The sequence below is a fragment of the Zooshikella harenae genome, from assembly GCF_018837975.1.
Taxonomy (GTDB): domain Bacteria; phylum Pseudomonadota; class Gammaproteobacteria; order Pseudomonadales; family Zooshikellaceae; genus Zooshikella; species Zooshikella harenae.
Window position 1 is genome coordinate 1 of the sequence record NZ_JAGSOY010000043.1, and the last position, 41942, is coordinate 41942.

The following is a 41942-nucleotide window of genomic DNA, read 5'->3' on the forward strand; positions in this document are numbered from 1 at the left end:
AAAAATTACTTGAGCACATATACTCAAGTAAGGATAAAACACTTACTCCTCAAGCAATTATCCAGCATACTAATGAAATAAACTTAGACAGTTTAGTTGAACCGTTAGAAAATAAAGCCCAGGAACTTACTCTTTCTGTTCGCGTCTATGACCACAGGCATTTAGGTGCTTATTCATCAGAAGCAAAGAAAATTATTCGCATAAATAAGGATGTTGAGAAACCTGCTTTTATACTTACTAATCCCGTACAAGGTACGCAATTATATGCAGGTGATAAAGTTGTTTTTAAATGGTTAGCAAAAGATAACAGTGCTCTGGACTATGTTAGGGTAGTTGCGAATGATAAAACATTACTTGATAAAAAATACACAGAGAAAGTCCGTAAGGATCAGGGCTCATTTGTTGTTACTATTCCCAAGGCATTGAGTAATACTGGTACACCTTCTAGTGAACTTGTGCTTACTTTAACGGCATCTGATGAGTTTAATGAGAATTCAATTGAATCAAACTGGCATTATCCTATTAGCCAAGATCAGAAACCTAACATTAGTATTCGTACTCCAGCACACGGCTCTCGCTTAGTTGAAGGTGAGTCTTTCCAGCTATCTGCACTCGTAAATGATGATCGTTCATTGAAACAAGTTTATTTCTTTGTTGCTGAGTATGAAGGTAGTCAGAAAAAACGGGAAGTGGTGAGACTGAATATTCCCCAGAATGAGCTTAACAATGCAGCAGATAATGGCCACTATTTAGTAAGGATGCTGAGTGTTCCACACTTGCCTGATACTGGAGAGGTAAAGGTTGGTGTTTATGCTAAGGATAGTGCAAATCAAGAAACAGTAGAAATATTAGCGCTTGATATTCAGCATGATAAAAATAAGCCGAGCCTGGCAATAAGTGAACCAACGGGTGAAGTTTCTTTGCTTCCTGGACAAACATTTAACATTAAAGGGGAAGCTTGGGATGATAAATACATTGATATAAATAATATCAAGGTAAAAGTGGAGTTACCTGATAATAGTGAAGAGATTATAAGTTGGACAGCATTCAGTGCTCAGCCAGAGATTGAAGAAGTCACACTTCCTAACCCAGGGACTTTTGGCGAAGTCAAAGTTGCACAGCGCTACCATGTTACTTTTAAAGGTGTAGTAACATTACCTGTTAGCTATATAAAGTATGCAGGAAAGCAAGCAGGCGTGACAATCACAGTTCGAGATAATGGCTATAATGAAGAGCAAAGCTCTGTTATTCCTTTAAACATCTTAAAAGATGAAAAAGCGCCTAAAATTACAGTCCATTCTCCAGAAAGTGAACTTTATGATTTACAAGCGTTCGATATTAAAGTTGAAATTGCTGATCAGTCATACATTAAAAAATATGCAATATATTGGGTGGATGGTGATAAGAAGAAAGAAATCACTAAAGAAGAAGACATAAATAAGGATTATGTATCTTTCTCGAACAATGGCGTATCTTTGAATGAATATAGTCCAGTAACTGAAACGCACAGTTTAACGCTACGTATTCTTGCAGAAGATGTTTTAGGTAATAAGGTTACTTATGACCATAAAATTCAGTTACATCCAGATCCTGCTCCAAAAGTTTTGCCATTAGCTGAGTATACTGAGAAAGACTGGAAACAAGGCTTATTAAGCTTGGTGAAGTGGCAAGTAAGTGATAACTATACTTCCAATGAACACACGTTAAAGTCAACGAGTTTGTATACAACATTACGCGGTTTTGGTGTGCAAGGTAATCGAGATCCAACAGGATTTTCCCTTTTCCAAAGTGAACATGCTAAAAATTATTATCCTCAATTACAGCTAAATTATCCTGAAGTAAAACAAGATATATCCATTATCGTTAATGGTGCACATTTCTTGTTTACTAATAATGGGAAATTAAAAACTTCTTTTATTCAGTCTTCCACAAGCCTTTTTAGTGTTTCTGGCGAATCTATTCCTGAAAACATTCAATATCGTATCAAGGCATATGACAAGAATATATGTCAAGCTAAGGCTAAAGAAGCAGTTGTAACAACTGAAGAGTTAAAAAATCTTAGCTCATTATTTCCCAATGTGACACAAATCCGAGTATATCCTGAGCTATCTGGAGATGATGAGAATTCCAAACCTGCATTTGACTGGTTACAAGAAATAGTTATTGAAAGGGGTAGTATTCCTAGTAGTTATCGTTATAAAGCAAATGGACAAGACTTTAACATTGGTCACGCCACAGCAAGAGTAAGTTTAAAGTTATTAGATAAGATTGCTAGTCAAGAGGCAGGGCAACCAACTTGGGCTTGGCTGACGTTAACTCCAACAGTTACATCATCAAATAAATTATTTAACTATACATCGGCTGCCGTTATTCCTGGATGGGCTCGTCCAGGGGATAGCATTAAAGTGTTAACCCACGTTGTTGATCATTTAAGTAGTAAAAGATCACCCGTGTCACTGATACCTCAAGTACAACATACATTACAAAAAGATATTGATCGACCTGAAGTAGTAATTGAAAACCCGCTTTCTGGAATGATTGCGCGACCAGATCAACGTTTTGATCTCATGGCATTAGTCAAAGATAATAGTAATGGTATTGGCAGCCTACAGTTATTTGAAAATGGGCAGTTAATACAGGAAGTTGGTGGTCAATACTTTAAAGAAAGGCCTTACAAGCTTTTTTATCAAGTTCCAAAATCCTTTGATCAAGGTGAGCTTGCGCTTCAAATTGTTGCCAAAGATAGAGCTGGACGTAAGTCAATTGAACAAATTGATTTGCCTCTGACAAATAATGAAGCACCAGAGCTCAAGCTCACGCGATTTAGCAGCTACTGGGATGGCCGTAAATACAAAATTAATTACACAGACTCAGCTCGAATTAATTACGGAGAGTTTTGGGTTCGTCAGGGCGAAACCTTTGAGTTAAAGGCATTATTAACAGATGATGTTGGTTTAAGATCTTTTGATGTATATAAAAAGCTCAGGACGGGTGAGCGAGAAATTGTAGCAGGAAAAAACGAGTCTTTCATAACGCAATGTCCACACCCTTGGATAACGAATAAAACGTTATCAATTAAAATTTCATTTAATGATTATGAGCCCACTGAGTATGAGCTTGAAGTTGAAGACACACTCGGTCAGATAACTAAAAAAACAATTTTAGTTCATCCTATGGGGAACATGTCTCCACAAGTGAGAATTGTTTCACCTGAAATTAATCAATCAATTGTAGCGGGAATAACAAAAGTTCTGGGCTCAATTGTTGTTGCGGATGACCAGGAGGTTTCCTCTGGTAATATACAGGTTTTCCTTAATGGGAAAACGTTGGGAATTAGCAATATTAAGTCGGTAGGAAAGCCAAGCACTGAGTATCAAAAAGCCTTTGAAAGTATTTTTGCATCCATTAATGAAAATTACACTTTAGCTATGGCTGAAGAGTTTGGGCGAATTGATAGCCAAAACGCTAAGCAAATTAATTTTGTTATGGAAGTTCCTGCTGGATTGATTCGTACAGATGAAAAGCATGAGCTGCAGGTCACAGTACGTGATAGCGATAATGCACTAGCTGTGCATAAAATAGAGTTTAATGCGAAAGCAGACTCAATTAAACCTGGTGTTATTCTCAAGCCTGACACGTATGGTGCTATTGAGAATGCAGATTTTACGGCAGAGCTTCAGGCATTTGATAATGTAAAAGTAGGACAGCTGAAATTATTCCGAACATTTGGTGTAAGGTTGCCAAGTGGTCGATATATAAAATTGCCTTATACTGATTTGATCAGAAGTATTGATCAAATACCTAGCCAAGATTTTAATGCAATAACTACAGAGCAAAATGTTACGCCACTATATAAGCAAATTATTCATACACCAAGAATCATAGAGCTTATAGAAAAGCTTAAATTGAATCAGCGTGATGTCAGTGAGCAACATAAATTTGATATTTGGCTTAAGCTTGAAGCTGTTGATGTGTCAGGAAAAAAAGAAAGTGTTGAGAAAGCATATCGCATACGTGTTGATGAAAAACCAAAACTTGATATTTTAGAACCTATTAATGGAAGTAAAATTGTTGAAGGCTCTAAGTTATTTGTTAATGTTAATGCTTTTGACGATGTTGCGATAGATCATGTTCGTTTAGTAGCCATTCATTCTGGTAGTTCTAACCCTGATCATATTATTGCGGATATGCCTTTAAGAGCAGCTCCATATAACTTTGTAGTGGATGTACCTGCTTTTGATAAAAAAGTGAGTAAAAATAATAAACTTACATTGCGTGTTGATGCTATCGATACTTATGGTGCTACTTATAACGATTTAAGTAACCATAAAAAAACTGAAAAGGTACATTTAGAGATTGTTGAAGATGAGCAGCCAGTTGTAGTTATTTCAGAACCTCAAGCAAGTCAAAAGATGGGCGATGTTCGTCGTACTGAAGGGCAGTTAATGCTAGTTCAGGTTAGTGCACTGGATGATGTGGGTATCGAGCATGTATCCTTGAATGTTAAAGGCCTGGTTACAGGTAATCAGACATTGACTGACACGCAGTTTCCATATGAGTTTTTAATTAATATCCCTTACGGACAAGCAGGTAATGACATTTTATTATCGGCTCAGGCGATAGAGAAAAAATATTTACAAGATAAAAAAGCGCGTGTAGCTCGTACAGCAAAAGATACCAAAGTCATCGTATTAAAAGATGAAGAAGCTCCTACAATAAAATTCAATAACCCTGCTGATAATAATGCAACTGTGAGGGAAAAAGGCTATTTAGCTTATGATGTTTACGCTGAGGATGATGTAAAAGTTGCTTCTGTACAGTTTCAGCTTAAATTAGGTGAAAAGGTACTCGCAAAGTCAATTGCTTTAAGTGCACCCTATAGTGGTCAGTTTAAGCTTGGCACGATAAAAGATTACTCAGGAAACGCTACAGATAATGAAGCTAAAAAATTAAGCTTGACTTTAGAGGCGGTTGCTACTGATGGTGCAGGAAATACTTCAAAAAAGCATACTAGAATAGTAAGCTTACTGGGGAACCAACCACCCAATTATTTGAATATTAAAGTGTTTAGTAGTAACGCTAAAGAAATATCAACCAAAAATATCATTGCTGGGCGTGAAATTGTTTTACAAGGGACTGCCAATGACCCTGATGGTGTTGGAATAGAGCGTATTTCATTTTATCAGACCACTGATTTAAATGATGCCGGTAAGGATATTTTATTAGCAACAGATGAGGCAGCACCCTTCCAATTTCACTATACAATGCCCCAAAAAATTGGTGAAAAAGTTCACTTTAGAATAGTAGCGGAAGATATAGATGGCTATCGTTCTTTACCTGGAGGGACATTATCACTAACCGTTAAAAAGGATGAGCCTCCAACGGTTTCAATTATTAAACCAGACAATAACAATGCGGTGATCATTGATGGGCAACCATTGGATATCGTCGCAGAGATCAAAGACGAACTAGGTGTTGATGGAATAGATCGAGTATTATTTTATGTTAATGGACAATTAGCAGCCACTCGCTATCAAAGTAAGTCAACTGAAGTAAATAGTTTTGCTCAAGATAATGTTTTCCAAGCCACCATTGATCCTCCACAGGGTGTGGATAGCTTTGTTGTGCAAGTCATGGCTTACGATATTGCAGGTAATCTTGGTAAGTCTAAAATTGTTCGTATAGGTAAAATTGATGATACGGTTCAACCTAAAATTTCGCTACTTTCACCTGTCTCTGGAGAAGTAATCACTGTAGGTGAAGAAGTAAAATTATTTGCAGCTGTTGATGATATTGGCAGTGATAACCGTCAGGTTAAAGCTACAGTCAGTTATGAGTATCAAGATAAAAATGGGCAATGGCAACAGCAAAAAGAGGTTGAGTTTACTTTACATAAAAATGACCAAGACCTTGAAGACGGTGAACCTAAAAGCGAACCTGAAAATCACCGGTATATATATTGGCATCGATTTACTTTAGATATTAATCAAGAACACCGTTATTTACGTATAAGAATAAGAACTTGGGTTGAAACGCAAAATCATGGAAAAGTTTTTGCTGAAGAATCTTTGCATGAAGTGGGTATGCGTTTTAGTCAGCGTTATTTTATTAAACCTGGTGCTGATGGAACAGAGTCTTATGGCGAAGACATCTTTTATACCGCAATCGATCAGTACAACACGCTCACTCAAAAAGGTGGTGTCATTACGGCTTGGAGTACATTAAACCCATTAGTGTATGAGCCTAATATTGGTACTAAATCACTTGAGCAATTAGTGGCGGAGAAGCGCCAACCTAAATTGTCGCCACGTACAGGCATTTATCTGCATGAACTGTCAGAAGATATTAACTCTAATGGAAAAGATAAACAGTTCTTGTACTCAGCACTACATTCGACACTGGATGTTTTTAATGGTGTTATTTCTGAGCTAAAAGCAGAAGCAGATTTTATTCTTGCTGGAAAGTCAGCCGTTAAGTTATCAGGAAAAGAACACCCATTTGTTACTGCTTTGGTTGCAGAAAGAGAAAGCAGTGCAAGTGACTCAGGTAAAGGACAAACTGATGTTGTAGAGGGAAGTGAGCTACTCATTTTTGGCTGGGAAAACCAAGATCAACATTTTGGAACACAACCAAGCTTATTAGGACGAATTGATCTTCCTTATGATGATGTTTATGGCCTTGCACGGAAGGACAATATTGTTTTGGTTGCAAATGGCTATGGTGGTGTACAAGTTATTGATATTTCAAACAGAAAAGCACCTTACCATGTGGGTTATATAAAGCCTAATGGCTTTGCTCGTGATGTTGTTGTTGCAAATGGCTATGCATTTATTGCGGCATCTCATGAAGGTGTGGTAATTGCAGATATTAGTGACCCAACCATGCCTATTGTGTCGAAATTAGATACCTTGGGTATTGCTAATAGGCTGACCATTCAAGGAAATAAGTTATACGTCACGGATATGGCGGGTCCAGGTGGTACTTCACAGCTTAATATTGTTGATATTAGTACACCGCACCAACCTCGTTTAAATAAGACAGTTGAACTCATTCCTGCTAGAAATGACTGGCGTGCAGATGGTGCATATGATGTAGAAGTTGTTGGCAATAAAGCCTATGTTTCAGTTCATTACTCAGATCAAGAGGATCAGCCTGCGCATGCCTTGGTAGAAGTCATTGATTTAGGGCGTCTTAGTAATAGTTTACTGGATTCGACACGACCAGCAGTTACTCATCGTCGAGCAACATGGCAAGACAGTGGCGCTAGAGGAATGGCGTTAGCGCGTGGCGCAATCTTTGTAGCAGGCGGAAAACAGGGTATTGATAAGCTAGAAACTGCAGAGCTTACTGTCACTAATCATTACCCTTCAGCTGGTGAACAGTGGATGCCAAGCGTAGATGATGAAGCGACATTAGTTAAAGAAGATAGAATAACCATTGAACTATCAGATATTGTAAATGTTAGTCATGAAGCAGATCTAGCTAAGTATATTGATGTTTGGTTGCGTTTGCCTGGAGATGGTCAACAAGCTAAAGAGTTGGTAGCAGAAAGTTTAGGTATAAGTCTTTCTGAACTGGATAAAACATTTAGTGAGACAAGTCAGCCATTATTATTGGGTGAAAAAGTCACTGATTTATTTGATATTAAGTTTCGTCGCCAAAAAGAAAATAATTCAGATAGGATTGTACTTGACAGGCGCTGGGTTGAATTAACACCTAAAGCAGATGTCAATCTTGAGTTAAATACTCGTTATTACGTACAAGTCAAAGAAGGATTAAAAGCCCTTAATGGGGATGCATTAGGTAGCGATTATATTTTTGACTTTGTAACATTTCCTGTCCGGAATGCGATTAAACCAGAAATTGAAGATATTTCTCCAAAAGTAGGAGGTATTCAAGGTGGTACCAAAGTAGAAATTTCTGGCTATCATTTTGGTGATACACCTCAAGTATGGATTGGCGGTGAACTACAGCAAATTCAGTCAGTAAGTTTTAACGAAGAAAGCCAAAAAGATGTAATTGAAATTCTGACATCTCCACACTATGCAGGGGCAGCAGAAGTTAAAGTACAAAATACTCAAACACAATTAGACACTTCTCGTGTCGGTGGCTTTATATTTACAGATCAGCTTTATGTATCCTTCATTGATCCTTCAGTTGTCAATATTAACCAACGAGATACAGTACAAACTGCTCAAATAGTTGGTTTAGGATTTCATCAAGGAATTAAGGTTAAAGCTTATCCTTCAGGGCAACCTAATAGTGATAAGACTCGTATTAATGAGGTCGATAATGATAAATTAACCCTCTATAGTGCAGAAACACTGTATTGGCGATTACCTGACTTTGGGGGTAACTACCGTGGCTTTGTTGATGTTGAATTATTTGATGAGCAAGGACGTAAATTTGTACTTCCCCGAGCTATCTTTTATGGCAAATTGGATATTACAAAGGCGTTAGCAACCAGTTCAGAAAACCCTCTAGCAACAGACTTTATTGCTCGTAATCCTGTTAATTTACCTATGGGGCGTATTGCTGATATAACAGCCGATGAAACACAAAAATTAATATATGTATTAGGTGTTGGCGTTAATCCAGAAAGTATAAAGCGTCAGCAACAACACCGAAAAGCATTTGAGCATACATATGTTCCTGGTTGGATCAGTATTATTGATTATCAGCCAGAAATTGAATCTGAAGAAAACACATTTGCTGATCGATTAGCTCATGCAGCGCCCATGCACAGGCTTGGCTATTATAACCTGCCACAGGAGTTAAAGCCTTATCGCATTCTTCTTTCTGCGGCAGATAAAAAAGTGTATGTCACTGCACGAGGTTTACACTTTAATGAGTTTGACACTGAATATGAAGATCAAACATGGTTATTGGTATTTGATGCTATTGAGAAAAGGAACAGTGGTGATAGTGTTGATCAACCAGATTCAGATAATCGTGGTATTAAATATGCGCTACGTTTACCTACGAATGCTGGGCCAACAGATATCCAGCAAATAGGCAAATTGCTATTTGTGAATTTAGGCGATGATGGCATAGCAGTAATAAGTACGCTTAACCCTGAAAAACCATCATTACTAAAAATACTGCAGCATTATCAGTACAAAGGTAAAACATATAATGTAGCAGCCAAACAGTTGGTTGTTGATGGTCAGCGATTGTATGTTGTCTCTGCACAAGTTGCTGTATTTGATACAACAAAGCCATCTGTACCTCAAATTGGTGCATTTGAGTATACTGACCCCATCACACCCGTTGCTGGAAAGCATAGACTAGCAGCAGCTGATGTTGAGGTGTTTGAAAATAATATACCCAATCTTTGGCGAAAACTGGGGCACTTTGAAGGGTATGGATTTGATGTGCCTGGAAGTGCTGCAAATATTACCGCTCAGCAAACAACCGTGGCAACTGTTGAGTATAGTGGTAAAGGTTGTAAAAAATCAGTCAGTAAATATTTAGGTATTTATGATGTCAGTGATGTTGAATCGATAAGCCTCATTGATGCTATTAAGCTAACTGATTGTAAAAACGAAAATGCAGGCTTTGACATAGAAAATACTAAAGGAACTCGCTCTAGTTTTGCAGAGTATCCTCTGCACTATACCAAAGATGGAATTATTATTACGACGAGTAATGGTTGGCCTAACTCTCCTTCTCAGTTGTTTTTAATTGATACAAAGATTTTAGATATTGTATCGGCTATTCCTGAAGATGGTAGTTTGGGCGTATCAAGAGATACTGAAATTAAATTACAGTTTACACGTTCAATTTTAGACGCAGGCTCAATTGAGGAACTTAAAAAAGTAGTTAACTTTTATGAAGTTTCTGCAGACAGTGAAAATAAAGCTGTTGAGTTTGAACTTAAGTTTGATGAGAAACAGCCAAACCTGTTGTTTATAAAACCAAAACAAACGCTAACCACAAATACACAATATCAGTTAACGTTATCAGGACAAAAATCCTTACGTCGGGCAAGTGGTTTATTTAACTATGAGTTAAGATTTACTACAGCAGATTTTATTGGGCCTAATTTACTCATTGAAGATATTACACCTCGAATTGTTCCTGTCGAAAATGGTATTGTAGAAATAACCCTGCGTAATGTAACAGGTGATACAGTACCTGCCTTTAGTTTTGCCAATCAACTAGTCATTAATAGTGTTGATTCCTCTGCTGTTAGTTTGGTTCGAACAGATGGTGACTTATCAATTTACAAAGTAAAAGTGCCTAAGGGTTTGCCTGGCGCGGCAACCGTTGTTGTAAAAGATGGTGCAGGTCGTTATGCAGAACAAGTGGGAGCGCTTATTTATGTAGGACCCATGCACGTTAAAGTGGCCACACCCGAAGAGGGCTCGTTGGTTGGCAATACCTTGGTGACAGTAAAAGGAGAGGGCTTTCCTTTAGATGCTGCTCAATTGGAAGTCATGTTTGGAGATAGCAAAGCCAGTGATATTAAGGTATTGGATTCACACACATTACAATTAAAATCGCCTCCAGGTGCTTTGGGTAAAGTCGATATTACAGTTAAAAAGTTAAGTGATAATCAAGAAGTTACATTAGAGAAAGCATTTCGTTACGTGCAGCCTGCAAAAGCTAATATCGTTACACAGCAGAAGATAACGACTATGGCTATTGATCCATCTTATACCTATTTGATGGTGGGACAAGGTAACTATGTACGTATTTTTAATATTGATGGCGATAAATTAATAAATTCCAAGGCCTCGTTTGATAAAAATGGAGATGGACAGCTAGATGGTCCATTTAATCCAGATGATTTAATGGGTATGATTGACTTAGACCATAATGGGTCTGATGATCGTCAAGAAATGCAGTTCACTTTGCCTGATGGCTATATTGCATTAGGTATTCAAGGGTACTTTGAAAAAGGTACAGATCGAATTTATGTGACCGCAGCTAAACCTGGTTTAACTGAAGCTAAGCTGTTCATTTTGGCTATTGATAAAAACAGAGCCAATATTCTTCGAGCTTTACCTTTACCTGCCAACTTTGCTCGTGGAATTAGTATTAATAACCACAATGCAGTTATTGCTATGGGTAATGGAGGTGTGGGTCTAGTAGATGTTTACTTACCAACAAAGGCCTATTTATTTGAAACACTGAAGCTACCTCACCAACTAGATGCATTGGATATTGCTCGACTGACAGATCAGCCTCGTCGTGATGTTATGTATACGGTAGTTGCTGGTAAATGGCAGCTTGATACACAGCAGTTGCTAAGCACTGAACGTGCAGGACAAGGTGGCTTTTATATTATAGGCCGTACAGAAAAAGGCTTATCAGTACTCAGTCAACTTGATATTCCTGCTAGTCGTGTGATTGTTAAGGGTGAATACGCTTATTTAGCTGCGGGCGAGCGTGGAGTGATTATTGTGGATGTAAGTAATCCACTGAAGCCAAAAGTTGTCACTCGTGTTAATGGTATTGGCCACGTTTATGATATAGCCAAAAAAGGTCATTTACTCTATCTCGCACAGGGACAGCAAGGTATTTTAACCGTTGATATTACCAACCCGAAAAAACCATTAATTTTGGAAGGGATGGATGCATTTAAAACGAATAATCTGCAGCATGTCATTGCTTTGCCTTTTTCCGCACTTGGTGGGGGAAGTCAAAAAAGTAAGCGTTATCCTGGGGTTATACAGGTAACAAATGATGTTGTGTTAGCTATACACCGAGTTGATCCTACTAATGGAATTCTTGACTATGATGCTCAAAACAGATTACTGGCTCGGTTAAGGTTCAGTAAGGATATTGATACACCACTGAATAAAGATAAGTTTTCAGTGACAGATGCTTTTGGTAAACCGCTGCCTTATACCCTTACCTTATCGGGCAATGATGCGGATATAGAATTGACTGGTGAACATGGTTTAAACGTAGGGGATCAGCTTGTTATTCATGTAGCAAAAGGCCTGGTATCCCGTGATGAAAATTCTAAAACAAACCTATATACATTAGCGGTAACACAACAAGTGCCGCTTATTTTTCGTGGTAAACGGCTTGATATTGTTAAAATTGAGTCAGTATTACCCAGAAGAGTACTTGCAGGTGAGCAGCAGACAGTAACTGTTGGTGTATTTGGAGCGCCACTGGATAAATCGCGAATTAAGTTGTGGGTTGCTGGTAAGCCATTTTCTATTACTGAAATAGTAAGTCATGATAAACAGGAACGGTTAGCGCTGATTACAGCGAAAGCACCTGCAATTGAAGTGCCTGGTTACTATGACGTCTGGGTAGAAGTTGAAAAACAAGGCTTGTGGCAAAAAGATAAACTACAAGGTGCTTATGCTGTTGACCAAACTATTGTATTAAACAAAGTAGAACCCGCTTGGGGACCATTAACAGGTGGTACCAGGGTTGAGTTATATGGTGCAGGCTTTGAACCTGGTAATACCGTTATGGAAGGACTTCAATTATTTATTGGCTCAACGCCAGTAACTGATTTTGATGTTTTGTCCACGGGCCATTTGCTCTTCAATACACCAAAAGGAGTTGTTGGGCGCCACCCAATTACCCTGGAAAACCGTTTTGGCCAACAGGCTACACTGGATGCTCAGCATGGCTTTGGGTATGGGTTACAACAGTTGGCTGTAACACAGGCTTCCAGAGTCGGGCCTGTGGCATTAGCCGTTGATGCGAAGACAGGTGTTGCCTATTCAGCAACAGGTTTTTTCACTGAGGTCACACCCTATAGTGGTGAAGATGCCAGTGTTTTAAAGCCATTCCTGGTTAAATATCGTGATTATTTCTTGCCTGAACAACTACGCCTGGCAACTTTTGATATTAATAATCCTACTCAGCCATTATTGGTAGGGGGGGCGCCCGTTTTACCTGATGCTAAACAGAATAGTCGTCAGTTGAATGAATTTATTACTAGGAAAAAACTGTTTGTTAAAGTTGCACAGGCTCAGGAAAATAGCCAGTCTCTGGAGGATGTTTTAACACCAGAAGAAGTTAATCAGTGGTATCAAGTAAAGCATGCCAAACTACCAACAACATTGGATTCACTTGATGTTCAACTAAGTCAACATTGGGAACTTGATAATTCTGGTACTTCAGTGGTTCAGTCGCAATATGCCTATATTGCAAATGGCTCCGGTGGGGTTGTACAGCTTAATGCAAATGGCCTTGCATTAATCAATTCTGTCAATGATGAGGATGAAAATAATCATACAACAGATATTGTTAAACAAGGTGATGCACTTTTCTCAGCGGTAGCTATTCCAAATGAGGTTAAGCCCCGCCAGGATCATACCTGTTATAGAGGGGGAGCGAGTTTTAATCCAGCTAATGTACAGAGTCTTTCTTATAAAGTGACAGATGACCCTGTAAGCTTTGGTGCTATTTCTCCGGACATAAAAGGTGGTGCAACCGTTTATTTTGATGGTGAGTGGCTTTTTGCAGGTGGTACCCTAGGTGGTGTTGCTCATCTTCCAATGATAGCTGAGTGCGCGTTCTGGCGAACCGTTCAAGGTGCACGCAGTGGTGATCGATCTGAGCAGGGACAAACACTTAATGCAATAAACTTGCTTGATCCTAGCTTGATTAAAAAGGAAGAATTACCAGCCAATATACAAGATATTGTGAGCTATGGTGATTACTTGATTATTGCGCTTGGTGGTAAAGGCGTTGCCTTTATTCACAAAGATCGCTTGGATCAGCAGCCTACCTTTATCGCTGATAATAAACTACAACCTATTGCAGGGCGCGTTCGTAAATTAAAATTATTAGGGAATATTTTATTTCTGGCTGCAGAAAGTGGCTCTGTTGTAGTACTCGATATTAACGATATTCAACACCCTCAAGTATTAACAGCAGGGAATGTTGAGCGCGTCGATGCAATTGACATTTTTAATGACAGGTTGATAGCGGCTTCAGGTAATCAAGGGTTACGGATTTTTCAATTACCCCATAGTTTTGTTGCGCAGGCAAATGTGAAGCCTGATGGATTTTTGTCAAATCATGCTGATAGCGTTTTAACGTTTACTTTTAACGAACCCGTCAGCATTGAATCACTGCAGGAAAAAGGTGCAGTTAATCTAGATCAAATATCTGATATTAATGATACCTTGCAACCTGTTGAATTTACGCTTAAAGCAACTGATGAGACTGAAGGTCGAGCTACTCAATTTGCTGTGCATTTTGAAAAACAACCTGCCACTCGTTATAAGTTATCTGTTAATCGAGTAGAAAATTTGCGTGGTAGTCATTTATGGGCTCCTTTTATTCGACAATTTAAAACCACGGGAAGTGATGTTCAACGTCCAGTTATTAAGCGAGTTGTTCAGGGTACATTACTGGCTAATGATCTTGATGCAGAAATAGTTGTTGAAGGTCAGTTCTTTAAAACAGGCTCTACGAAAGCTTATTTAAATACTTATCCATTAAGTATAAATGTTATTTCAGAAACAACACTTAAAATTCCTGCGGGTGCGTTACAGCAGTTGAATTTGTCACCAGGTCAGTATCACTTACGGATTGAAAATGGTGAGCTTTCTGCTGTTTATTTAGGTGCAGTTATTTATGGCGCAGAGATTAATACAGACAATATAAAAATTGATTTAGATGCTGGAGAAGTCTCTGGAGGTTATGTTGTAACGGCTTCAACGCCTGCAGGGCAAGGAATTTTCTTACCTGGTACAAAAGTAAAATTTAGGTCACACCGAAATGGTCGTGAAATTAAATCTGAAATAATGCCTGGTGGTAAACTTGTTGATTTAGAAGATGATGTGGTAAGTCTAGAAGCATTTCGGTTTAGGGTTCCAGGCGTTGAATATCCTGGTGTATTTGATGTTTTTGCGTTGATACCTTCAGGGAATACGATTACTGAAGTTAAACTTGGAGAATTTTCGTACTCAAGCGGTATTGGACAAGAGTGGAATTTGCCTAACTATCCGCCAATGGAAATAGGGGCCGCAGTAGAAAAAAATAATATTTTATTTGTGGGTGTTAAAGCAGGGTTAAAGCCAACAGACACTAACCGCTTTTTAATGCGAAGTGGTTTGGAAACATATGATGTTACCATCCCTGATCGTCCTGTCCGTTTAGCGCAGTTAAGAACTGAAGGACCTGTTACTGGTATTGCTGTGACTGATGGTGTGGCTTATTTAGCAGCTCAACAGGAAGGCTTATTGCTTGTTGATATTAATGATCCTGCTAAGCCATTTAGGGTAAGGTCACTACCATTACCTGGTCAGCTTGCCATGGATGTAGCTGTTGATTCCCAGAATAACATATTGGCTTTAGCTGTAGCCGATGAGTTGGGATCAGGGTTTATTCGCTTTGTTGATTTAGCGGATGATGAGTTAGGAAAGCCAGCAGGTTATAGCACAATTATTTTTGAGCCAGCAACGTCTGATAGTGCAACATCTGAATCGAGTACCTTGCAAGGTCAGCCAATTGATATTGCTTGGCAAGGTGATAGGCTGCTGATTTTATATCGTGCACAAAATCGCCTGAATCTGGCTGAAGTTTCAGGTTTTGGTCAAAATCTAACAACACGAATTCACCCTATTAATATAACGGAAGCTGAAGGCATTGACCGGCTTCAGGCATCCATGCATGTTGAGTTTGGACAAATCCATGTGGGTACACGTAACCGGCAGTGGGTACTGATTCCTGATGGGTCAACAGGGGCTTATACGCTCAGTCATTGGCAAAAACGTGAAAAAGGTGGAGAGCTGTTTGCGCAAGGTGGACAGCTGATGTCTTCTAATCAATCAGGTGTTGTTCAGGTTCGTACATCCCACTTGGCTATATCGCAAGTAACTCCCGTTACAGGAAGCGAACTGACTAAAAAAGAAACTATTAAACTCAGATTTAATAATCTTATTAATACTGATCCTGAAAAAGTGAGCGACTGGGTTACGTTGAAGGCTGAAAACGGGCAGCCAATTAACGGTGAGGCTTTTCATATTAAGGCCGAAAATACTCTTGTCGGGGCACTGGTTACTGTTAGTTTTACTGAAAAAATGCCATCAGGTTTATTTTCACTGAACGTATCTAAAGCTTGGACTGATCTTTCTGGATTGGAAATGGTGTCAGGACTCAATGCTGAATATCATTTCTTATCAGTTGAACGCCCTGTTGTTCAACGTATAGAACGAGTCGTTGCGGATGATAATCTGAAAGAGCGTCGTCACTTATTCCATGGTGAGGGTGATGAGTCCGTAGCTGTATATGGAGAAAACTTTAAGTCCAACATTAAAGTCTGGGTGGGTGAAACACTTGTTACGTCGTCTGTTGATGTGACTGATGCGGGTACTCAGATGATGTTTAAAATGCCTGAGCTTAATTTAGGTATTGCAGCGACTACGCTCCCATTGGTTATAGAACAAGATGGTGTGCGCACTATAAAGTTTGGTGCATTTACTATTTTGCCTCAAAGTTATATTGAAAGTTTTTATCCATTAACAGGTCCTCCTCAAGGAGGAAATCGGATTAGTATTTATGGCCGTGGTTTTAGTTATGGCATAACGGTTAAATTTGGAAATACTATTGCTGGTGACTTAAAAGTAATTAATAGCCATCATATTGAAGTCCGTGTACCTGCGGGTAACTTTGGCTATGCACCTATTACGATTGAACAACCAAATTTTCCTGGGGAAATTGCAACAGCAACAGATAAATACTTTTATGCAGGTAAAGAAGTTGGTTCAGTCAACTTGCCTGCTGATGTTCCAAGTCCAGTATCTGGCGTTGTTCAACGCGATCAGTTGTTATATGTCATCACTGGTGGAACATTTAATGTTCGTGATCGTCAAGGACGTTCACATAGAGCGTTGCAGAGTTCTACTGCTCGATTATCTATCATCAATGTTGCAGATCCAGTAAAACCTGAAGTAATACAAAAGCAGGATGCTGATAAGACATTTAAACCATACCATTTTAGTGCTTCACATTTAATAAATGGGTTTACTGATTTAGCTCAGGAAGGGAATCACTTGTTTGTTGCGGGTGGAAATAAATTGTTCCATCTTGATGTTACGCTAGCAACTGACCCACAATTTTTGGATGACTATGTTGTCTCAGGCGCTATTCGTAGCTTGGCTCTTCATGAGAATTTACTTTATGTCGCAACGAACACAGGTATTGATATTTATCGTGTAGAGGATGAAACACTACAACGGTTACACACCCTTACTAATAGAGACATGGGGGGATCTGCTGAGCGTGTTCGTGTCGTTGGTGACAGTCTATGGGTGGTGCAAAAAATTGGTCGTAAACTTATTCAAGTTGAGTTAGCGACTGGTAAATTTAATATCACGCGCAAAGTTGAAACAACCAATTTATTGGGTGAGAGAATTCAAATAGAAGATATTTGGGTTCAAGGTCATCTGCTATTAGTGGCAACAGCGGGTAATGGCACAGTACAAGCTTATAACTTAGACAGTGATGACTCTGCGACACGTGTTGCTGAGCTTAAATTAGCTTATTTGATTCCTAATGGTGATATTGCTGCCAGACGTATTTATGTTTATGGGCAGACACTGTATGTCGTTGCAGAAGAAGGGGATATCCAACTATTTGATATTTCACCATGGTTGGCAGGTGACTATAAATCAGATCTTAAACTGCATTACTACTATGCAGTAACAGGAAATACAACGGCGCTTTCAGTATCACCAAGAGCTTTATATGCAGGTACTGTTTTTGGTTATGTTCAAGGTAAAGCGGTTGAGAATCCTTTTGCTGCAGACGAACTTCCCCTGGCAATGGGTGGAGGACTGAATACAATTGAAAATGACTTGTTGACAGTGATGGATCAGTTTCCAGAGTCTGGAGGGTTTATTGCTGGAGGTGAAAAAGTCCGTGTTCAGTTTAATCGTCTACTGAGTAACCGGCAGTTAGCAAATGATATTAATCATTTACTCACCATCACTTTGTCTGGTGTGCCTGTTGCTGGTCAGGTAAAAGCGTATACAAATAATGCAGGCACCCAGTTAGTATTTACCCCAGATCAGCCTTGGACAGCAGGTAAGCAGTATTATGTTACTTTATCTGGTGGGGTAATGGACTTACATGGTCAGACATTAGGGGCTGATTATAGGTATCGTTTTGTCGCTACAGGACAGGTGCGTCCAAAATTTGCCTCTGTGAAGCCTGCATTTATTGGCTGGAATAGTGGAGAAACCATTGTTATTTCTGGGGAAGGTTTTTCCAAGGAAACTCGAGTATCGGTTGCTGGTCAAGAAGTGCCCCAATCAGCTATCACCTTACAAAGTGCAAACCAAATAAAAGTTGTCACACCTAAAATGCCTGAATCTCCAGAAAATAATCTGCTTGTGGGGATAAAGGTAAGTAATGGTACGTTGAGTCACTTTAAACCAGCACAGTTAACGTATGTTGCTGACCCTCGAATTACTAAAATTGCAGGGTATAACAGAGAAAATAATGCATTCACCGCATCAACATTATTTAAATTTAATAATCAGGATGTCATTGCTATTCAAGGTAAAGGCTTAAGTCCTGCAACTAAGATATTAATCAATGGGCAACCTGCTGAGGATATTCGTTTTGATTCCTCAGGACAGATTAGCTTTCGATTGCCTGCCAATACGTTGGGTACCTTAACAGTCAGTGTTCAAAATGGCAGTGGGCAGCCTGTTATTAATCAAGAGTTAATCATCACCCTTGACCCACAAAAGCAGATAAATGCTATTCAAGGCTGGTTCCGTCAGGGGACTAATCTGGTTGTGTGGCAGCAAAATGAGTTTCGTTTATATTCCACATTGGAAAGTGAAATACCACTGTTGTTATCTACAGCGAATACTAACAGGCCTGTACATCAAGTTGTTATTAACCAAGGTTATGCGATTGCTTTAGTGGGTAATGGCTGCGGTGAAACGGTAGATAGTGGTGATTTAACTAATGGTAAGCGCTGTGATGTTCAAGTCTGGTCATTAAAAGATCCATATGCGCCTAAGCAAGTAAATAATATTAATAATGCTAGAGGTTTCTTGCTTGATCGGTTGCACGCTTTACCAAATGGTGTAGTTAGCTTTTCTAAACAGCATATGGTATTGGCCAATGAACTTGGTACAGATTTATTAAGAGTAGCGCTAACGGATGCTACAAATCCGTTAATTGATGTTGCTGTTTTTAACAATTATTTGTTGCTGCTGAGAAATAAGACAGTAGAAGTGCGTGCAATCGCAAATCCTGCGCAAGTAGTCACCCAAATTGATCATGCTAGTTTAGAACCTCATGGCTTAAATGTTGATGGTTCAGTAGCACTTTTAGCTGGTCGTAGCATGGTCCAGCTTTTAGATTTGAGAAAGCTCTTGGTAGAACAGAAGTTAATACCTTTTACGCCGCAAACTATTAGCAATGTTCAAGCAACAGCATTAAGTGGCGAATTACTGGCAGTTGTACACTCGAACGCTTCTCAGACTCAGCAGTTAACAGTGTTTGATATTAATATTGGTAAAGGTCAGGGTGAGACTGATCTGTCTACGCAATTAACAGAGTTATTACCTGTTTATCTGGAATCAAACTTTGGCAAAAATGATAAGCTAAGTTTACATGGTAGTTTGTTGGAGTGGAGCCTGGGTAACAGTTATTACAACCTGAAATTACCCATTGCTAATGCATATCAGGTATTACCAAAAACATTAGCGAGAAAAAATAGTGTTATTCAGCTTTCCACATCAGGTGAAAATGAGTCCTGGAAGTCTGTCATCCTTCAATTACATGATGCTGAGACGGCTGAGCCGTTGCCTGGTGATGTTGAATTATTAGGGAATGTGTTGACATTCCAGCCACGAGGTAAAGATTACACGTTAGACAGTCGGTATGCGCTAAGCTTTTTTAACCCACCCAAACAGACCGTTAATTTACCTCTTATGGTGTTTGACATGCCTCGTCAGGTACAAACTGCGAAGCTGTTTGGTTGGGAAACTGCGAGCGTTAATCAATTAACGCCTACTGCTACAAATAATGACAGAACGACAACGATTATTATGAGTGGGCAGCAATTACAGCAAATAACAAAAGTTGAAATTGCGGGTATAACGTTATTGAAGTCGGCAAATGATTTTTCTGTCAATGATGATGGTACGGAACTTACTTTTGCGGCTAAGTTGACTAAACAGGGATTACATACCCTAACATTAACCAGTTCTGCGCAATCAATCGTGCTACCTGCTGCGGTTAAAGTGTCTGAAAAACTCGTTTTAAGTACAGCAACGACAACTCACCCTGATAATAGCAGTGATATGCAATCACTGATTAGTGATACTGGTGGGAATATTGTTCAATTAGAGGGTAAAGGGCTAGGCACTGATATAAAACTCTATTGGTTACAAGCGGAAGAGCAATTTGAACCAAACTTTAGTCGTCAGCTGAATTATTCCTTTGCTAATGGAATCATTACCTTTTCTGTTCCTGTTGTTGATAAAAAAACACGTTATCGTCATGGTAGTCTTTATCGTGTTGTAGCCTACCGTCAGGCTACCAATGAGCAAGCTTCGCTTAGTGCTGAGACTATGTTGAAAGTGGTTGATGATACGGTACCCACAATCAATAAAGTCCGTAACTTGTATTATCAGCAGCCTATTAGAATTGAAGCAGATGAAGCCATTAAATTTGACCACTTTTCAGTAAGTCGTGTTTTTAAAGATTATGAGCATCATGATCAGCCAGCTGAAGATGTCACCGCATTTTTTACTCAGGATAAATATGTTGCAGATAATGTCATTCAAATTAAAGCTAAAGATGACTATGCAATAACGCATAATGCTCTCTATCGTATTACTATTGAAGGTATCCAAGACCTTCATGGTAATTTAGCCCAAGGTATGGGAATTACGGCAGGTAAGTATCAATATGAAACACTGACCAAGGATAGACTCCCACCTCGAAATCTAAAACTAGTACGAACAGATACGCAAGAGGCTATTACTGGCACTTCTGAAACAGGTACTCAGCAGGCTGTTCTCACCAAGAATAGAGAATACTGTTTAGTACCATCAGCCGAAGATAATTATGCAGGTCAATTAAGTTATCGCTATCGATTATCTTATGATGGTGGGTTTACCTTTGGCGCTGAACATAGCGTAGGTAATAGTGTTACACAGTGTGCCAATAGAAAAGGCTTCAAGCTTGCCGTAAGCAACAAAGCGTCTGGTTTAGCGATTAAATTAACGGCAAGTGATGGGTATCAGAAGACGGAGCAAACATATCATGTTGTGCTGAAGGAGCCTGTTGTTAATCTTACAAGCTTTAGTACTGCACCTAGCGAAGTAGAAGAAGCAACGCGCGCAGCACTGATATTTACCATTAATGGTGATGTAGACCTTATTAATTGGCAGCATACACAGCTACAAGTGAATTTAAATGGTCAATGGCAGCCTGTTGATATAACGAATAAAACAACAGATTTAGCTGCTCGAACTGCAAGTATCATAGGGAATTTGTCACAGCCAAAAATTAATGCACTAAAAGCTTACCGTGATGCACCAGAAGGAAATAAACCTAAATCACTCACTATTCAAACACGTTTGGCGGTTAATTTAGGGTTTGATCTCATCCGCTTTTTAGAGGCTCAATATACTCTGAACCTGGATAAAACAAAGCCAACAATCAGCATTGTTTCACCTAAGCATGATGATTTTGTGCCCTATGGTGAACCTGTTGATGTACTGATTAGGTCGTTTGATAAGTATGGTATAGAGCGTGTAGAGCTTTCTAATAGCTATGAAAATGGTGGAGCATGGCAGAAACTGGTAACACCAAACCACTATAGTTTTACGCCAACCAAAGAGCAGCCAGCACAAAATATTACACTGAAAGTGCGTGCATTTGATCCTAATGGTAATCAGAGCGATGACGGTGCAGATCTTAATCGCTCAACTGTTACGGTCCACCCTTATGACCCAGAAGCGGGTGCTCCTCAACTGAAAATTCTGTCACCGCTTGATGGCGCTGTTTTCCATGAGAAACAACCCGTTACCTTTGAAATATTAATGCGTAATGTTCTGGAGGCGAAGCTTTACTTAGATGTTGCTGGAAATACTGAAGATCCACGCAATCCAGCGCCTATTTCTTTACAGCGAAGCCTGGAAGATAAAGAACAAGTTTTTGTGACCACAACAATTCCAGCAACAAATGAAGAAGTGGTTGTACTGGCTAGAGTTGAATCAGGTAGTGCTCTGAAAGGGCGGGTTCATCTGAACGTGAAAAAAGATAATGGTATTGATCAGACCCTTGCCGTTACAACACTACCTCCTGCAAAAATGCTATCAGGCACTGAGCTTTCTGTATTAGCTGAAGTAACCCCAGAGATGGATGACTACAGTAGTGATTCACACTTAACTGTTAAGTCGGGGGAAAATATGCTAACTCAAGTGGCCTTAGCCGATGGACTTCATTACTGGTCAACACCAAATCGCGCATCTGAACTGGTTGTGAATGCAGAACTTAAAGATTTATCCGGTCATTCCAAAAAGGTCGATCAGTCTATACAGGTTCTGCCGTACTTTAATAGTGGAAAACAGTCGCTGTATAAAGTTAAAGATGCCACTTGGGAAATTTCTTCACTTATTTATGCGCCAGGATTAACCAAGGCAGCAGGATTAAACGAAAGAGATAATTCCACACTGGTATGGGTAGAAAATAACCGGACAGGTGGCTTTATACTCCGTACGCCATCACAAGCACTCGTGTCATCACCCATTGGACGTGCATTATTTGTGGGCTTTAATGGGCAGCAACTTATTGCTCAAGTTCTGAAAAATGGTGACGATCATTTGGTGGTTTATCAACAATCAGAAGCGGGTCAGTGGCGTCAAACATTGGAGCAGAAACTCTATGGCAATGTGCTTGGTGTGAATGGACATACTGTCTATGTGCAATATGGGCAGATGTTAACAGCGCTGGTTTTAACAGCTCAGCCAACTTCCGGTCAAATACAAGCTGTACCCACTGCAGGGATTAGCCTTGCAGATCCGATTGAATCTGTTGTATTAGCGGATGGTAGATTATTTGCATTGACATCAGCAGGTCTTTATCAGTTTGCTTTGGTCACTGAAAAAGGCTTTTTACAACTGAAACAGCAGTGGTTTGTTGCATTACCTGAGCAAAATGGTTTAGCGGTTAAAGGGAATCAAATTGCAACCTGGCAACAAAATAATGTGAGTGTTTTTGAGCTAAGCGATGAGCATGCATTAATTGAGCAAGTTGCCTTTAAGCAGTCACTAACAGCCAATATTAAACAAGGGTATTGGGACCAGCAGCGATTGTGGTTGGCAACAGAGCATGCGCAACGTCAGCTGTGGCAAGTGTTTGAAAAAGGTGAGCATGTTGCAGATTATCATGCAGCACAACTTGTATTTACCCCCGATGCAGTTATTGAAAATAAAGGCCAGGAAATACTGACACGCTCACTACAAGTCTCATCAGCTTCAAGCAAGCCTGAGTTTAGTGTTAGTGCGCTAGCAACAGGTTGGCGCATTAAGCTGAATGATTTACCACTTATTTCAGAGCCTATTGTTTGGTTGACCGATGATCAAGATAAGCGTTTAGTTGCTCAGTGGTATGAGGCTAACTCACTGCTCCTGCCGTATGTGCAGAATATTTCCACGGTTAATGTTCACTGGCAAAGTCGACAAGGTAATGGGGTTAAAGAAGTTGCTTTACCAGTATTTAGTGGTCAAGTGACGCCTCACTGGCAACCACCTCAGGGTAATTCGTTAGCCAAAAATGCATTAATACCAATTTACACAGCGCTTTCAGCGGAAAGTCGAGTCAACTCTGCCGCCATGAATAATCAACATGCTATGGCGATAGTCATGGATGGTATTGCTCAGTGGTGGCAATTGGATAAGTCAGAGCAGGGGACTGTTACTGTTGATGTTAATCAGCAAGGGAGCGATTTAACCTGGCCCTTACAGCCTGCCACTGCAGTCAATACAGGGTTAACCGTTTTACAGCCACAACATAACACTCGCTTTTATGAAGGTGATGACATAACGGTTGAATATGCTTTAATCAATAAACAACAGTTTCACTATGTTGTGGTTGGGTTATATGACTTTAATGAACAGCTGGTTTTTCGTCAGATAAATAGTTCCGCGCAAGGAAAATTAAGCTTTAAACTACCTGCATTAAGTGGTGAGCAAGAAAATTATCATATACGTGTTGACGCTTATGCTGGTCCACACTTCAATTACGATAGCTCATCGGTGAGCTTCAGATTAACACCTAAATTTACATTACCTGTACCAAAACTCTCAGGTGTTCCGCTTTCTATCATGGCGGGTGCTGAGCTTAAGGTAATGCTGCTTAATGAGTTAACCACAGGTGTCTACAGTCAGCTTGTATTGAAAAACAGTACAGGTGATGTACTGGCAGCGGGTGATAAGGTACTGACTTACCAAGTGACAGGTTCAGAGCCTGAAAATCAGCTAAGGCTTGATGCTGTCATTGCTGATGACTTTGGTAATCGCAAGTCTACAACCAGTGTTATTCGTATTATAAAACCATTTACCTTTAGTAAGCAGGCACAATCATTAAGTTTTGATGTGTTGTTACCCGATGTTGGTTTTAGCTGGTATTTACAAGGTCGAGAGCTTTTTATCACTACAGAAGGTAATTCCCGAGGGAAAAAAGTCACTCAGCTTGATAATGATCTTACAGTGTTACAGCGAATGGGAGACCGATTGATTGGACTTGATCCTGGCTTTGGTCTGCTGTTTATGGACCCGGAGGAAAATTTCCAGCTGGTTGGGCGTCACCCTTTAGCTGAGCTAGCAGGGTTTACCCATAATGGTGATGAGTTAGTTGCTTGGAATAAACAGCAGGCTTATCGCTATAAAATACGTGGTAATGCACTTGAAAATGAAACGACGTTCAGTACCAGTAGTATACGTGGAGGCTATGCATCAAGCTTTATACAAAGTATTCAGTGGCAAAGTGACTTTTATCTGCTAACCGCAAAAGGTTTATACCCATGGAGAGCCGCATCACCAACCATTGAATTTAACGATGCACGTTGGGCGGTAAGACATAATAATGCACTTTGGGTTATGGCTGATCAGCATACGTTACAGCGTATTTCTACCACAAATCAGCGTATTTCTATAACACTACCCATGGCGGCAGATCAGGCGGTTGGTGTTGGTAGTTACTTATTGCTCATCAACCATCTTACAAAAACTGTGATGGTGCTGGATACGTTACTGGCAGATCAGCCTCAACTCGTTGGACAGTTCCATCTTGCCGAGTTGGCATCTAGTGAGCAGGTACAAGTCCGGTATGGACAAGGTAAGCTCTATTTGGGTGGTGATACAGGTGCCGTATACAACATTGCATTTGAGAAGGAAGGGAGCCAACTGCTGCTTGCGCCAGAAAATAACCAAGGTGAAGTACATCAGGTTGCACTTGAAGGTGGACGACTTCAAGTAGCGGCTAAGCATTATGGGGCTTATCAGCGTTCCTTCCTGCAAGGTATTTGGCAGCAACAACATTATGTATCAACGCATACAGACAATGTGTCTTATGTTTTACCTGCTGGAGATACTCGTTACCTGGTGTTAAATGGTAAAGAACTCGTCAGCATTAAAGGTACAAAAAGAGAGGTTGTTTTAGCAAATACAGCAATTGATCATGCGGTATTGACGCCAGAATACATTGTTGTTGCGGCAGGTAGTCATGTAACGTTTATTCGCAGGGGTAGTCATCAGGCTTATCAAGTCACCTTAGAAGGTGGACGTACCGTTGAGTCGATGACACATCTGCAAAATATTATTTATGTGGGTACACATGATGGCATCGTCTTCCGAATTGATGTGGGGGCATGGCCTGTTAAAGATTATGCGGTCAGTGTTGAACCTGTTTATATGACTACTGCTCAGGCAGGACATGCTGCTGAGGCTGTGCGGCATATGGTGGCAGGTAATGAGCAATTGTATGTTGTTGGTAAAAACACAGAAGATGGTAAAGCAAATGAACTGACTATTGTTGATTTAGTGACCCTTGATACTCGTAAAGTGAAGTTGTCTGAAGCCACAGATATAACTGCTTTACATATGAACTCAGGCTTATTATGGGTGGGTTACCGAAAAGATGATGGTAATGTGCTAGTAAGTGCCTTCCATGTAGCAAACCAACAATGGCTGCCTAAATTAACCCAGCACTTGTCTTCTGAGGTGAAAGTCAGTGCCCTTGCTGTTGAGCATAACTGGCTTGCTATTGGTTTAGGGACAAATGGAGTCATGGTACGTCAGTTACCTATGGCATTGATGGCCAGTGCTTCTCAAATGGCTCAACCAAAACAACAGTCTACTGTTGCGCAAGGGGATCAATTGCATTTAGCCCTGGATAGTATTCAAGGGATAAAGGCCGTTCAGTTCATGGTGTCTACTGTTAATGTCCCTGAACTTTCTGATCGAGATATAAGCTCAATCAAACGTGAAGAAATGATTATTGGGGCTGCTCATCAAGCGCCCTTTGAAGCCGGTTTGATTGTGCCTGCTCATTTACGGAATGGTCAGCCTTTCTATATTAGGGCTCGTGTTGAAACCTACACGGGTGAAGTGATTGAAGGGGCTGAGCGTTTAGTCACCCTACAAGGTGAAGAATTACCTGGCAATCCATTCAGCGTAAGTTTGTTTATTGATAACAAAAGCTATATGCCTAAACCGTTTGAAATACGGGCAACGGTTAATGACGCGCGTTATCCCATCCAGCAAGTGGAATATTATATTTCAGACAAAGCGGGTGATAGCGAGGGCAGTTATGAGTTGATTGGTAAACACTATGGTCCAGAATATGTGATTTATCGGAATTATGGTGAAGAGCGTAATGGCCATTTTATTAAAGTCAGAGCGATTGATATTTATGGTAATACAACAGAGTCTGAGCCTATAGCCTTTACCCGACAGTTTGATACTCATCAACCCAGTGCAAGTTTGAAAGTACGTGGTGATGCTGTGTTGACTGATACTAAGCAGGTTATAGAAGGTCAAAAATTTAATGTGATAGGTAATTATCAAGACCAGGAAAGTGGTGTTGATGTCGCCTTCCTTTATAGAAATGGTGATCTGGTAAAAGCAGAAGTGGGTGGTCATCAGATCCAATTTACGGAAACAACAGCAGTAGTTGGTCAAACCCTTACCTACAAACTTGTCGTTCGTGATCATAGTAATCTAGAAACAACACAAGAGCTGACTTATCAGGTTATAGAAGATAAGCGTCCAGCATTAAGCTCATTGATGGTGAATGGTCAACAAGTATCGTTGGATGCTATGAGTACATCGAATATTCGTATTCGTGAAAGTAGTGCATTTAATGTAAGACTGGCAGCCAATGATGATGTGGAGTTAGCTGCAGCAGAAATCGCCTGGAATGGTTTCCAACATAAAGCGACTTTGGCAGGGCGTAATGATGCTGCACGTTTTAGTCTGACAGATATGCGTGACTTACGTGTGTCTGAAAGTGGCTTAGATACTGAGTTATCTGTCACTGTAAGTGATAATGCAAAACAGCAACGCATTTACACCATTCCTGTAAAACTCACCCGTGATCAATCACCTGATGCGAGTCAATTAAACGTTAGCTACCCAGCGGCTGCTATTTATGGGGCTAATCTCGCCCTTACCCTCGATAATTTATATCGTGTCGATGATGGGGGTGAAGACCAGCTGGCGGTTCAACTTTATCAAGTGTTAGATGGTCAGGATCCTGTACTTGTCATGGAGCAATCAGCACGCCGTGCCCGCAGAATGAGTGTACAGTTGCCTGTTAAGCTACCTGAGCAAGAAAATGATACTTATCGCTTTAAAATAAAATTAATTGACCGGTTTAAGCAGTTTGATGAAACACCGGTTTACCAGGTTACATTGACTCAAAAACCTAATCAGATTCGTTTTACTCAAGAGGGAGAGGACCATCTAAATCCAACGACTGTTGTCGTGGGTGAACAGGCGACATATCAAGTGCAAGTACTTGATCAAGCTGGGCGTCCAGTTTCCAGCCAGCCAGTTGAGTGGTTTGTATTGGATCGGGACAATATGCCACGTTACCCATCCGCAAACAGTACAACACAGACAAATACGGCAGGTATTGCCCGCTTTACTTTAAATACAACACTCAAAGCGAAAAAATATTTGCTCAAGGCACAATTGGCTCGGTATAGGCAAGTCGCTGCGCCTACCATGTTATTTAGTGTGCTGCCGGGACAAGCGCAAACCCTAGACCTTGACTATCCACAACAGGTTACTGCGGGAAGTGGATTTACACTACAGCTGGCTGCCTATGATAAAGCTGGCAATCAGGCTGATCTTAGCGAAGGTTCTTCTTTAACGTTAGTGTTGCCTAAGGGATTCCATTTTGGTTTTGCTAATGAGTTGCATGTCATGACTCAAAATGATCAAGAGCAGGCACAACTTGATTTGAGAAAGCACCAAAATGTAGCCATTCAAGCGGCTAATAAAGCAGATAATTACTCTTTTATACTGAATACTGCAGGATCAGAGCTGAGTGATTTAACGTTAAGAGTTAAAAAAGGTCAGTATTTTGTTGAGGTTCAACAACCAGAAATTGAAGTTTTAGCTGCTGCACCTCATCATTTTGATATACAACAAGTGAAGGTTGAGAACCACTATTTAGGGCGTGAAGAGGTGTTAGAAGCGGGAGATAAAGTATCTTATTCTCTTGCACTGATGGACGTATTTGGTAACACAATAAAACGTTTACAAAATAGTAGTGGACGCTGGGTGAATGCGAACATACAAGTCGCGTTAAAAAATAAAACGGAGCTTCTTGAAGGTATACAGCTACCTGAACAAGTTCAGTTGTATCGTGGAGCGCTAACCAAGCCTTTCACGTTAACAACAGAAAAACCCGCAGACATAATATTTGTTGCAGAAGCCAATCAAGGCTTGATGAGTGATCAGCCTGTTAGTAGCACCATTCAGGTTACATTTGTTAAACGTTTACCTGCTGTTATGAATTATGGCTTTAAACAGGTTGTTAACTCTCATATTACGCCTATTGAGTTGTTATTAACTGAACCATTACAGCCTGAAAGCCTGGACCCAGCTAAATTATCATTATTGGTAGAAGGGGCCGATCAACCTGCTAAAGGTCTATGGGAATTATCTGATCAGCAATTAACGTTTACACCTGAATTGCCTTTACCTGTTGGTGCAGTGCTTAAGTTAAACACTCACAATACAGGCTTAAAAGGTTTAGCGGCAAATGATGAAATGCTGCCACAACAACTCTCCATTAAAGCCGCGGATGTGCTTATAACACCTGTTGATACGCTTACACGTGTTAATGAAGAAACACAGCTGGTTGAGTACTTTGTGCTTGAAAATAGTGAGCTTGAAATTAAAGTCCAAGCGAGTGATTGGGTACGACGTGGTTTTCATACTGTTTGGCAGTGGCAAAGTGGTGAGCGTGATGAAGAGGGTAGATTGGATGTAGGTGAGTACAAGTATCAAACTCGGGTACCACTAATAAAAGATCGCTTAAATAGTGAAGAAAAGCCCTATAAAGATGGTGCTTTAGTTGAGTATCAATTAATAGCAATTGAAGATCGTAGTGAGTCGCCTATTGTTGGTAATCGACTGGCCTTTAATATCCTGATGATTGGGGCTGACTATGATAATGATGGCATTAATAATGAGCTGGAGTTTGCTACAGAAGGCTTAGATCCGTTAAACCCAGACTCAGACGGTAATGGTATTCTTGATGGTGATGACGATCTGGATAAAGATGGATTATCAAATAAATTAGAATTTACCCATGGCACTGACCCTGTTAATCCTGATACGGATAATGATGGCTTAAAAGATGGATATGAATGGCAATATGGCACCATAACCAAAGATGTAAATCGATTGGAGGACTTTGATGGTGATGGAATTCCTGATGTTGTTGAGTTTATCTCAAGCTCTAATCCTGCTGATGCAAACAGCTATGAAATTGATCCCTTCTATATTACTGAGCTTAAAATTATTGAAGACCAACTGCAGTATGTATTAGGTAAAGATCAGGGGATGATTGTACCTACTATCCGTTTGCGCCTTGTAAAAGACGATATTGATGTTTTATTTAACTCAAGTGATGTGCGCGGCCTATTTAATTTCACTGCAGATGATACAACGGTGGTTGAGCCAACACTGGATGGCTATTTACCATTGAAAGCAGGTGAAACCACATTACAGGTAGCACTGGCTGAGTTTGCGGGTGGTAATCTGATAGACGACGTTGTGCTGACTGTAACTGATCAACGTGAACAAGAAGTTGGTATTAAGCTATTAGAGTTAGTACAGCCTCAAAAAATATATGCAGGTGCTGATCATTCAACGCTGTATTTCGAGCTGTTGGGTGAATTGCCATATTTAATAAATAAGGCAACACTAAAAATTCCAGGGCAGGATGATATTGACCTGTGTGTTCGTACCACTGATTTTGTGGAAGGTAAAAGATATTATGAAGAAGACGAAGAGAATGAATGTTTAGGGTCAATTACTGACTATCAGTTTGAGAATTTCTACAGGCGTAAGCTTGTGACACTAGGCTATCGCTTTAAGTTAGAGTTAACTAACCCTAAACTTGAATGGAAAAAATTAGACAATCTTGAGCTACTTATTACTGCGACATCAATAAAACAAAATGCAGAAAGTGTTGATTTTCCGCTTTCTATTCCTGTTGCAGAAGATCCTAAGCTTCAAGTTGAGTGGGTTAACGAATCTGTCAGCGAATTAAATGATAGTGATACAAAGCGTATAGCAAATACGTTTAATGTATTAGGCCATACATTAAAAATCACTGATCCAGGCTTTAACACTATTGATGTTGAGCTGGAGGTTGAAAGTACAGTTGAAACTCCTGCTATCCACTCAAGTATTATTGAAAATGTTTTGCCTTTGGACAATGAAGGCGTACAACCATTTGATGTTAAGGTACCAGAAGATGGTTGTTATGATTATACGTGTATTTGCGATATTCAGCCTTATTACTATAGTTTTACTTTGAAAAAGGATATTGAGCTAAAGCCTGGACAGCACTTACTAAACTTTGTCTACCACCAAGCTTTAGAGTTAAATGATTTTTCATTTTATGTTTTCAAAAATATAGAACAACCAATATCTGCTGATAGCTACTTGCCACTTACTACAAGCAGAGAGCGTATAAATGAAGATATAGATCTTGAGGGGTTAGAAAGGGGTTATATTCCTCATTACATATTCAAATTGGCTAACCCTGAAAATGCTGAAAATGCTTTAATTATCAAAAAAGGAAATTACATTCTGGGTGGTAAAATAGATGTGCCAGGATCAATATGTAATAGTGGTTTTCCATCAGGTGATGTATTAAAGTTCTTATGGAATAAAGATATTGTTAGTAGTGAAGCAGTAACCTCGCTTTACTTAAAAACAACAACAACAAAAATACAAACGGTTGAGCAAAGGCTTAATGATTCAGAAGAAATCACCATCAGTACGCGACCAATCAAAGCTTATCAATTAGAGAAGTATCGTAAGTTAGCGCAATTCGCTGATGCATGGCTGAAGCAGGATCCCCAGGCTAAGTTTAAGCTCAAACTTACTGAGCACCGTTTAAATGAAAATCATACCGTCAAACTAGATGTTCCTTCAATTAAGAATCTGCAGGTTCCTGATTTATGGCTAGATAGAATAAAGTATGCTCAGCCTGTTGAGTTGATAGAAGGACAAGCATCATTTACTCCAGTTGGTAATGCAGTTTCACGATTTGATAGAAATCAATTGGAGCTTTTGGGCATAAATAAACAACACATAGATCATTTAGAGCGTAAAGTAAAAAGTGATTATTTGAAGTTACCTGCTAAAAACATAGATGATCCTGAGGCATTGAGGTTAATAAAGTACTTTTATTATAAGCCTGATGATCTATTTATTACTTTTCCGTGTGGACAAGATAATTTATGCAGGCTTGACCTTATAGATAACTTGATTGAGGACAATTACGAAGTTACGAGTGAAAATTTATCGAGGTCTTTTAGTTATAAGCTAGATGTTAAATTATCAGAATTGCTTGGCGAAAAGACAAATACTCTAATTGATAATCAGGCTCATATCTCTCTTTATATATATGATGGGTACAGTAGAAATTATAATGTTTGGGAGTTACCTCTTGTTGTAAATAATAAAAAAACTGAGGTCAATGCGTTACAAAATACGATTACTATACATAATGAAGTAAACAAGAGTTTGCCTGTCAAATTAACAATTAGCAGTGAGAAAAAAAGTTCTAGCATATCAAGAAAGTATTATGTTGCTTCACCTGGGGTAATTACCCCTTATTGCCAACGAGAATCTGGAGCTAGTGGGGGACCGAGTGCATTAACGTGTGTCAGTGAGGTGACGGTTAACAGTGAAAATAGCTTACAAGTAGGTAGTGAAAAAACTGAAACCATTATTGATACACCTATGATGCTGACACACCTAATATCAGGAGGAAATTATTCTACTAATATAGTGCTCGTTGATCAGTTTGGTGAAATCTATCAGTTTCCATTAAGTGTTCAGGTTAAAGCAGATACACTGCCTGAGGCCGATGTAACCTTTGATCTTGTCGAGTGGAGTAATGGTAAACATTGGGTGGATGGAAGCGCATCTTTTACGATTAATGCTCCTACAAGCTATAGAATTGAAAAAGCAGACTTGGTTGTGGGGGATACATATTATCCGTTAAATGATCATCCGAGTGGGGGGTCAAAAAACCCAACTTTAGATAACACTTATAATGTCCTTGATCTCCATCTTTCTGACTTTATACTTAGTAATGGTGCAAATAATTACCTTGAGGGTTGGCTTGAGAATAATATCAATACCGCAAAAATTTCTTTAACTATTACACTTGAGGGTGAAGGCGCTGACTTTACTAAAACCATTACTACTGATGTGCCTCTTGATTCATTTTTAATTGATTCTGATCAAATTGAACCTATAACACCTAAAAAGTTGTTCGCAGAATTAACTAATGAATATGTATTTGAGGTAGCCATTCCTGTATTGGGTAATTTTAGTCTTTCTAATGTTGTTTTAAGAGACCAAACAGGTGATGAAGTCAGTTTGGGATATGCAGGGAAATTTGGTATATATGGAAGAAATATATATCGCTATCGATTTCCTTCAAGCATTTCTTCAGGTGAATATCAGTTAGTTATAATCTATGAAGGAGCTGACGGAAAGCAATATACGCGTCAAGTTAGTCTTGTTGTTCCTGAAAAAACCATAATAAAAGATGGTTATGACGCTGAAGCTGATTTGGGTTTTGAGTGGAGAGGTGAACCAAAACTCTTTGCTGGACTTCCGGTAAAATTAAAATATCAGCTTAATAATATACGTACTTTGTATAAGGACCCCGTTGTAATTTTTAATAAACAAAGCTACCAAGATCAGCACTGGAACAATGAAGACAATATTGGTGAATTAGAGGCTGATATATTGGCTCATCAAGTTGGAGAGGAAATTGCCTTTAAGTTAAAAGTACGAAAGTGCGAAAATATGTATGTATACGAAGAAAGTACCCCAATTTGCCATTGGGGAACGATTAAACGTACATTAAAAGTACTTAAAGAACCCGCTCCAACCTTTAATGCGGAAGAGTTTAAAAAGCCTATTGAAAAACCACTCGGTGGTAGCTTGAAGTTTGACTTTACTGTGACTGATCCTGGTTTTAATGAACTAACGGCTGAGCTTTTGGTTGATGGCAAACCATTACAACCCACACAACTTAAAGTCTATGAACTTGATACAATTCAGCGTAGTGATGATACGCTAGTTCCTTATCAATTAAGAGATAGCCAAGAGTATTTATCACCAATATATGCCAGCTTTAAAACGAAAAAAGTGCTAACTGCAGGCTCATGTTTCCTATCATTTAAAGGAAATGTTGCTGGTATGAAGCTAGCGCTGTTTAAAGATAATGGCTTCTTTGACGTGGACAAAGATAAAATCCAGCAGATTACATTCAAAGAACAACCCATTGATGGCAATACTACACAGTACTCAGCATGTGTATCTGATAATGCGATGCTAAATGAAGGGCAGTACTTATTAGGTATATTGACAGAGGGTATCAGTGTTACTGAGCCAGTGAATGATGAGGTGTGGGAAACCGGAGAGTATGCGTGTAGTAGTTGCCAACAATCAGTCACGCTAAAGTCGTTTAACTATACTTGGAGTGAGGTTCAGTCTGTCGAAGCCAATCTTAAGCCCTACATTAAATTTACCCCTAAAGTAAAAGTGGTAGAAAATAATAATGAAGTTAAGTTTTACCAGATTGAATGGAACCCCTGGTATCAAATAACGAAAAGTGATGAGAGTAAAACCTTTAACTGGCGAATTACTGAGCATAGGCTTGGAGGTATCCGACAGGTTATATCTCCTGAATTTAAAATAAAAGTATCTGGAAAACCTCATCCACCATTGAGTTTTATAGGTAATTTATCAAGTGAACAGCCTATCTGGCAGTTTGAGTTTGAGATTAGTGAGGGAGATAATAAAAACACTTATATTTGGTTTGCTGATAAACCAAAGAACTCTAGGTTGAAGTATTTGTTATTCAAGGATGTTGTGGCAGGGCGCCAAGTTGAACAATATATATCAAAACAGGCTGCCTGTAATGATGCGCTTGGATCTGATAGGTCAATTGTTTCAAGAAGACCTTATGAAGCAGGACACTATATATTGATTATTAGTGATCGAGACCTTAAATACAAGAATGGTGAGTTAGAGCATAAGCGTGACCCAAAATATACTGGGCCATTTGAAGTAAGAATTGATAAACAGTTCACTGGATGTAGTGTACAATAGATTTCACGATGTACCTGAAGTACAGTTTACCCATTGATAATGGGAATATTTGATGTTTTTAGGTAGGAGGATATGGGGCATGCCTCCGCCATATTATTCGTTCTATGTGGTTGAGAGTAGTTAATGAAAGTAGTTTTAGGCGTTATTTTTTCAGGTGTGCTGCTGGCGGGATGTCAAGAACAGGGGCAAACATTGGCGAAAGTAGCAGACAAGTCTGTTACCCAGGATGAGTTTTCAGCCTATTTGGCTCATAAACATATTCCTGCTGATAGTGAAAAAAGAGTATCCGCCGCACTGGATGACTACCTGGCGCGTGAGGCACTAGCTAAAGCAGTTGAGCAATCAGCGTTACTGGATAATAAACTTATTGCTGCTGAGTTGAATGAATTTAGAAAACAGATGCTGATTAGCCGCTACTTTGAAAAGTATTTAAACAATGTAGTGACTGAGGATGCACTACTAAATTACTACGCTAATAACCCTGAGCAGTTTCAAACAAAGCGTGTCAATGTTGCACATATTTTATTCCGTGTCAGACGGGGTATGACTCAACCAGAAATTGATGCGCTGAAAACAAAAGTATATGAAGTGTATAGTAAACTCCAAGCAAGTGAGACATTTGCTGATTTGGCAAAAGCCTACTCACAAGATGTCCTTTCTGCTGAAAAAGAAGGCGAGTTGGGTTGGATTAAAGAAGGCGCTATTGACAGCGAGTTTTCTCGAATTGCCTTTAGCTTAGAAGAAGGTAAGTACTCCGAGCCCTTTCGTACACCATTTGGTTTTCATATTGTAAAACAACTTAAATCCCCTCAAATAATCAAACAACCTTTTGAGGCTGTGAAGGGAGATATTCGTTATCAGCTTAGGGCGGAAGCTAAACAAGCAGAATATGACAAGCTATTAAAGCAAGTAGTAGTAAAAAAAGTAGCTACCTTAAATAAAGTTGAGTAGAAACTATTTTATAATAGTAAGGTGCGCATTATTTTTAATATATCCACTGCGAAGGTTACATATTACTCATAATGAGGTGTATATGTTTACAGTGGGTATATTTTATATTCAATAATTTTATTAAAGCTGAAAGTTAAACTTTAAAATGAAGTACCTTTTTATTTTATTTTATACGTCGTTGTTGCTAGTAACAGGTTGTGACTCTGCTTCAAAACAAGATGATGCAAAGCAAAAAAATACTGAAAGTTCACAAGATAGTGGAACTATTGACAGTGACTTGCAGGTAAACAAAGAAAATATAAGTGACCGTGAAAAAATAGCAAAAGTCGGTAGCTGGTATATTACACAACAACAATTAGACTTCATGACTGACAGGACTTTAGGTTCTGCTACATTAGCGATAATGTATGATCAGGTGGGGGAGCAATTGTTGAAAAGCTTGATTGTGTCAAAAGCTATGGCTCAGCAGGCTTTGGTTGATTTAAGTGATGTTGAAAAAGAAGAGCTTGATTTACAAGTTAATGCTTATCGGGAAGAAATCTTGGTAAGAAAGTACTTAGAAAGTAATGCCAATGTTCAACCTGTTTCTGAAAAAATGGTGCGAGATTATTATCAGCAGCATTCAGAAAAATTTGGTGGTTTAACCTTAAAAAAATACCAAATTATTAAAACAGTAAACTTGCCTTCAGATAAGCTGTTACTGGCATCAGAGCTTTTTTCCAAAATACAGGCAAACTCAAACTGGCAAGAGGCTGTTTTAGAACTAAAACAAAATAATATTATGGCATTAACTGAGTCTTTAACATCAAATCCACTGTTGCTTTCCAATGAACTGCGGATTTTATTGGAAAATACAGGTGTAGGAGAGCTATCGCCAGCCACGATTATAAATGGCAATTTATACCGTGTTGCAGTAGTTGAGGATGTTAAAACACCAGTAAAAAGCTTACAAGAAGTGGCTTCAGATATCCGAAAAATGTTAGCGCCACTGCAATTGAAAAAAGCGGTTAAGGCAGCTTCTGATGAGGTGTTAGAAAAAGTAGTAGTAGAGTATTACTAAAAAAAGGATATCTTGTATATACCCAATACGAATGATTTTTAGGTGCGGCCATCAAGTGACGAAATCCCATGAGCCTATATTAATAGGTGATTGGGGTGAGGAGTAAAGATAACAAAACCTAGAAATCATTCGTGAAGGGTATACCTTTCCTAAGTTAAAGAATTTGATTTGTGAAAGGGCAATAGGCTTTAAACGTTTGTCTGAAATATTAAATAGTAATGAGAAACGGATGGTTACAATAAAGGCTGTTCTGCGCGGAACGTTGTATTTGATTCTGTTATGGGGCTATGCCGTAAATGGTTTAGCGAATAGTTTACCCATGTGCAGTGCTGTTTTTAGCAACGGGATTCAATCACATCACCGTTCAGGCAAAGTGACAATTACTGATAACACAAAGATTGTTTCGTCATCTTGGATAATTGATACACCAACGCTGGATATTATTGCCTCACCCTCACCCTTAGTCTCAGAAAGTCGCACAAACGTTAGTTCAAACTGCCAATATACGGCATGTATTGCTTCAGATAAGACCTCAGCAACGTTAACCTTCAATGATTTTCCAGATAATGCATCTATTTTTAACGAGCATACGCCAGATAATGTGTTAACCGTTGTGGGCCAAGAAAATAATCAGTGGCAGCAGTTGACTGTTGGTTCACAAGGTATTGCTACTATTGTGCCTGGAGCTAAGTATTATTATATAGAACAGTTGACCTTAGAAGACGACAGCCAACTTATATTGCCGCAAGGAGAATATTGGGTTGGTACATTAAACATGGGTAAACGTAGCCAGATACATTTAGCCTATGATAGTGCAGTAAAGCTGAATATTCGTGATCAACTTAATCTGGAAGAAAAAGCACAGCTTAATCCGGAATTTCACCCTTTATGGTTAATGATTGGTAAATCGTTAAAGGCAGGTAAAAGTAGCCGTTTATTTGGCTGGACTTATGTCGTTTCAGATGCCTATTTGAGTGAGGGTAGTTTTATTAAAGGGGCTCTGAGTGCCGCTAATAGTGTGCTGGGTATTGAAACAGCCGTTGATTATTCTCCTGTGGGTACATGGCCTGTTTCAGGTGAAGCACCTTGTGATATGTCATTGAATGCATTAGCGTTAACTGCCTGGTCAACAGATAATGCGACTCATACGCTTAATCCTAGTGTAGAGGTGGAAAGCGTAGAAGAGGATAATAATAACCAACCTTCTCATAACAATCCTTATGTTAATCAATGTACAGCCGCATTTCCAAATGCAGTGCAAAGCCCTACTCAAGGAACTATTAATTTTTGGCTAAATGCACGATTAACCAATACCAGTAGTAACCTGCTTGCTGCAAAGGAAGTTAATGTCAGCAGCTCATTTTCAGTCTTTAACAGTTGTGATAATACTAAATGTTTACCAGGTAATGTGGCTTCTCCTGCACTTACACTCAGTGATTTTAAACATAGCCCCAAAACTGAACAAATAAATCTTGCTTGGAATACAACTCAGGTTTTTGATCAGGCTGACTATGGAGAAATTGTCGCACCGTTTAATAATGAACTGCGTTTTCAACCTCAAACGAAAGAAGTTCGCATTAAACGCTTAGCGGTACATGCTGGTACAAAAATTATCATGGCTCCAGGTGACTATTGGATTGAAAAGCTAGAGCTGGGTAATCACAGTGATATTGTGGTGCAAGGTGAAGGTACTGTGCGCCTGTTTGTTTGGGAGTCGTTACATATTGGTTGGCGTAATGCCGTCAATAAAAATAATGCGGCTAACAAATTGTTTATTTATGGGTTTGGTGGAGTTTATTTATATACCAGTGCTCATGTTAATGGCTTTATTTATGCGAAAGGTAATGCACAGTTAAGCTTTCGCAGTCACCTGAGAGGTGCACTGTCTGCAAGTAATATTAATTTACACACCAATGCGCGTATTGATTACCTGCCGGAACAGTTAAGTAGCTTGGATTTTGGTACTCTTTGTGATTTAGATAACGATGGTATCTATGATGAAATAGATCAAGATACTGATGGGGATGGGGTAAGTGATGAGGATGAAATAAATGCGAAAAGTGATCCTTATGACCCTGCGAGTAAGCCTCAGGATTTAGATAATGATGGCATCTATGATGCTTTAGATGATGATATCGACGGTGATAATGTCAGTAATGAGGAAGAAAAAGCTGCAGGCACTGATCCGCGTGACCCCAATGACTTCCCTGATAAAACGCCACCTGTTATAACCTTAAATGGACCCACTGAACGCACAGTATCAGCTGCACAGGTTATTATCACAGGGAAGGTTTCTGATGTAGGTAGTGGTGTTAAAGCGCTATGGGCTATTCAGCATAGTCAACATGATACTCAAGTCTATGCATCACTTGATGAACAAAATTCTGGTGAGGAAGATAGTGTTTTACAGGAAAGCATGTTTCGTTTGCCTTTACAGCTTATTCCTGGAGACAATCAGTTTACCTTATTTGCCATTGATAATAAGAAAAATAAAGTACCACTGTCATTACGTATTACCTTTAATTCTGCATTATCATTAGAGAGCCTTTCCCCTGCCAGTGGTGCAATGGTCACTGAAAATAACGTGACGGTTACAGGAACTTTTCATGGTAGTGCTACTGAGCTTAATAAAGTGACTGTTCATGTGGGGAGGAAGCTTGCTAAATTAAGTAAAGTAGGTACAGATGCAGCATCTGACCTTATTCAGTTTACGGCTACTTTGCCTTTAAGCTACGGGCTTAATACACTTGAGCTGTCTATTTCCTTAGGTGAACAAACACTAACAGAAAACCTGGAGTATATTTATCGTCCAGAAGATTTAACCTTATTGACTGCACCCGAGGTAGAAATTATATCGCCACAGTCACCCTCATTAATAGCACATCAAACAGCAACACTTTATGCGAAAGTGTATAGTTCTGTGGGTGGGCTTAACGTCGCTTTGCAGGATAGTCTTGGTCAAAGTACACAACTCAAGCCTATTAACTTAGGTGAGGGGCAATATATAATTAGAACTTTAATCACTTTGCCCAAACGTGAAAAAGTGAGCTATACACTGAGTGTTGAAGATGCTTTGCAGCAGTCAACACTTAATGCGTTAGAACTTTATCAGGATTTAAGTTCTCCAGAGATTATATTACCCGCATCTCTCAAGCTGGGTTCTGAAGTGAATAATGTCAGTAAAGGGGAATATTTACTCATTGGTGAAGTGAAGGATAATAATATTCGTCGCTTTACTATTAATAATACGTCAGTTCAGTTAGAACCAGTCGGTGAAAATCACTACCAGTTTAAATCACAATTAAAGTTTTTACCCAACCAACCATTTTGGGTATCTGTTGTAGCTATTGATGCCTCTGATAATAAAACTGAAAAAACCATAGTATTCCAAACTGACAGCGCAATACAGTTAAACTGGTTAAGTCCAAATTTTCCATTTCACTTACAGGCAACAGAAAATAATGCATTTCAAGCATTAGTTAATGTACTTCAGAGTTCAGATAATGAATCATTTGAGGCTTGGTTAGTCGATTCAGCAGGCGAACAACAGAGTGTGCCTGTTAATCAAGCACAAACACTGCTCACATTATCAGTACCTGATATTAAGCAAGCGGGTGACTATCAGCTTAAAGTAATTGCCAAAAACACTACAGGTGATGTGCTGAGTGAGCTAATTGGTGTAATTACAGTTATTGATCAACAGTCATTACCAGTAAAAATTAGTCAGTTAACACCTGCAAATAATACAAAGGGTATAGAGCCAGATAGTTTTATTTCTGTACAGTTTAATCAGGCTATTGATATCGCAGATGTGGTAATTGATGTTAAGCAAACGGCACATGGGTTAACGTATGTAAACCCCTACCAACAAAATGCGCATAAAACTGATCAAGAAGTGCAGTTTTTATTTGCAAAAGGACATCAGTTACAACAAGTTAATTTTGATCAAGTACCTGTAAATTACTCCCCCAGTCAGTTACCAGGTAAGCATACTTTAGCTTTTTATCCTGAAGTGCCTTTAAGTTATGGTGCTGAAGTATTTGTTACCGTGCGTTATAAAGGTAAAGAATTATCAAGAAGTCACTTTTATACACGGGATTTGCCTACTTTTATTGAAGGTGGAGTGATAAACAGTTTGGGACAGCCTCAGGCTGATGTTGAAATTTTAATTAAAGAGTTAGGTCGAGTCACCAAAACCAATCAAGATGGTGCTTTTGCCTTTGGTTATGGTGATACCGCTGAACAGGTTATTCCTGAAGGTCGGTATACTTTTGTTATTAATCCACAACAAAAAATACTTGCACTGGGCACTATTGATATTCCTATGTCGATTGAAGGCGGACGCCGTAACCAATTGAGCCTTATGCAAGTGCCTAGTGTCCAGACAACGATTCCATATCAATATATTTCACGGGAACAGCAAGATATTAAACTGGCACAAGGTGATTTAGAGCTTAAGCTTTCGGGGCAACAGCTTATCTTCCCACAAGGCTACGATCGTCGTATACACACACAGTTTTTACCTGGCTCAGGTATTGTTCGACCAGTACATCCTAATTTTGGACCCAGCTGGATTTACCAGCTGCAGCCAGCAGGTATTACCACAACAGGACCTATTCATTTATCACTGGCATTACCCAAACGCCAGGGTAGTTATGATTATTTACCTGATACCTCAACCCAACCTTATTACGTACTGCTGGTGGGCTATAACGAACAGCAAAATCTTATTACACCGGTTGGAGTTGGGGAAATTAAACATCTTATGCTGACAACGTTAGAAAATCAGCCTGTAGACTTTAAGCGGTTGGATTATATTGGTTTTTATATGCCATCGAGCAAGCAACAGGAAATAGTTAAGCGTTTTGTTATTGGGGAAATTGGTTTTGCTTCATTAATAGCCATGCTTAATCAGTAGTTGATAAAAAAATAATCCTATTGCAGTGGGGTTAAATCCTTAGTAAAGCATTAATTGGCCAATGATTGATTCGTTAAGGATATACACTCACAGCGAAAGATTTTTATACCCCTAGGGCACAAGGGGGCGACCGTGAAGAGTGTATTTGGGTGTAATGTAA

At 39.3% G+C, this 41942-nt stretch carries 4 protein-coding genes; all 4 read left to right on the plus strand.

From position 1 onward, the window contains the following. Window positions 1-455 precede the first annotated feature (455 nt). Entirely contained in the window at window positions 456-34853 is a 34398-nt protein-coding gene (locus KCG35_RS16285; protein ID WP_215820856.1) for an IPT/TIG domain-containing protein, read from the plus strand. 123 nt (window positions 34854-34976) lie between these two features. Continuing rightward, entirely contained in the window at window positions 34977-35804 is an 828-nt protein-coding gene (locus KCG35_RS16290; protein WP_215820857.1) for a peptidylprolyl isomerase, read from the plus strand. A 145-nt stretch (window positions 35805-35949) separates the two neighbouring features. Beyond that, window positions 35950-36864 (plus strand): peptidylprolyl isomerase, encoded by a 915-nt coding sequence (locus tag KCG35_RS16295; RefSeq protein ID WP_215820858.1) that lies wholly within the window; start codon window positions 35950-35952, stop codon window positions 36862-36864. 229 nt (window positions 36865-37093) lie between these two features. Continuing rightward, window positions 37094-41782: a thrombospondin type 3 repeat-containing protein gene (locus KCG35_RS16300; protein WP_215820859.1), complete on the plus strand. Its 4689-nt coding sequence runs from the start codon at window positions 37094-37096 to the stop codon at window positions 41780-41782. Window positions 41783-41942: the final 160 nt, after the last annotated feature.

What these genes read in the sequence shown, in the direction of transcription:
- KCG35_RS16290 (WP_215820857.1), top strand. Translation starts at nt 34,977, where the DNA reads ATGAAAGTAGTTTTAGGCGTTATTTTTTCAGGTGTGCTGCTGGCGGGA.
- KCG35_RS16295 (WP_215820858.1), top strand. Translation starts at nt 35,950, where the DNA reads ATGAAGTACCTTTTTATTTTATTTTATACGTCGTTGTTGCTAGTAACA.
- KCG35_RS16300 (WP_215820859.1), top strand. Translation starts at nt 37,094, where the DNA reads ATGGTTACAATAAAGGCTGTTCTGCGCGGAACGTTGTATTTGATTCTG.